A 57,671-nucleotide genomic window follows, 5' to 3' on the forward strand; every position below is an offset into this window, starting at 1 on the left:
AGGAGCAATTCTTCTCCCTATTGAAATATCCGAAAGCTATATCTAGTAAAGCTTTTAAACGAAGTGGCACCTTTTTACACGTATCTCGGCTCAATCCCTATTTCGCAGAAACCTGGCTGATGATTTGTCTATTGCCTCAAAAAGTCTGTAGTGCAATGCTAGATGGTAATTTCGTCACGCAGAAAATTATAGAGTTTTCCCTCTAGGATAAGGCTCAGTTCCGATGGGAAATAGACCCATTCATCTGCTTGATTGTCTATAGTTAGTATCCACCAAGTGGGAGTCGGAAGGTCTCATGTCTTCAGGTAAACCACTTACTCCATCACTCAAAGCCTTGAAAATGTCCACGAAAGCTTGGCGTATATAAGTAATAGTGTCAGTTTTCTCATTAGGGATACCAGCCTGTATTCTGTCCTCATAAGCCAGAAGATAGAGCTGCACATGATGTACACCTATGACTGTTGACAATTTTTGCAAGGTACTCTCAGTGGGGTTTGTACCTTTAAGACAAGCCGCCCTTAACCCTGGCTGAGTGATTCCAGTTTGCTTCGCCAGTTTGTTCATGCTCAACTCATGATCCTCCATATACTGGAGGATCAGTTGTCCTAGAGGCGAACAATCTTCTGGTTTTAGCTGTAAAACGAATTTCATGATAAAAATACTCTATAATTAATTGCTAAATACTTATAGGGTATTGAGTTAAATGGTGGAACGGGCTAGAGCCACTGCCACTACAGTAATACATCATCAGCCAGTGCGTAAAGTTTGGCGACCAAAACACTGAGCTGATGTCCAGTTAAATACAAGTGTAGGGTTTCGCCCGCCACTATATTTTAACTGTACATACCTATTTCTGGAAGACAGATGCTTAAACCTACTCCACGCAAGTTCTACAAGCGTAGGAGGCTTTTATGGCAGCGGTTTCTGCTGTCGCTCCTCAAGGTAAGCTGCCACCACTGCCAGCAGACCCCATCGGAGCGCGATTCTGTCAAATCTTTAATCATCCTTGGAAATTTATAATCGCTCCAGTACCAGAGCCAGGGGAAAGACCCACCTGGAAGACCGAGAGCGCCTACCCGCTCCAGCCCCGTAACCTATGGGATACCTATTGCGATTCTTCGCACTTACTAGGACTGCGATTCGGCAAAGAAACCCGCTACGCTCTACTAGATATAGATAGAGGCAGCCGATATCATTTTTTAAACGACCTCAAACAATTCAAATCCATCCTAGAGATTTGCGAAGGAATTGGCTTATGCCGACCCCTAGTAATCCAATCCAGCGACAGTGGTGGCATCCACATTTATTTCTTCTTGCCAGAGCCGATACCCACCTTCAAACTAGCTTGTGCAATCCGTTTTGCCCTCATTGAAGCCGGGGTATTGCTCCAACCAGGAGAAATAGAAAGTTTCCCCAACGTCAAAGCTTATGCAAAAAATTTTCCCTCCAACTACAACGCCCACCGACTACCGCTCCAAGTCGGCTCAGTGTTGCTAGACGACGATTTTGAACCACTAACTAACAACCTAGCTTGGTTTCTCGACCTAGCTGATACCGCAGCAGCCTGTCAAGACTTAACCGAACTCGCAGCCGCCATTTCCAAATCCTACCAGCGTCAAAGCCGAACCTACACCCCCAGCATATCCAACCGCGCCCAAGAGTGGAAGAGCCATTTAGAAAACCGCAGCATCCAAGGCTGGACGGGTAAAAGTCAAACCAACGAACTGCTAAAAGACTTTGCTACCTATGGAGTAGTCTGGCTAGCCTTGAAAGGTCAAGCTTTAGTAGATCACGTAGTCGCCACCGCAATTAACGCCCCAGGATACCAGCAATTTTGCTCCCACCAGCACGAAACGAGGCAGCGAGCCATCGACTGGTCTAAGGCAGCAGAAACTTACTATAGCCCGTACTGTTCCTACCCAAATAGAAACAATCCATACAAACAGACCTTTGACCCAAACCCAACTAACAACGCCGCTAACAACATAGTTGACTTTCCCAATCGAGCCAACGCCCAACGACATCAACAAACCCAAGAGCGAATCCGGCAAGTAGTAGCGTATCTAGAAGAAAAAGGCACGCTACCAGCAGCAGCCACCGCTCGTTCAACAGCGATCATCAGCGCATCCATTGCCCTGCATGGCATCGGGGTCAGCCAGACCACCCTGCATAAGCAAACTTATTTACCCCTATGGCATCCCAAACACCACGTCAAATTGGGTGTAATAACAACTCCAGAGCCAACTTCAGCAATTTCTACCCAGCTAGAAATTGAGCAAATCCCCGCTCTGACTCTAGAACCAAAATCGCTACAAACCCCACTACGACAGGGAACAGGAGAAAATTACACTCAAAAGAGCTATATGAAGGTTTTGGCTTTATCTGCGGCAGAGTATGCGCCACAGGCGCAGTCCTCTGCTCTAAATTCCGAATCAGAATTAAATTTTTCAAACCTTTCTCAAACTACGACAGATAACAATTCCAAATCAGAATTAAACTCCTTAAACTTTCCTCAAACCACAACGTACAACTTGAAATTATCTTCAAATTCTTTAAACCTCTTTCCAACCACAACGTACAACTTGAAATTATCTTCAAATTCTTTAAACCTCTTTCCAACCGAGATATATAAGAATTCCAAATCATCTTTAAATTTCGGCGCGGTCGATTTTGAGTATAAGCAACCCTTATCATTGGGGACTGCTTATGCTCCTAGGATTGAAACCACCGACTTTGAGCGAATAACTAAGCTTAGGTTGCAGGCAATCTGCCACGCTCAAAAAACAGTGAAGCGGGAAGCGCTGATTACTGGTCGAATGATTACTGGGAGTGAGCGAGCCTATAAAGAGCAAATTGCCAAAATGCAGTTTTACTGGCAGTCGGGCGAACCATCGCTGATGTCTGAGGCATGGGAGTGGGCTTTCGCCACTCCTGGAGCATTGCTGGAAGCTTTTTCTCCTGCCAACTCTTCATCAGGAAATCTTGCCTTAGAACCACCGGACGTGGCTACTACACTTAACTCCACCGAGTCAGCACCCCATCAATTACCAACTGCCGATAGTTCAGAGCGTGATTCATCATCTGCTACTGCATTAGTTGGGGAACCGCCCACAAAGCCATCGCCTACCACACCGCCATTCGACTGGCTAAATCCGCCAATTAATCGCAAGCTTCAGCCAGTCGAAATCCTGACAAGCGCAGGCAAGTGGTTAACTGGCTACTTCGTCCACAGTTGCATCGCTGTCGCCAATCTAATCGGCATTGAGCGAATGTTCACGCTGTTTGATGCCGATGGGCATATGTATCGCTTTTTGGGACAGATTCGTCCGCTCTAGCTGGGGTACAGCCGGGATAGGGATTGCTACAGGATACGTGTAAAAACCTGCAAGATAGCCCTCTAAGCTTTGCCTAGACTAGCTTTGAAAATTAGCTTCAGCCTTGGAAGCAGTCCCACAAAAAGGACAGAACCGATGCTTGAGAGAAGTAATCCTCTCTTGGCAATAGCTACAGCGCTCTCGGAGCGCAGAACCACACAAAAAGCAGTATTTAGCCCTCACCTCCATCCAGAGAGGATCTGGCGGCGTTCCAGGAGTCCAGCACGGCGCACAGAATTTGAGTTGAGAGACAGCCACAATCGGAGTGCCACGACAGACCGCCTCTAAATATTCCACCGGAACTTGCAGCGCATTTGCCAAACCACTTTTACTGTGAGAACTCAGTTTAGTTGTCAACCCGCGTTCGATTTTTCCCACGCTCTGCAAGTGAATCCCTGCGATAGCTGCCAGTTCCTTCTGGTTCAAACCGAGCATTAATCGCATTCGTTTGACATAATCACCTACCGTCTCATTAGCGTTGGGCGATTTACTACTTTGAAGAATATTCACAAAACGGTGTTTTAAAATATGTTAACTCAGAACTATACTATGGAAAGTATTATTCAACTTTACTAGGTAAACTAACTGATAAATTGTCTATCCCACTAGCTACAGTCGCTACTGAATTCTTGGAGCGTCCAGGACTCGCTCGAAGCACCGTTCAATCCTACGAACTAAGTCTCATGCCGCTACTGGGAGAATACGGCAGTTATCCAATTGAAATCTTGAGCCGTAGGGCATTAGCCGATTACCTCGACAGCTTACCCCATCTAGCTTACACGACTCATCAACGACATCAAGCAATCTTACAAGCTCTATTCAACTTCGCCGTAGAGCAAGGTTACTTGAAAGTTAACCCTATCACCCGACTTCAACGACGCAAACCCAACCCTGAAAGGGGAGAGCATTTTTCAGATCGAGTGATTCGGTATCTATCCCTATCCCAAATCACCACACTTTACCAAGTAATCGACCGTCACAGTCGGATGAAAGCTCTGGTGTACTTGCTGCATCGCACTGGTGCCAGAATTGCCGAGGTCTTAGCACTAAACTTATCAGACCTCAATCTAAAGATGCGCAAATTTCAGGTGATTGGGAAAGGTAATAAAATCCGGTGGTGTTTCTACAGTGAAGATGCAGCAACAGCATTAGAGAAATATCTAAAATACTACCGTCACCCAGAATCGGATGCCCTATTTACTGCCCAAAAACCCGTAACCAAATTAGTTACCCGCCTGAGTTATCGAACAGCACATCGAGACTGGACAAACTTGATTGAGAGCGCACCAGAACTCGATGGGATTAGGATGCACGATCTCAGGCACACCTTTGCCACCGAACGAGTTGGCTTAATGGGCATCGAGGAGCTACGTGCTTTGATGGGACATACTAACATTGCGACCACATTACGCTACCAAAAAGTTACTTCCGAACGAGCCGAGATTGTCGCTCAAGCAGCTTTAGATCGATTGCTACAAGGAGCAGAAAATAGTCAAATTTAGTTGTTAATAAATTTACTTAAAATACTGTTTGATTGGTATCTGTCATAAATTGACAGAGTATGGCTTATACTCTGCCTTGGACAACTGAGCAAAAGCCAGATCGATCTGGAATTCCCAACGGCTTTATGACCGCTATCGAACGCACGGCTTATCCTCGATTCAAATCTCAGGCAACCGTCAAGGAACTGACTGAACTTTATACTCCATCAGCATCGGAGCTAGCATTTGCCCAAACACAGGTTAAAAGTAAACGCGGGCTGCTGCGCTTGTTAGTGATGCTCAAATCATTCCAGAGGTTGGGTTATTTCCCACCGTCGGAAGCAGTCCCACCAACGGTTGCCCTTCCTATTCGGTCTTGTTTGAATCTCAGTGCCAATGTCTGTGCCATCCCGCCCGAACGTTCGCGCTACTACTATGCTGAGGCAATTCGGGCTTACTTGGGCGTTAATCCATACGACCGTAAGGCTCAAACTGCCATTGCTACGGTTATCTCGCAAGCGGCTGAGGTGATGGAGTATCCTGCTGATTTAATCAATGTCGCAGTCGAAGAATTGGTCAAAGAAAGGTATGAATTACCAGCTTTTAGTACCTTAGATCGTTTAGTCGGTCATATTCGTACCGTTGTTAATAACCGCCTGTTTGGTCGGGTCGCTACCGCTATGACTTCTGCCCAGCAAGCATTTGTAGATGATTTGGTAGCTACTTTACCCGAATCAGGATTAACCTTCAGTTTATTGAGATCGCCACCAAAAAGTGCGCGCCTGTCTCACGTTCAAGCATTACAAACTAAATTCGAGCAGATGCTCACCTGTGGGGATGTTCGCCAGTTGCTCGTTACCATCGCACCCGCTAAAGTTAAATCTTTTGCAGCTCAAGCCAAAGCCTTGTCTCTGACGGACTTGCGGGAGTTGAAACTAACCAAACGTCGCGCTCTATTAGTTTGTCTGCTTTATCGCGTCCAAGTTAAAACTCGTGACCATTTGGTGGAAATGTTTCTCAAGCGAGTGCAGAAAATGCACTCCTGCGCCAAAGACAAGCTAGTAGAGTTACGCGAGCAACATTTAGCTCAGACGGAATCGATGCTGGGAGTCCTAGCTGAAATTTTACAGACATCAGCAGGAGAAAGCGATACAGCGCTCTTGGGCGAGCGAGTCCAGTCTGGTTTTTTTTGTAAGAACCCTCGGAAAGGGGGATTAGTAAAAAAAGAGGTTTGGTGTTACCTCCTTGTAATTCTTCCTAGCAAAGCTTTTCACTTGCAAAATACATCTCAAAAACTCTACTTTTTGAGACTCACCCATATTGTGTCTCTTTTTATATCTTAAAAAGCAATCCTTAAATGCTTTAAAGAGTAATGATACTTTCCCAAACCCATAGCTCTCATTGGTTATGCGCTAATACAAGAGTAAAGTCCCATTCTAGGTTAAAATCCTTAATTACCCAAATCTAGGGTTTATACAAATAACTCCAAGTCGAAGGCTCTGTTAGTTGTTGTTGGTTTGTCGCTCCCCTAATAATTAGTAAATCTCTCGCTTGATTTGTAAACGCCGAGCCTAGGCGCTTAAGTGTCATCCCTGTGTTAAAGGATTTTTATTATGCACTACTGAACTTACAGTTTTCTCAATTCTATTTAACCTCGTTTCTGGACGTTTCGCACTATCAATCCAAAAGAGAATATTCTTCTTCAATGAATTATTAAACGCATCAAAATTCTGGTTGGCAGTCTCGTTTGCTTCTAATGCCTGCTTTAAGTCTGGCGGAATTATTAACGCTTCGATTGCATCTAAAATAGTCCACGAGCAATCTTGTTTTGCTGCATTAATCTTTGCTAGACCTACCGCCGTCATCAACCCTTGTTCTATCAGTTCTTCAATATATTGCTTATTTAATTTTGACCATACACTTTTTGGCTTTCGAGGTGTAAAGATTTGCATATAACAGTCTTCGTCTAAAGATTTTACCTTACTATCAATCCAACCAAAACATAAGGCTTCTTTGACTGCTTCGCTATATCGGACACTCGGTTTGCCGCTTTTAACTTTGTAGTAAATCAACCAGATACCAGGCAAAATGCGATGATTCTTTTCTAACCATTCCCGCCATACTTGGCGATCTTTAGCATAAACAGTTTCTAATTGTTCCTCAAATTTCGGCATCGCAGAAGATAACAAGCAGTATTAACAATAAATACAAACAGATAACCTCAATATACCTTCCCCATCAATAAACTAGGCAGATCAACGTTTCTGTTGAACCACTGCAAAACTACCAACTCTACTGCTCTGTTTGTCTAGCTTCCATGCAGTCAGCAAATGTACCCAGCGCTAAGTACCGACACCTGGAGTCAATGCAACAACTTGTTATTTTACCAAAAAGCTGTTTTTTATCCAACTGCATCCCCTAAAGTTCCAAGCTTGGCACAACTTTTTCTACCAACAAAGCGCTCCCCAGAGCCAGTTATAACATATGGAATTATCTGAACACTCTTACCTTGACGGTCCTCAAGCTTTTGGAACTCTTCGCAAGTTTTTTTAAGCCTTTGGCTGCCAACAAAACGTAAATTGTCGGCAGGAATTTCCTGCTTTTGGTAATTGCGGTATGCAGTTTTCATGCCAGAGTAATGTAGCAGAAATAAACCTAATGATTTGGGTGGTATGCTGCCAGGTAATCCCTCATATCTAATAACTCCTAGTGCATTATTTTGATTTCTGATATCCATATCTGCGTGAGGTAAACCAACAAGATTAACAAACTGTTTTTTTCTCCATAGCCCTCTAGAGACTGTAATACCTATTTCATTGATAACAACAGAAGTTGTTCCCTGATTGTAGACTTCAAATTTTAGATATTCTTCCCAAGGGTGTTGAAGTATAAGAGGACCATCATTGGCACGTTTAACAATCAAATCTAACTTTGTAGCGCCCTTAGTAAAATTTTTCCAGTTAATAATTAGTCCACCAACTGAAGCGAAGGCTCCAATAATTGCAGCGAATGCAGTTATCGATCTGAGTGGATCGCTTATTAAAGCAAACCAAAGTGTACTGAGGCTGTTTAGGAAAAAATTTACAATATTTGCCATAAATATATTTAGAGATGAAGCTTTTAATCACTAACCTACTAACCGCCCTAGTCCTGTTAGCTTACGCCCTAAGTCAGCCACTCTATGCTGCAAGTCAGCGTTCTCACCTTTAACGGCTGTGGGGTCAGTCTTCTTTAAATACTAGCGCTTTCGCGGGATCTCAGAGTGCCTGAAATAACAGAAATATCCTCGGCTAGTTGAGTGTAATACCTATGGAAATTCTGGCATTAGAACTAGACAACAAATTTATCTACGCATTCTGTTAGCGATCACAGTGTTCCGGGGAATAGTATAAAGGTTAACATCAACCAGATGAGCGCTCCGTTCAATATGGAATCTGATACAACACCATCGCCCGAAGATCGATATTGGTTGGAATATACAGACAGTTCGCCTCCCGCCCTAAGACCTGTTTACGCTACTCCTGATCCGAACCAACCTATTCTGCTGTATACAGGACATTTACAAATCACTCAGGAAATCAATCAACGCACAGTTGAAATGTATGGGCATGGAAGCGTAGAGTTTATATGGTTTCCATACCCATGTGTCAAGTTTGAATTATTGAATAATGAGTCAGCAAGTTGTTGGATAAATGTTTCAGTTGATTGTTCGCTAACCCTTGTAGAACTAGAAACCTCAGTAAAAGTGAGTGTTTCGAGATTCCACTCCCAAGACCGTGAAAATCTAATTTCAGGAATAATGAAAGAGCCACTCATTCAAGGCTCAAACGAAGACTTAGCTTACTTATTATTCCATGTAGCCAACTTTCATAACTTTATGGGGTCTTACACCACAATTCAGGATTCAGATGGATCATCTAACCGCAACAGAATTGTTTTGGAAGCAGAAAACTGGAAGCTAACTATAGATCAACTTAAACCTGCTGAAAGTGAAAGTTATGAAGAATTGTTGACTTCTCAAGGTGGATTTGCAGTAACGCACGTAGGGAAATTAGAAAAGTCTGATGGAGGAATATTTTCAGGAAGTGAGGCTAGAGCCTTCTTAGACAGTTTTGTTGCTTTTCTATCTTTTGCCAGAGGGTTCAGAGTACCTTTAATTCTTCTCTTGGGTTTTGATGCAGTGGGCAATCAAACGTGGAAATATTGGGCTTCATCAATCGGGCATTCTTGGCGAGGAGTCAATTCATGGTTTCCCACCCAAGATGCAGGGAGGCTTGCGGATGTATTTCCTGGCTTTTTACGTTGGTGGCGCGATTGGGAAGATTCAGAGAAAATAGCTCTCTATTGGTATTTAGAAGCTAATGCCAGTTTAGTAGTAGAACAACAAATTATCTTGGTACAAGTCGCTTTAGAATTGATTGCCTACAAACAAGGGCATACCAAAGGTACAGCTTCTAAGAAATTAAAAGCATTACTTGAAGAATGCGGAATTTCTCTGAACATACCTCCTGATAAAACTCATAACCCACCTCCTACTTTTGCTGACGCATTTAGATCGCCATTGACTCTTTTAGAAGAACTACAGAAATTTAAGCAGTTCTTTGAAGAGGCAGAGCAAGACGGAGCCTATGTATTTACTCGAATACGCAATGACATTGTTCATCCTAAGAAAGAATATAACTTTGAAAATTTTTCCTTAGTGAAACATGAAGCTTGTAATTTGGGTCTGTGGTATCTTGAGCTAGTATTACTTTGTATCTTTGATTATCAAGGGATCTACGCCAGTCGCCTTCCAAGACTTCGCTACAATGGCGAGACAGAACTTGTTCCTTGGGCTACCTCTTGAGCAACCCCTTTGATAAATCTAGCTTGTTCGAGTTGATGACCGGACGTGAAAACACAATTAAGGCGATTTTATGGAGTGTTTGGAACTGTTATTTTTGGTGAAGATGCAACTCCTTTTAAAGAATACAACACTGCTACCAACTGGTCATTCATCCGCACTATCGTCATCAATGTTGCTCGGATGTATGGCTGTGATTTTCTTTGCAAAGCCGAACATTTTCTGACCCATGACATCGACAAAATAATTTCCCTTTTACAAGGAGTTATCGCTGGGATTTGACTTTTCCGTTCTGAGTGAGTGCCGTTCACGTCTCATTGAAGGAGGCGTTGTGGAAATTCTTTTAGATAAGTTCTTAGAACGATGCCTAGGGTTTATACAAAAAAAAACCAAGTCGGAGCTTGGCAGTAAGTATAAATGTTATTTTTTCCAGACCTCACCAGTTTTTGCAACACAACCTTCATTTGTGCCTGTTACTTAGCATAAAATTTTGGGAATTATAGATAAGACTTTAAAAAATTATTAGTCAGAGGTAGTTACTCATAATAGCGGCTAGGTTCTATATCCGTGTTGATTTCTGCAAGTATTGGATGCTTAAAAGTTAGTATCTGTTGAATATACGACCGCATCAACTTCTGTCGTTGTGGTCTTCTACAATCTTGCAAGTCCTCGTAAGCGCTTGGCTATTATTGTCGAAACATTGAACTTAGGGAAGAGTCAGCTTTATCGTTATTTAACTCCAAAAAAAAACTAGGAAAAACTAATAAAGGTATAAACAATGGAATCATCTGATATAACACCACAGAATTATAGTAAAGAGTTGAGTAGTTTTGAGTTAAGCGTGTTGAGATTCTTAGCGGAACAAGGGTTGCCAACTGAAGCTGTATTAGTACCAGTAAATGAGCGACTCACTATTTTTAGAAACCTTGTCGATGTACTCTCAAGGATAAATGACCAACAGAAACCGCATTCTATATACATATCGAAATTCGTAGCCGCAGTAGCATCAGGCTTGTTCGATGCTGCTTTGAATTATTTATGGGATGAAACAATTTTAGAATTAAGAAAGCGTGTTTCAACATACGATATTAGCTTTTTCTATGACAACGCCGTAAACAGCCCTGAAAAACGCAAAAATCTTAAGGATGAGACAGATTTACATAAAATTAATGACAGTGAGTTAATTGAGGGTGCGAAGACAATTGCTTTGATTTCAGATATTGGATATAACAACTTAAACAATATTAGATTTATGCGAAATTGGGTGAGTGCTGCCCATCCAAATCAAAATAAAATTACTGGTTTGCAACTTATAGCTTGGCTAGAAATCTGTATTATCGAAGTTATATCTTTACCTTTATCTAATGGAACAATAGCAATACAAAAATTTCTTACAAATATAAAAAAGAATATTCTCCTGGAAGAAGAAGCTAGAAAAATAGCTGCATTTTTTCTTGAACTTACTCCAGAGCAAACGAATAACTTCGCATCCGGATTATTTGGTATCTACACCCGAATAGATACGACATCACAGACAAAACAAAACGTTCATAGAGTAATACCTTATCTATGGGATAGAGTGGATGAGCAAACACGTCAACAGTTTGGTGTTAAGTATGGTAGGTTTATTGCAAATAATGATCAAGCAGAAGCAAGACTTGCTCTTGAGTTTTTGGAGTTAGTATCTGGGAAATCGTATATTCCTGAAACTCTTTTAACAGTGGAGATAGATACTGCTCTAGATAACTTAATAAATGCTCATAGGGGATGGGATAATTTCTCTAATGAGCCACCATTTTCAAAAGCGCTAAATGCACTTATTAATGATAGAGGCGAAGTTCCACTTTCGATACGTCAAAAGTATGTTTTGGGTTTGGTAGAAGTTTTTTTAACTAATGGAAACGGAGTGTCTACTAACGCTGAAGCTATCTATCTATCTCTTGTTGAAAGATTCAACACAACTGAAGCAGTTATAGCCGTTTTGTCTTTCAATCACACAACTATTGCTACTAAGCTGCAACAGGCTTTATGTCAGAAGAAATATCGTGAGCTTTTACAAATAATGAAAACTAAAGTCTCTGCTCCAGCAGTTAAAGAACTAATAAATGAAATTGAATATTATAAAGGTCCATTGTTTAGGCTTAGAGAGCAATCAGAATTCAAGAGTAAAGTTGATAATATGCGAAAAATTATTTGGGATAAATAATGATGAATTTGTAAAATCTCATTAACTACCCTCAACTTGCCTGAAGATGAGGCGGTAGTCGGCAGTTCTCATGGCGCAGCCATGCTTCAATCTTGAAGAATCCGGTGGCGATGTCGAGGAGATGTCGAGGATGTGTTGGTTCTCCTCAATTAATTGTTTAAGGATGGATTCTAGGGTGTATTGAAAGTTGTCGATTTAGTCATGGAATGGGCATTTATTTTAATCTATAGAATATGGATAATCAAAGAGCTTTAGTAAGCATTTAAATAAGTATGTATGACTAATTTGAAATGCCTCCTGCGTTACTTTTTCAGATGGAAATTGCGATTTATTAGAAGTCTTAACTTGGGGATGTACAATAGCATTTCTAATTTCAGTTATTGCGGCTATACTATCTTTCCAATTAAGTTCCTTAGCTTTTTTGTGTATTTCTGTGTATTGGTCTAGCGGCTCTAGAGGAATATTAAGAAATTTAAGTAAAAGTTTAATTTGTCCAGATGCCTTCAGTCCGTTAAATCCATCAGAAGTGACACATTCGTTAACTGTCAGGAATGTCCAAGCTGTTTTTTCTAAAGCTGCTTGTAACAAAATAATAGAGCTATTCTGTCCATTAGAATGTTTTAAGCTTTCGATATACCACTGAATAGCATTTTGAATAACCTCTTTCCACTTTTGTTCTTGCCACTTTTTCATAAAACCAATGAACGGTGCAATGATTTCTGTGCTTGAGTCAACATCAAACCAGTGATATCCATGTTGCCATGAATCGCCTTGAATAATAGGATTACGCCATTCTTCTAATAATTGATTGCCTTCACTGTCAAAACCAGATACTAAAAGGGGTGCTATCCAAATACCTCTTACAAATGATAAATAATAAATAAAGGCTTCAATTATTTGATAAGCTTGTTCTAGAGTAAATGTAGCATTATCTAAACGCTTTATTTTGCAAATATGGGTAACACCATAGCCACCTTCAAACGTCAGCAATTCTTCTAAGTCATGACAATTATCTAAAGTTGATAAAACAATGTGCCAAGGATCGTGATCAAATATAAACTGACCATCAAATGATAACCAGCTTTCTCGTTCTATTTCTATTTCATTGCCATGCTCATCTTCTTCATAGCCAAAGTCATTAGAAATATTAAAACCCCAAAAATTAGTAATATGGAAAACTACTGAAGATAAGTTATCCGTTGTTCCTTGAATAAATTGCTCAGTTAAATGCCCCAAAAGTTGATTCTTTTTATTGCCCCGATATTGACCATAAGATATGTGGGCTTTCAAACGGCGTTGTGGGACTAGCTCAGTTAGCTTTAACTGGAGATTGTCTTGATTATCCAAGTCAGTTCTGTCCTCACCATGATAGAGAAACTTAAAATTAATGTTAGGGAATGGATGCCAATCTATTTTGACAAAAACTTTACCTTCAATAACTTGTTCATTATTAATCAGTTCAGCAAAACCTTGATAAAGAAAAACGTGCTGATTAGGAATTTTTTGGGTAATTCTTTTTGGTTCGGGCTGCCATTCAATCATAAAAATGATTAGTTTAAATTGCTAGAACTAATTAAGATAATTCTACACCTTGACCTTTGCTATTAAGGCATTGTTAGGAACACCAATAACTTTCAGTACGGGATCTTGTTTTAAGTATTCCTATAGAATTAGGTTTTCAATCAGCTAGGGATAAAGTTGCTTCGTTTTTGAGGTAAGGATGTCGATGGGAGGCATCTTGGCAGGGCATCACTCTTAACCCATCGCTTCGTGCAATCGTACCCCAGTTAGCAGACAACAAAAACTGAATCAATAAAATACCCTCCTACGCGGCATGGCGTTGAGGAGGGCAATAGTTGAATCAGGTGTGAGGAGCAAGCATTGCAAGCATTGTCCCTGCTCATATCAACAGCTTAAATCGTAAGTATGACAGCACTGTGACAGCCGAAGCGCAATGCTATGACAAAGGGTGCAGCAAAGTATGCAATTACTTCCTCATTTACCCTGTTGTTACCTAGATACTACCTTGACACTGCCCAAATTACAGTTTTACACTTTATCTAATACTTATCTAGGTAATACCAAGACATGAGTAATACAGGGCGGAGCAAGAAATTAGCCTCCTTCAACTGCGATGAGAATCTGTGGCTAGAATTTAGGCATCGCTGTCAGGAGCAAGGCACAACCGCGACCGCTACACTTACTAGCTTCATCCAACTTTACCTGGATGGCTCTCTTGATAACCTGGACGTAAACCCATTAGATAAGCGTTTTGATCAGCAAGTTAGAGCCAGCGTGGATGCGTATTTAGCTACTCGCCTCGATTCGCTGCATAGTCTGGTCACGGCTTTGTCTGAGAAGGTGGCATTTTTAGAAGGTTTAGAAACCGCTACTCAATTACCCCGTAGCAATAAGAAGGCAGCGATCGCCAAAAAAGAACCGGAGTTTTGGTTTATTCAGCAACGAGTTAAACATTTAGGATTAGAAATCAGTGCCAACCAAAGGATGAAAATCGAGATGTGGGCAAATGAATCCTACAAAGAACGGCACGGACAAATCCCCAAGAAGCAACCCTTTCGCGGCACTCAAGCAAGTGCTTACCCCACCGCAGACTTAGATTTATTAGATGCCACTATTAAGGGTGTAGTCGCACAAGGTCATAGTTAAGTGCTGTGGGCTGGAAAACAAAACCCTCCGGTACTGCATTTATCCGCCCTCGCAATGCTGCGTTAAGTAGATAAAAACAACCGTCGCTAATTATAGCCGCTTGTTGTAACGATAAAACAGGTATAAGCAAACATCATCTAAATGCCCCAAACCCTCATTCTCTCGTCAAGGGATTGATAAGCTTTGATTAACCGTTGGTTTTAACAATCATTCCCTTACGCAGAAACAAGGGTTTTAGCCGTTACACCGACAAAATGCTCTATTCCGGTGTAACCTGAAGAATATGAAAATAGACCGTCACGACCAAGCTAAAATTCTATCACCATTGGAGCTATCAAGAATTTTCACCACTGGGTTGAAATTGCCACGCGATCGCGCTTTGTTTGGAGTCTGTCTCTACACCGGGACTCGGATTGCGGAAGCTTGTTCGCTGCACACTAAAGATGTATACGCCATTGACGGCAGCATCAGACCCCGCGTTACCATCCGTAAAGGGACGACTAAGGGCAAGATAGAAACTCGCTCGGTTCCGGTCAATCAACAGCTAAAAGCCTTGCTGGAAGACTACTCATCGTCTAAGGTGTATCTATTTCCAGGTAGGCACGGGTTGGGACACATTCACCCCGATTCGGCAGACAAGATTCTCCGGGCAGCATTTATAGATTTGGGAATTGAGGGAGCGAGTACCCACAGCTTCCGCCGCACTTGCCTAACCCAGATGCACCGCTCTGGCGTACCATTGAAGGTGATTCAGGAAATATCCGGGCATAAAACCCTCTCGGCTTTGCAGAAGTATTTAGCGGTGATGGATGAAGATTTGGAATCCGCCGTTGCTACTCTTTGTTTTTAACAGTTGATTGTACCCACCGCGCCTTACTGGAGCGATCGCTATGACGACATCCCCAACCAAAAACTTAACTATAGAGGAGTATCTAATTTACGATGACGGGACAGATAACCGTTACGAGCTTGTGGATGGAAAATTGATCATGGTTCCCCTGCCAACGGCTGACCACTCCGATGAAATTGATTTGCTTCTAGAAGTTTTTAGGGCAGAAATTAACCAACAGAAATTACTTTGGCAAGCCAAACGCGATGTAGGAGTATACATCGGGAAATCTTTAAACACAGGCAGAGATTATTCACGTAGTCCTGACGTTTGTATTCTCTTGTCCGAGGATTGGGCAAAACTTAAAGCTGAAAAAGGAGCAGCAGTTTTAAGAACTGTCCCTCTGATGGTTGTTGAGGTTGTATCAACTAACCGAAAAGATGACTATGTGGACAAGGTGGAGGAGTACCAGGGTCTAGGCATTCCTGAGTATTGGATTGTAGATGGGCGCGATAAATTAGTTTCAGTCCTGCTGTTAGATGATGGACGTTATCACAGGACTGAATTTAGAGGCGGTGAACGGATTATCTCACGGGCTTTCCCATTGTTAGTTTTGACAGCAGAGCAGGTGTTATCAGCATAAAGGAAGTTACTCTGACCGTTTGCCTTCGGTAGTACAGGTTTTGTTGAACTTAAGTTCAATTTCTCTAAATGAGCTAAAATTTTCCAGGATTGTCATCCAAGGAAAGTAAGAAATTAATCAGGTCAGTCTGCTGTCTAAAAGTAAAACCAGCAGCTTTGTCAACATAAAAGCTATGACCCGTGCCATCAAGGTTACTCCGTACTAAAGCCGAGCTTGCCCGATTAGCTGCAACTACTTGTTCGCGGAGTTGACGATCTATTAGCGCCCATAAGCTGCTGGTACTATCAGCAGGCTGGCCTTGGCTAAGAGTTCCAGCTAACCCTAAACCGCTTGGGTCAGTCACACTAACGCCATTTCTGCCCACCTGCAAACTATCTGCCCTAACGGCTACTCCACCATCATGCAAATAAGGTGCGCTGAGATCGAGTCCAAGCAAAGAGGTGGTTTTATAACCACCATCAGGGAACAGCCCATTTGGTAAACTGGTTGGGCTAGGAGCAATCCCCTCCGTTGGTACATCTATTACTTCAGCACCAGCAGGAACAGGTACAGGATTATTAAAGGTATACAGCTTAGGCGGTACCAGTAGATTGTTGAGGTCAAGACGACTTTGAGCGCGAGCCGGGTTAGTTTCTAATTCACTAATCGGGTGGATCTTGTTGTCAGTAAAGAAAGGTGACTTATGGCAACTCAGACATTGGGCTTGCTCAAAAACTTTAGCACCACGTTGGACAGAATTAGTTTTAAGTGCTACCAGGTTTTGGCGAGTCTGATTTGGCGGTGGCACAAGGCTGTTTTGAAAGGCAGCCATAGCATTAGCTGCAAACAAGAAAGGTCCACTAGCTGAATCGCCTTGAGTTGAAGTATTGGGACTGAAGACCAAACCATTGTAAGTAAAAAGGCTTGGTCGAAGATTAGGATAAGTACCCGTGCCAGGAGCCGGAATCTGGTCTTGAAGTTCTGCTTGATAAGCATCTGGAGCCACTTGGCGCAGCCACTGTGAAGGTTTAACTGGTACTCCTTCTTGTAAGCGCAGGCGCTCATCGGCGGCATTTTGAAGGGCAATGCCTAAATAAACTTCAGGATCTATGCCTATAGTTTCAGCACTTAATTGCGCTGCTGCTAGTAGATTAATTTCTGAGGAGTGAACTGCATTAGTAATCGCGCTTAGTCCCGCAAAAGGGCCTATAGCAAACTGACCATCCGCTAAATAAGGATTATTCTTAAAGGTGAAAAGGCTGGGAATTTGAGTCGTGTTGTTGATACCATCAGGTGAACTTTCAAAGTTACCTACAGGTACATCAAGCATTGCATTATCAAAAGCTGATTCAAACTTTTGTGGATCTGGCAGGGTTACTAGCTGATTATGACTATCGATGATGGTCTTGCCATTACCTTGATATTGGGGGTCTATAGGATTGAGGCTTAAGCGCGCAAAACCTGCCGTTGTATTAGGCGATAAAGCAATTAATAAAAAAATGTTTAGATCGCCGTTGGGTACACCTTTAAGGAGTTTACCTGTTTTAGATACCACAGCATGGCACGCGGCGCAGGTGAAATTACCATCCCTTGTCAAACCCACGGGTAATTTAGCTCCTCTCTCTAGGTCGAAGCCAGTATCAATAACGCTTCCCTTAGAATAAGTCCGAGTACCTAACTTTAAATCTTGTTCGAGGGTAATGCGTAAGTTACTTGTGGGCTGACCATGCAAGTTTATAATCGCTTTTTCTAGCGCTGGTTGGATTTGAGCTACACCCAAGCCAAAGCCTAACACACCTTGAAGACCAAAGGTGTCACCGATTTTACGGTTGAAAAATATGTTCTCACCGCTATCTAGTAAGTCTTGCGTAATTTGCACCGCTCCAATTCTCCCAGCAGCACCTGGGGACTTTGGATCGATCCCTTGTTTACGAACTAATTTATCTACTTCTCGCTGTGTAAGCAATTTTCCAAAATAGTCGTAGTTACCTAACGGCTGCTGAGGAGCAGGCTGAAGCAGAGAGCTATTGGCTAGAGTTGTCTGCGTTGCTATCAAGCTATCTGATACGAGTACAGCAGCTAAACTAGACACTAAAATCAGAACAAACACGATGAACTGCCTATGCCAACTCACATTTGCCTCTTTTGACAATATTTGTCGTAAAGATGAAGCGGTACTTTTTTTCACAAATCTTGGCTCAATCCCTAAATGATTGAATTTAGTTTTAACAGATTCGATACAAGAGGAAATTTCCTAACTGCCACATATGTCGCAGTTTCCTCAGACTGCGGATGATACCGAGCCACTGGGTTCATGACTTTGTTTAAGGCATTGATATAAGCTTTAGCGGATGCGGCGATGACATCCGTATCCACTCCTTGCCCGTTTACAGTACGACCAGCATTGTCCAGGCGGACGGTAACTTCGCCTAGTGCATCAGTGCCGGTCGTGAGCGCATTGACTGAGTACAGCAGTAAAGTACAACCGCTATCGACAATACTTTCTATCGCCTTGAACGTCGCATCGACCGGACCGCTGCCCTCCGCCGTATGCGAACGCTCTTCACCGTTTATCCACAACGTGATCTTGGACTTGGGGCTTTCACCAGTCTCAGAATAAACGCATAGAGAAACCCACTTCACGCGCTCGTTGCTGACAGCGAGGTCGGCTTCAGTCACTAGGGCTTGCAAATCTTCATCGTAGATTTCGTGCTTCCGGTCGGCAAGAGCCTTAAAACGCCTGAAGGCTTCATTTAGGTCTTCCTCACGACTAAACTCTACGCCCAGTTCACGCAAGCGCGTACGGAAGGCATTGCGTCCCGAGTGCTTACCAAGCACTATGCGGTTGGCATGCCAACCGACATCTTCAGCCCGCATTATCTCGTAGGTCTCGCGATTCTTGAGTACGCCATCTTGATGAATACCCGACTCGTGCGCGAATGCATTGGCACCAACGATGGCTTTATTAGGTTGTACGGGGAATCCGGTGATATTGGACACCAGTCGTGAACAGTATACTATCTGCGTCGTGTCGAGTCTAACGTCGCAAGGGAAGACATCTCGGCGTGTGCGCACCGCCATTACGATCTCTTCAAGTGCCGCGTTACCAGCGCGCTCGCCGAGACCATTGACCGTGCATTCAACCTGCCTGGCACCACTTAACACTCCGGAGAGCGAATTTCCAACCGCAAGACCTAAGTCGTTATGGCAATGTACGGAAAAGACAGCCTTGTCGCTGTTTGGGATGCGCTCGATGAGAGTCTTGATCAAGCTACCGAATTGATTAGGGAGATTATAGCCAACCGTGTCGGGAATATTTACCGTGGTAGCACCAGCGGCGATTGCAGATTCAATGATGCGGCAAAGAAAGTCGATGTCGGAACGTCCTGCATCCTCCGCAGAGAACTCGACATCATCGGTATAACGCCGCGCGCGCTTAACTGCCGCCACTGCTTGCTCAATGACTTGCTCCGGTTCCATGCGTAGCTTCATTTTCATGTGGATGGGAGAAGTCGCGATGAATGTATGAATGCGCCTGGAACTGGCAGGCTTAAGTGCCTCCGCAGCCGTGTCGATGTCACGGTTCAGCGCCCGCGCCAATCCGCAGACAGTGCTATTCTTCACCACTGTAGCGACTGCCTTTACAGCATCGAAGTCACCAATGCTCGCGATGGGAAATCCCGCTTCTATGACATCTACTCCCATGCGCTCAAGTGCTTTGGCGATGCGTATTTTTTCCTCGCGGGTCATAGAGGCACCGGGACTCTGCTCTCCATCGCGTAAAGTGGTATCAAAAATTATCAATTTGTCAGTCATGGTTATTTTGCTCAAGCAGAAAACTCATATAAAACCGGGCTGTACATAAATTAGACATCTTGCACTACTACTTAGTATTTGTTTCAATTTCCATATATTTACGCCTATGCTCTTTTAAGCTTTTCGGGACGTTGGGTATAAATAGCTTGCTTCGCACTGTACAGTGAACGTTACATTTGACTCATACCTTATGAGTAATCAGAAGAGTTGACTATTGTCTGCCGTTCACCCCACAGGTCGACCACCGCTTCCCCACCAAGGCTGGAATTTATCCAACAACAAATAAAATTTTTCTAAACCGTATCGCCAGAGTTCCGTGTGATAATTACATAAAATTGGGTCACTCCTGTCCACCTGATTTCGGATCTAAGCTATGACCGTCCTGCATCAGGCGATCCTTAATGAAAGCAACAGTCTGAGACTCGGCCACTACAGTCGGATGGTTTGGTTCATCAACATGATGCACGCCTAATACCGAATGTGCAAATTGATTAATCCCATGACAATTGCCTCGGGACGAATCGATTTCGATAGCCTGAAAGTTAGTGCCAAATTCCTCATAGAGCCGATGAAAACGCTCATTTGGTACGAAAATATCGGCGGTGAATCGCAGGCCGAGGACACAGATGCCTTGTTCCGCACTTCTCTTTTTCGCTTGGAAAAGCGTATCCTCATCAATACCGAGATCCCGTTTACGATCCGGTGTTAGAGCAAAAGGAAGCGACGGATTGCAAACTACAGGTGCTAAAACAGCTTCTTCTACCATCATAGCCAAGGCAAATCCTCCAGTTATGCACATACCGATTGCCCCGACTCCTGGACCGCCGCATTCAGTATGGGCGTGTCTAGCTAAACATCGTAACCAAGATGTCACGGGACTGTTTTTGGAAGTTGCTAATACAGTAAACTCATGCATAACACAACCACGAATTAAAGACGCGGCGATGTAATAGGCATTTACCTCTTTACTGGGCTTACCAAACAATGAAGGCAGCCAAACTGTTAAGCCAGCGTCGCATAGGGCGTTGGCTAGACGAATAACACCTGGGTGAAGACCTGGAACCTCGTGCATGACAATCACGCCTGGTCCCTTACCCTTGCGAAAAACGCTGCGGGTCTCATTTTCAAAAGTTAGTTCAAGCTGCTCAAAATCGGACAAATCTTGTAACATAGTCACTTTGTTTTAGTTGAGAAATTGTTTAAGTCTCGTCAGAAGCTAGATCTCTTAACTTTTTGAGTCTGGAAGCTTTACCTAGGTAGCTTCTTAAGCTTCTTGCGCTTGTTGACCGCATAGCCTACACAAAAAACACTAAACAAAGCCAAGCCAGCATTTGTTGTCGGCTCAGGCACAACTTGCAGCGAGCCGTTGTAAGGAACTGGACCAAGGAAGTTGTCGGGAGTGAATTGACTTAACTTAATCCCTGGAGGAATGTTGGGAATAAAACTTCCTACTGCGATTTGAACCTCATTAGTTTCCAAATCAGTTAGTGTCCCCGTAAGCCGAGATGAGATCTTAAGAATCGAAGGATCCAAGGGATCGGAGTTAGGATCGATTTCAGCAACTCGATTAATGGTTTCTAACTGAAATGTGAAGTTAACGGAGTTAGAAGTAGTAAGGCTCAGAAAGTTTGGCACATAAAAATTCGGGTTATCCGAGCCGTTAAACAACGGACCTGATTGCATAATTAATCCAGAGGAGCTTCCTTGGTGGACATCGCGAATTGTTCCAAGTTGTGAAGGGAATGTAAGCGCAGGGCTAAAAGAGCCGCTAGCATCAAGAACTTGGAAACTGCCATCTACATTAGGATTAGATATTACAGGAAAAGTAGAGGAGTCAACATAATCAAACTGAGTAGAACTACCAAAAACATAGCCAGAAAAGTTAATACTGCTACCAATTGTTGCTGCATTGACAAAGCTAGTGCTTGTTACTACACCCGCTACAATGAGTGGAATCGTTGCCATTGAATGAAGAAGTTTCGTTGTCATCAGGTTCTCTCTTTACTACCAGCCATCGATTTTTCAACCCGAACAGTTTTGTTGTCTTGTATGCGAAGCTCATCAGGCTGCAAGTCCAGCCACTGTAGCGATCGCTCAATATGCCGACCCAAGAAGACTTTTTTTTGCGCCATAAAATCCATGAGAAAAAAGAGGACTCGCCAGACTGAGCGTTGAGCTTTTCCTTCGCGAATCAACTGGGAAAACTCCGGCTTATAGGGGTTATAGCCCAAGTTTTTGAGATCGGAATAAATTAAGAGCCAATTCAAAGTAAAGTTGCTCAAAACGGGATTCACATACCAGCGATTCTTTGCCAAACCCAGTTCCACAACACGTTCCATAACCTCTTCTTGGTTATAGTCCCAAACATGAAAAGGTGCGATAATTCGCGGGAATTTTGCACCGTGAGCGTAGCGATAGGGATTCCAGAATAAAGACCGCTCAGAATCATTGAATAAACCGTTGTCAAATAATTCGTGAGGAGTCCAATCTGCTTTTGATATTCGTTCTTGAGGCATCTCGTAAAGCATCCGCTCAGGGTCAGGTTGACCTGGAGAATATCCTGTCAAAATCAGCGGGATGTTCTTCTCCATAGCCAAGCGAAGAATGTCTCCCTCTCGGATATCTAACCAAAAATAGCAAACTGTATGCACGGCTCCACGCTTATTTTGGTTGCACAAAAGATAGCGAATGAATCGCTTATAGATATCTTTAGACGGAGTCTCCACGTGATGGTCGACATTTAGATGCCGCACTGTACGGTGGATATTGTCCCAGGTATTCGGAGGAATATCAAAATCACTTGTGTAGGCTAGAACCCGCAGTTTGTATTCCTTGACAAGTTTGTATAGCAAGTAGCAGCTATCTTTGCCCCCGCTAAACGACAAGATGCAGTCGTATTCGCCCTGTAACGATGGATTTCGTAGTGTTTCTTCTAAATCGCCTCGTAGTGCAGCACGATCGCTTTCTTGCTTCTGTCTATCTTCTGTTTGCATCTCCCACTCTCTGCACAGGTTACATACTCCATCGTTATCGAAGCTGACTCCTGCAACTTGTGTGGTTAACAAGCATCTTTTACATGTCTTAGTCATATGTCAATTCCTTGTACTTTTATTCTCCCTTCCTGGCTTAAAATTACCTGCTACCAGATGGCTGAACCTATGGCTTTTGTAAGGAAATACAATAGGTATTCTGCTGGCAGGAAGGGAGTAACACAAACTGAGCCTTAGTTCGAGAGCAAATACGGGAAATGATTGCTACGCCCTCACCTCAGAAACGCGAGTGTAAACTTTCTTAGCATAGTTAAGCGCATCGTCAAGAAAGTCTGCGTATGAATTAAGAGCATCACCCGCCGTTTTCACAAGGGTATCTGTATACTCAGGATGTTGAGCAAGAAGCTTGTGGACAACTTCAAAGTTCGTTTCAGTATGACCAACATCAGCACGCACGTGTTCATGAAGAAAGCTAATACTTGGTAACGAGTCTTGCCCCATGCAATCAATCCAGTTTTTCAAAAGGAGAGGTCCATAGGTCGTCGATATCAATTCGATCTCCACATCAATTGCTAATTCATCCCATGGAGAATTCCCTTCGATAACGTGTTCATGTAACTGATGATAGCGTTTGACGGCAGGACTCATTTTCTCATTAAGTAACTCTTTTGAATCGAGCTGAAAGTTAGGCTCTTCTCGATTCCAAGCTTCAACGAGCTTTTTGACATCTTCTGTTGCCCAGTTATCATGGCCTTCTTCTTCCTCTTCGTGTTCGTAGAAAAACTCTGCCATCTCCTTCAAGCCTTTTTCTTCACAGCGCTGACCTGCGCGCTGCAAATAGTTGGGGATTGGTTCGGTAAGACCTGCGCTTAAGGCACTCCAATGAATCATGAAGAGTTTGAGAAGCTTAGGATCGATATTTTCTGTAAATATCTCTCTTACAACCTTTCTCACTGAAAACTCCTTGCGTGCTGGCTCGCATCTTCTTTGGTATTCGTTTTGATAGACCTGTGTATTTTCTAATGTCGTCATAGTATCTTTCTCCTATCTTTATTATCGAATTGTGTATGTATTAGCTAGCACCCACTGCGTTTCGTGTTGATGGTTCGCCAAATGCGATCGCTTCCATTAACTCTCGCTCAACTTTCTTAAGTCTTCTGCGGATTCACACCAAATAGTAAGTGACGTGCTTCGTCATCCATCTGTTCTTCGCCTTTAATAGGTTCTCCTACTTCATAGGCTCGTTTTACGGCTGGACGTTCGCCGATCCGGGCTACCCACTCTGCAACTCTTGGAAAATCGGCAAGCGGAATGCCGATCAAATCTGAAAATTGGATCCAGGGATAGCAAGCCATATCAGCAATTGAGTAATCACCTGTAAGATAGTCTCGCTCGCTCAATTGTTTTTCCATTACTCCGAACAAACGTTTCACTTCATTCGCGTAGCGTTTTTTGCCATAGGGAATATCTTCTGGAGCGTACTGAATAAAATGATTTGCTTGCCCCATCATGGGGCCAACCCCGCCCATTTGCCACATTAGCCATTGAATTGTTTGGTGGCGATTGCGTAAATCTGACGATAAAAACTGATCGGTTTTCTCTGCTAAATAGATAAGTATGCTACCAGATTCAAATAAGGCTAGGGGTTCATCTCCATCAGCAGGAGCGCTATCAACGATAGCAGGTATGCGATTATTGAGCGCGATCACCAAAAAATTTGGTTTAAATTGCTCCCCTCGCATAATATTTATAGGTTGGATTTGGTATGCAAGTGTACTTTCTTCGAGAAAAATAAGGGGTTTATAACCATTAGGGGTCGGCCAGAAATAGAGATCGATCATTTGAGAGCATCCTCCAATATTTTCTTTCTAAGCACTGCCAACCGACTTTATGTCACAGGTCGATAATGCGACCTCATGAATCCCGTCAAGCCTGGGTATTTTTTGACGATCTCAAGCCCTTGGATACTATCTTTGTCCGCGAGAACGGCTGAAATATCATCAGCGGCTTTTGCGATTTCTTCTACACTTAATCCCATAATGGGTAGAGCAAAACGAACAAAGCTGATATTATTGGCTATCTGCGCTGGGGAGCTATGATTTACAGAGCCGCGAATACCATAGTCGCTAAATAGTCGATGAAGGAAAGCCTGTTCCGGGTGTAGTTGATGCGGAATTCCTAGATTCTGTGTACTGGCATTGAGAAATATAGCATGCCCCCCGGCGGGTCGAGCCACTACAGGATGAGCTTGGAGAGCATCATGTAGTTTCTTTACAATATTCATTCGTTTGCGTACTCGCTCAAAAACATCATCCATATTGTTCATTGCATAGGCGAGATTCTCCTTAGCAACATGACTCAAGCCACTACCTAAAAGCGCAACTTGATCTACGCAGCGATAAAATAGTTCTGGATCTCGGGTAGCAAAAAATCCACCTATTGAAGTCGGAAAATCTTTGGTTGCGCTCATTGTACAACCATCTGCATAAGAGCAGAATTCACGAATAATCTCACCTACCGGAGTGTTTCGATATTGATCTTCTCGCTCCTGAATCAGATATGCATTATCAATAATCCGGCAGGCATCTAAATATACGGGGATGTGGTAATGATGGGCTAAATCGGCAACGGCTCGCATATTCTCTAGCGATATAGGATGTCCGCCGACAGCGTTGTTACAGGGTTCAACACAAATGTAGGGAATCCAGCGGGGATGGTAAGTTTGAATTACTTGCTCAAGAGCCGCAATATCAATATTTCCCTTAAATGGATATGGGCTAGCTACGTCCAAAGACTCAGCGCTCATGACTTCTACAGGTGTTGCACCGTTTCGTTCTTGATGAACTTTAGTAGTAGGAAAGAGGGAGCTACCAGGAATATAATGACCATTTCGGATCGTAGCATGACTTAAAATTGCTTCGGCCAGCCTACCTTGAGAAACAGCCATAACATAAGGAAAACCAAAGTATCGGCTGAAGATATCCTCAACACTGATGTTGCTGTGACATCGCTCTTGGTGGAATTCAGACCCGTAACCTACTGGGGGAAGGGACTTGTGCATGAGGCTATCGCTCTGAAGATCCAGCGTAATCTTCTCACTTGGAATAATATCGAGATTATGCCCAGCCAGTTCCAAAACTTGCATCCTATGAGAACGAGCCTCAGTCAGATTCATTGCTGTTCTCCTTCAAACTGTGTCCGAATCTCGCTAACATCAATAATTTGATAGCTCATCCGAAATAAATCGAAGAACATTCCTTTGGGCAACACAATCGGTTTTCTAGAACCAGGTATTATACCGTCTAGAAGGTGCGCGATACACTCAGTAGCCAGTAGGGAACTAGCAATAGCTGGACCTACTGCGAGGGTGGGAATCTTCCCAATTTTTAGACTCTGCCCTATAATATCAATCTGCTCAGGCATAAACCATTCTTTGAAAATGCTAGGTAGTGCGGTGGATTGCTTGGCGTTACGAAAAGTACGTGTCCAAAATTCCATACTCATGCCTAGTGGTGAAGAACACAAAGCAAAGCAGCCAAATCCCAAAATTGGGGCGACTACGCTAAATACTCCTAGATCGCGTGCCTTCTGATGCATAGTTTCTCTTAATTCATAAGGTACCCCGGCATCCAAGCAGTCCACAAGAATATCGGTACCTTGCAGAAATTCATCCTGATTATCATTGGTAAGACCTTCGGTAAATACTTGAACTTGAGCATCAGGGTTTATGTCCAAAATTAAGTCTCGATAAACCTCTGCCTTATTTCTGTCCATAGTCGAACCGAGCGCGCCCCACTGCCGATTCATATCTGGTGGATCGAAAATAGCCGGATCTGCCAAATGGAAAGAGCCGATTCCCATGCGACACATAGTTAATGCCATCGCGCCTCCAACACCACCACATCCAGCAACAACAAGTTTTCGGGAGGCTAAATACTCAACGCCTGCGCTAGTGAGCAGAGGTATACTTCGATTCAGAAAATGGTCTTGTGAACTAATTGAGAGAGTCATTGCCGTATGCCAAGTATATGATTCTATTCATTACAGGTGCTAAATTCGCACATTTGTGCTTTTAGTAAAAGATGACAGCAAATAATTGACCAGATCAGATTCCTCTATCTCTTTCCTTTTGTTTTTAGAAAGTAGTTGAAAACTTCTGCTGCTCTGCACCAACACAATTGCATATTCTTCTACTCATTCTATGACCCATATTTTCATCTACTTTTGAAAGTAATTTGTGCCATAAGGTATGAAAACCGCTCTGAACTTAACTAATTAATTCATTAATAATGCAACTGGTAATGCACTATCGGGAAATAAAGACCTAATACCTTTATCGTACTTACCGAAGTCTTTGCCAAAACAGACATCATCGCGGGTCATATACACAAATTGAGCTTTGACGTTGTGGATTGTGATCAGTCCCCCGGGCATATCCTTCATTCCTAGTCGAGCCAATGTACGGTGGTTTCCAGAGGCTATCAAAGGCATCCCCATAAGCAGATCGAATTCTGGTCGCTTCTCGTATAGGGCAATTGCCGCGCCCGGTAAAGCCACAGAAAGAAACAGCCCCCCTACCATGGCTCGCCGATAATGCCTGCCTACTATGTTGTAAGAAGATGTCATGATCGTCTTGAACCCATTGTTGAAGATAAACGCCATCGCTTCATCGGGCAGCGTCTTCAAATACGAGATGTCCCTGTAAGCAGCAAAGTTAAGATCTATGTGATTAATCAGTGCAAGAGCAGCAATATTTTGACCCTCTCGCAACACCAGAATCTCATCAGCACTAATGAATTTATCCGAAATATTGACAGACAGACCCTCCAAGCTGAGGTCGTTGATGGCTGTAATCCATTCCTGTTGCCAAAACTCATAGGCATTGTTGTATGCGAGTCTATTCACCTGCTTCTTCTTGTCGAGCAATTCCATGCTAACAAAGCCGTATTCTTTGATATTCATACACTTGCACCTAACATCATATTGACTATGGATCTGGCTGGTCTAGCCTAACCCATATAAAACTGCACCTATGTTCCAACTCATCCCCAGTAAACAAAGGATTCCCACCGCATACGCAATAGTTCGCCAAGGCTGCAAGCCGAGCAGGTAAGTTAACGTATGAAGAATCCGCGCGACTGTAAAAGTAGAAAACAGCCAGGTTGCTGCCTTAGGCGATGCTCCAACCAGCACATAGGCTATTCCGAGACCAAGAAATATGGGAATGTTCTCCAAGTCATTCAGCCAAGCTTTGGCCGCACGTTGGACTTGTGGCACTTCCGCCTCGGCAGGCGGCTTATTGAATACTTGAGCGTCCTCAGGGTTCATAAATGTACGTCTGCTAAGGCGATAAAAACCTTGATAAGCTGAAATCGCAAACATTTTCAAAAACAGTGCTATGACGCACAACGAATACCAGTCAATAGCGGTTTTCATAGTTCCGTGAATGGAGATTACTGTTATCTAGTAGTCCCTACACTACCTTAAGCGCAGTTCTAGACAGATATCCTTCTAATAAATTCTGCCTGATCGAACTCGAAGGCAAGTTTTGCCCCAGAAGCTGCGTCCGAACCCCATCCATCTTTAAGGCATGTTAGAACAGTTTTGCGAAATCGACTTGAGGTGATCCACATGAGTGAGAATAAATCATGACCCATGACTAGCTTGTTGATAGCTCGGGAGGCAATTCCAATCGATGGTTCAGGAGTATTCACGCAGTGCCACCACCAGTGAGGAGAAAACAGGACATCTCCGGGTTCTAAGGTTACAGTGAATTTAGGGATGTAACGATACAAGGGATAACCATCTGTCTCAATCTCATCATTGCTCTTCTTCCAATCAAGCATAGTGGCGGTATAAAACATATCCTTGCGTGTGATTGGATGCATCCACATGGAATGTTGGGGATGCACCAATGTCCATTCCTTACGCCCATATACCATCGTAAACAGGTTTGGTCCTCCTGTGGCATGCCACCCTGAGCGCACCCCTCCTCCAGACAGAAACATCTGAGTTGACATGATTCGCTTATCTCTGGTACTCAGATATTTCCCTAGGGTTTCGAGATCAAGCGCATTGCGTAGCGTAGGATTTTTATTAAACAGATCCTCCGTGTGACCAGGATAATACGTTCCACCGTTTTGGATATTCTCCACTACCTCGGACAATGGTATATCTACATAACGGTACGCCTCTTCGTTGAGTTGGTTAGCGCGAACACGTGTGGAGACTAGTTCGTGACCATAATTGGCTTCAAAAAACTCCGGTGTCCATGTCTGTAAAGCTTCCCAGTGTTTTGCCATCTTCCGAAAAACAACTGGAGTATTAGGTTTGAGATACACTTCGTGAAATTCTTCAGCAGAAATATCATCAATCGTCAGCTCAGGAACTGGCAGCGTCGGTGCGTCCCCGTAAGAGATAGATTGGGACTTGATGGTATCTTCAATTCTCTGCGTTTTTTCCGCACACCAAGGCGGTCCATAAGGACCATGTTGGGCGCGACCTACAAAGTAGTAACGGTATAGAAAATGTGACCAATACTTTAGCCGCGTGATCCTGTCGACCTTTGGTGACGAACTAATATCGATCGTCGGAAATGTTTGTGGATATTGTGCAATGCTAACTACCATAACTCCTCTGTATCACTTACATCAAAAAAACATGACAAGCGAAGAAGCTAACCTAGGGCGTGTCTGCAAACTGCAAACTTAACGATCTTGAGCTTCTAATTACGTAAGCACACTGGAATATGAAGCAGATTCAAGGGAGCCTGCAAACTTAACGATCTTGAGCTTCTAATTACGTAGGCACACTGGAATATGAAGCAGATTCAAGGGAGCCTGCAAACTTAACGATCTTGAGCTTCTAATTACGTAGGCACACTGAAATAATACCTTGCTTTCAGAAAAAGGTCAGCTTTCGCAAAAAATCTTAACAAACTGATTTTATAGAACGCATTTGAGATCTTAAGAAGGGGTAATGGTTCAGACGTGTTGATATAGCTGCGAAATTATGCTGCAATCAGATAAAGTATCTAATATGAGAGTTCAGTAATGGTTTTAGAGCCAGTTCCCTGCCCGAATTGTAGCAGTATCAACGTAGTCAGACATGGGAAAACAGCACAAAAAAAGCAGCGTTACCAGTGTCGGTAGTGCGTCAATTCAATGTGGGATGATATAGTGACAGGGTGGTTTTAAACTCGAAGCATCTCTATGGATTGTCCTCTGTGTGGTCACATTAAAGCCCATAAACATGGCAAGATGCCGAACGGACATCAACGTTACCTGTGTCCCGCTTGCCATCAAACGTTCTCGGAATCCTTCGACAGTTTGTACTATCGTCGACATATTAGTCCTGAACAAATTCGCCAAGTGTTGCAAGCACATAGTGAGGGCAGTAGTTTACGAGGGATTAGTAGAACAACTGGGCTTGCCTACAACACAGTTGTGAGTATTGTTCGCGCTGCCAGTCAAAAAGCCCAATTGGTTCACAATGCCGAAGTCCAAGCTGTACAAACAGAGGAGGTAAGTGCCGATGAGATGTGGTCATTTGTCTCAAAAAACAGAAACAGTGTTGCGCTCAAGAACTAGAAGTCGGGGATTGTTGGATCGGTCTGAGTCTTGCCGATTCAAGTGGCTTAATTCTGGCGGCGCGAGTTGGCAAACACACTGATGAACTGATTGGTCAGTTAGTCCTCAACACCGAGGGAAAAACAAATTGCAAGCAATTTAACAGTGATGCTTGGGGCGGGTATGAGCGAGTTCTACCTCCTGAAATTCACCACTACATTGGCAAAGACAAAACGCAGCGATTAGAACGTACTAATGGTACTGTGCGACAACAAACCGGAAGATGGCATCGACGACAGAACAAGTTTGGTAAGGTGTGGGAACAGACAAAAGTGACAACTCGATTAGTGGTGAGTTACTTCAACTGGATTTGGCAGCATAGCCGATTCAAAACAACTGCTGCACAACGAGCCGGATTAGCAACGAGAGCGTGGAGTTGGCATGATATTGCTACCTATCCCACATTAATTTGATGCATCACCCCAGTGTCTTAATCCGTTATGTTGTCGCCGCACATTTATCCAGGAATATACCTATCTGTAGCGACCCGAAATCATAATCGCTCCGACCCGAAATCATCGGGTTTTTGAGACCACATTAAACGAGAATAAGCAGGTGGTTGAGACCGCATTAACAGAGAATAGAACCACATTAAACGATAACAGACCGAAATCATAAATCTCAGACCACATTAACTGAGAATAAAAAGTGGGAGGAAAAGCAGTAAAGAAAATGTTCGTTTTCTTTACTGCTGTGGGGAAAGTCGCAGCAAAATGACAATCTGTCATTCTCTAGGGCAAGAAACTTAGTAATTATATCAATTGCAAAATATGATTGATGAAAACGAGTTTATTTACTCTAAGCGATGATAGTTGGTTATGCCTGCGTACCAACAGATGACAAGAGCTAACCGCAGGTTCATCAATTTGAATCACTCAATTATTTCTACTTAAATGCAACATTGCTCATTTAATCTGGTCTGAAATTTATGATTTCGGTCTGGTTTCAATTAATGTGGTTCTATTCTTACTTAATGTGGTCTCAATCACCCTTTTGTTCTCATTTAATGTGGTCTCAAAAACGCGATGATTTCGGGTCGAAGCGATTATAATATCGGGTCGTTACAGGTAGGCGGGTGATTTGCGATCGCCCAGGATCTAGGTTAGGCAAGTAGCCTTGCCTAACAGATCGAATGTTAGCGCTCCTTCTGCGTGTTGATTTGGGGTGAAATTCACACCAACCCCCATCTGTTGCTATAATTATGTACAGAAAAGCTGTACATAATTCTTATGCTGACTTCGGAGACTACATACACAGAAGCTCGCAACAACCTTGCAAGCCTTCTTGACCAGGTTGTTGATGATAAAGAAGTAATCGTAATAAAGCGTCGAGATCGCGGGAATGTTGCACTGATAGCAGAATCGGAACTTTCCAGCCTTCTTGAGACAGCTTATCTGCTACGTTCGCCTAAGAATGCTGCTCGGCTATTAAGTGCATTAGAGCGCTCCAAAGCCCGTACAACAGAGCCAATGTCCGTTGACCAATTGTGCGAGGAGTTAGGGATTGGCAAGCAAGAAAAAGCAGAGCAATAAGCATCCCTTGACCTCTCAAACAGAGCTTGAGAAAACTACTCATCGTGTCCCAGTATTTGAGGAAGAATTTAGGGAAGACCTGGGCTGGTGGTATAAACATGACCTTCAAAAAGCGTATAAGGTACTAGACCTAGTTCAGGCTATATTACTTGACCCCTTTACTGGAATTGGGAAGCCGGAACCACTTAAGTACCTAGATGCTGATACCTGGTCGCGCCGCATTGACTTAGAGCATCGAGTTGTATATACAGTCACGCACGACCGGATAAATTTTCTACAAGCTCGGTATCATTACGACTGACCGATGATTATTCATCAACATCTGTCAGTGCCTCATCCAGTAATAAGCGCACTATATCAGCTTTCTTCCTGCCAGTTTTTGCCGCCAGCATGGTCAGCTTCCGGTGCATCGATTCCGCTAGGTCTACGGTGAAGCGCACTGTTGGTTCTTTGGCTGGGGTCTGGAGCTTAGACATTAAATCGGTTTCCTTTGATGGTTTTGGTTTTACAGGTTCCGGCGGTACTGGCACTTCTTCAGCCGCCAAAGCCGCATTTTCTTCTGGTTGCTCCTGACTACCATAAACAAATTGACTTGCTAGGGTATCCTGCAATGACTTTCTTGGCTTTTTGGTACTCATGGCAGCAGCCCCAAAATCTCTTTAAACAAACGTTGGTATTCCCTGGCAGACTCCGCCGCAGGTCGCCCAGGTAAATCCCAAACTGTTGTCCCTTGACCACTGGCATCCGCGATCGCCTGCTTTTGGTGAATTACGGTATGCAGCAGGCGCAGTTCGGGAAAGTTGCTCAATAGTTGCAAGGCTTCTTCCTTGAGCTTCGTCCCTTTTATAGCTCGGTTCAAAAACAAGGCAGCCTTGGGCGGACCAGAGCGTACTGATTGCGCTTGGCGGATCAGTCGCACGGCGTTAGAAGCCGAACGCAAGTCTAGACCCGTAGGCTGACACGGCACTATAGCTAGATCGGTGCGAAACAAAATTGCACGAGTTGCTTCCGATAAACCCGCAGGACCATCGACTACCAGGTATTCACAGCCCGTTGCTAAATCCGGCAGGGATTCTAGTAAATCGTCTGGTTGGATTAACACTTGATAGGGGAGAGAGTTATCCATTGACTTTAACCACTCGGAGCTACTAACTTGCGTATCAGCGTCCACCAGTAGAACGGTCGCGCCTTGCGCTCTTAGCCAGCAAGCAAAATGGACGGCAGAAGTGGACTTCCCCGAACCCCCTTTTTCATTGACAAATCCTATTACAGTCCCCATTTGATTAATTGGGTAATGCTTTACTTACTGCATTATTGCAGTAATGCAGTAAGTAATCAATAGTTGTAGATAATCTCGGAGATCGCCCATATAAAAAACTTTTTAGAATAAGGCATCCATTTAGCGCTCGGTGACGTAATAGATTTAGTCCAAACCCGTTGGACTTGCTGACTAATGAATAGCAGCAATAATTCTACTTAATCAACACTCGGTAATTCCTGCAATGAACTCAACTAAACTTAGTTTAATCGTTACTGCAATAGGTGTATCCGCTCTTAGTGTATTCGTTAACACCCAGGCTCAAGCTGTTAGTCTACTTGGCTTAACTGAAGATAATACTCTAGTTAGTTTTGACTCGGATTCGCCTAGCTTTACCAGTAGTGTAAGAGTAACTGGCTCCGATCTAGTGGGTACTTTAATCGGCATCGACTATCGTCCAGCCAATGGTCAGCTATACGGTGTTGCCAATGATAATAATCTTTTCACCATTAATCCCCAAACTGGTGTTGCTACTCGTGTAAGTACCCTCGATACTCCATTTACAGCTGGCGGCTTCTCAGGAGTGGATTTCAATCCCGCCGCCGACCGTCTGCGAGTCAATGGCACTAACGAGCAAAATTTTCGGATTAATGTAGATAATGGTGCAACTACTGTTGACGGAACCTTAGCCTATACTGCCTCAGATCCTAACGCTGGTACTAGCCCGACTATTACTGCTGCTGCCTACCTCAACAGCTTTGCGGGACCACCTGCAAGTGTAGCTCCCCGGACAACTCAATTGTTTGGGATTGACTCTAATCTTGATGTATTGGCTTTACAAAACCCACCCAACGAAGGTGGGTTAGCAACCGTAGGCTCCCTTGGCGTTGATTTCGGCTCCGTTGGAGGATTTGATATTTTTTCTCCCCTTGATGGTGTAAATACTGCCTACGCTGCCTTCGGTTCGCCTAGTGACGACACTAGAGCCGCTTCTTTATACTCAATTGATTTGAATACTGGTGCTGCTACCTCACTAGGTCAAATTGGTGGAGGTGCTGGCTCCAATTTGATTGGTCTTGCAGCTAAACCTGTACCTGAACCTTCTTCTATCTTGGGTTCGCTGGCTCTGGGTGCGTTAGGCACATTTTCTCTATTGAAGCGCAAGCAGCATCATGTTAAGGCTTAGTTAAAGCTAGTACGGTCAATAGGTAATAAGTATCAGCTATCAACTTTCTGGTGACGGCTATGCCTTTACTGAAGAACATAGCCGTTTTTTGATGTTGTATATTTTTTTGTTGTGTTGCAAAAAGGGATTGAGCCGAGATAGCTGTAAAAAGTGCTACTTACGTGTAAAGAATAGCTCCACTGTAAAATTACGGCTTGAAATTAGTTGACTGAACGTAAGCAAGTAAAATTACGGATTTCTGACCTAGTTAACCTAGCTTAGGATGAGACGAACCGTGTACCTTTTTCGAGTTTTGTAGTTTATAAATTCTGCACAGCAAGCATTTGAGGATAAATACCACCCTTTTAGCTCAACAACAAAGCAACTAAAACAAAGTGCGATTGGGGTGAACAAATCCCTTGCACTAGACAAACCATTGTGAAGTACCAACAGGTAACCCAACGAATAAGTAATTTTTTAGGAGACATCAAAATGAACGAAGGGAAGTTATCTTCCACCTCTCGGCGTAATCTGCTCAAATGGGGTCTTGTTAGTCTTGGCACATTAGCATTAACTACCGTACCAACAGTAGTAACGGCACAGCCCAGAAGCAGGATTAGAACTTTGACGTTTAATGCTGATGACATTGGTATCCTCAACTTTGCTTTACTACTAGAAGAACTAGAAGCCGCATTTTATGCAGGCGTTGTGAAGTCTAGAAAGATTAGTAATAGCAAAGAACTCGAATACATGAGAGCTTTAGGCGCTCAGGAAACTGCTCATGTCAAGTTCTTGCGGCAAGTTTTAGGCAAAGATGTCCTATTTAAAACCTCAGACTTGAGCTTTAATAGTCCTGGGTTAGCTGCCGTAATGACCGACCGCAACACTATACTCAATATGGCTGTCGCCTTGGAGGATGCGGGTGTACACGCTTACAATGGCGCGGGTACAAGCCTAACAAATCCAACTTATCTTCTAGCTGCTGGTTCAATTGTATCTGTGGAAGCTCGTCACACCGCAGGCGTGCGAGCGTTATTGGGGCGTTCAACTACGGAACTTGATAGCGAGCGCTCGGTCAATGATGCTGACTTGTTCGCCTCACTTAATCCCGTTAAAGGACGTGCTTACGATGAGTTGTACACGCCTAAACAAATTGTGGAGATTGTCGGCTCTTTGAAAATATTAAACAATCCCATCAACGGGGCGCTTGTTGCTTAATTCAACAAGCAAGTAAACTTGAAAATTTCTTTTAAACTTAGCGGCGAAGCAAACGATTAAAACTATGCAAAAACCTCTCTCCAACTTTATCACACTCACTTTTGGCGGCTATTTGCAGCGAGTTATCCACCCCTGGAGCAAATTACTAATTTTGCCATTATTACTACTATTAGTATTTGCTACTTCAATTCCATCCGCTTATGCTCAAAGCGCGGTACTGACACCTAGGCAAGTTGTGGAATATGCCCTAACTTTAGAAAAGCTAGAAAGTGATTTTTATACGAAAGCGATCGCTGCGGCTCAAAGCGGTGGTTTAGCAAATGCCCCACAAATAGCTAAAGATGCAATCACAGCCTATGGCGCAGATGAAGCCCAGCACGTAACTGATCTTTCTGCCGTACTATCCTCTCTAGGAGGCGACCCAGAAGCAATTGCTATTCCCGCTAACCCCAATTACAGCGCTATCTTGAAACGAGATCCTTTTGCTAATCCCCAAGATTTTCTCCTAGCAGGGCAGTATGTTGAGGATTTAGGAGTAGCTGCTTATAAAGGGCAAGTGCAGAACTTGTTAGCGGCGGGGGAAGCGGGTAAACCTGTATTGGCTGCTGCTTTAGCAATTCATAGCGTAGAAGCTCGTCATGCTGCGGGCATCCGCAGTCTACGTCAAAGCCTCCTTGGCGCTAATGTGCGACCCTGGATTAGAGATGCAAATGAAGTAATTTATCAAGAGAACCGCAGTAATTCGCCTATTCCATTCAACTTGGATGCCTTCGATGGTTATGCTACAAGAGATGAGGTACTAGCACTGGTAGCTCCTATTCTGACAACAAGCCAGCCCTCTACTAATAGGAGTAATATGACTCGTCCAGTTAGAGCATTGTGGTAATGCTCAAAATTTAGGTAGTCCTGAACTATCCCCTCCTCGCCCACCAGGGCGGGGTGGTTTATTTATTTGTCTTGCTATTAAAAATGCCTGAAACACTGTAAGAGAGGTATTAATATTTTTTCTTGTTTGAAGTGTTTGCTGGTTTCATTTCACTACGCTTCTTCTCTCCGGTGAATTGTGAAGTTCGCTAACAGTATCAGGAATAGAACAGAAACTTACGTTAAGTCTCACAATCTTACGATCAAGATTGGCGCTCCTGCGTGTTTAGCAGGAGCCGCAGCATCTTCCATAGTTACAGCAATGGCTGTAACTACGTCTTCGGTACGATAGGCTTTAGGAACGGTAATCTGCTTAGAAACATTCCCCTGAGCATCAACCTTGAATACTTCTGTCAAAATTGCGTTTTTGTTGTCCGTTGTGAAGGGCGCACCTGGCTTTAACACTGTCCATAGCACGTAAACTTTACCTGATGGCAACGGGGGTAAATTCTCAACGTTCAATGTAGCTTCTAACTTATTGGGGTTCACTGCTACGGTAGCTGACGAGAGACTTGCATTTTTTGCTCGCAGCGAGTAAGTCAAAAATTCATCCTGTCGGCTTTGGGCTTGGATAACCTGTAAACTTCGCCACAAATGATAGTTGCTAATGCCCAAAGCAACTATCAGCACGGCGGCGGCTGCCCCTATTGTCCAAACAGATAAAAACGGACGGGCTAACTTCGTGACCGGGCGGGGGCTATTTCTTGGAATAGCTTGATGTGCTTCCATAATTGCCAAGCGCAAATGACTTGGCGGACTCACTTCTGGGGGGGCGTAAGATGTCTCCAATACTTGTTGCATTTGTGCTACTTCTTGGGCAATTGCCGAATTAGTTGCTAGAAGTTGCTCAAACTCCTCTGCTTCTTCGGAACTAAGATCGCCGAGGACGTACCCAGCAACTAATAACTGTAACTGTTCTGAAAGCATCGACTAAACCATAGGTAGTATTATCCAACGTAATCTCTGAGGGTTTGACGCAATTTGAGCAGACCTCGCCTAGCTCTAGCTTTCACTGTACCGAGAGGAATTTGCAGTTGCTTGGCAATTTCTGATTGGCTCAGACCATCATAATAAGCCATCTGAAGAATTTGCTGCTGAGGGTCGGATAATTGGGCGAGCGCATCTCTTACCTCTTGAGACTGTTCGCTGCGGGATACTTGTTCAAAAGGAGCATCCGTAGCAGTTTGTTGCTGGTTATCTTGCCATTGTCCGAGAACCTTACGGGTGTTGTTGCGCGAACGCACTCGGTCAATAGCTCGCGAGCGGGTCAAAATTGCTAGAAACGTTCTTAGCGACCCTCTAGTTGGTTCGTAGGAGGACGAGCTAGCAATACTGAGAAAAACATCCTGGGTTAAGTCTTCTGCCTCTTGAGAATTGCCAAGAATTTTGAGGGCTATCCCATAAACTAATCCAGCATGACGGTCGTAAATAATGCCGAAAGCATCATCCCGACCAGATTTCAGTGCTAGGTATAGTTCAATATCTGTCTGTCCAGATAAGCGATCGCTATTGGTGGGTTGCTCAGAAGGCATTTTACCTAGTAAAGAAAAGTGCTTTAGGAGTTGATTGTATGATTAATCTCCTATAACTCAAGATAAACAAATGAAAATTCTTTACTATTTTTTAAAGGATGCTGATTTTAAGCAAACAATTTATTTTGTAAAACTTATGATTCGATTCCCGTTCCTGGCTCAATTCCCTACTGAGCCAGGAGTCGTAAGAGATAATGTCATCTCTTTAGATAAGACCCTCGACTCAATTTAGATAAGACCCTCGACTCAATTTTCTAAAGTATTTTATGCACTCTCAAATACTAAAGCGAATGCTAGGTACTACCCCACTGCTATGTTTAACAGGGTTTTTGTTTAGTTTTAAATATGGCTATTTCTTATCAGAAGTAAGAGAAACAGCAACTCCAATTAAATTACCTTCCCGCAAGTTGCCCATCATTTTAGCTGCTCCGGTTGATAAATCTACTGTATACAAAGATTTGCCAGCCGCAATAAATCCAACATTCTCTCCTTTATTATTAGTAACAACATCAAATCCTGCTACTGGAGGTAGGTTGAATCCTAACAACCCTACAGCAGTCAATTTACCCTCGTTAGGAGGAGCTTGGCTTACTAAGGCATCAGAATCATAGTCTAGATTAAAAAGCATAGTGGCAGTAGCTCCTTTTCTAGAATTAATATATGCAGAAGCGGTAACACCTAAGTCTTGAGCCGGGTCGTAGTTGAGAAGTGTATCGACAGTAACCATTCCTGTATCAACATTAATTCTATAGTTCTGACCGTTACTTGCTACTACTCGTAGACGATCGACAACTGGGTTGAAATCTACACCCGATTGAAATCCACCACTAAAGCTGACTGATAAATTACTAACAAAAGTAGCAACGCCGTTGTCACAATTAATTGTATATATCTTGTCTGTATCTGTAAGGGCATAAAGCATCCCGTTAGCAGGGCGGTAATCTATGCCTAAAACATTTCCATCTAATTTGGTAATATTGATAGTCTGGTTAGGACGACGCGAACGAGAATTAGAATTAGAACCATACTTTACTAGGGTATTATTGCTAGTTAACCCAATTATTTTGTACATTTCTGCACTCTTAGCTGGAGTACCAATAAAAGTCTGTAGACAAGCCGACAAAGATATTGCTACCGCGATTTTAGTCAACTGATTAAGTTTCATTCGCCCTCCAATGGACTTGTTTTTTTAGTGATAAGTGAGTTACTGCTACTGATTAATCAGCGCGTTCAATTGGCTTGAATGACTCTAGTACGTGACTAACTCCAAATTGGATGCACTATCTCTAAAAAATCTTTGATATTTTTTCCTAGTAGCTGCATGGGCGAAATGAGCAACCGTACAGAAAGTTATGCGCTTGGCTGATAAGCGATCGCGTATACAGAGAGTTTCACCCAGGAGGTGAATGATTACAGGTGAAATGAAGTCCAAGGTCAATCGGCTTTAGACTACCTTTAGGAATAACGGACTTAGTAACCCCCTTTGAGTAATTGAGCAAATTTCCTACTTACTATTTATTAAGCGCTTAGATGACTTGGAACTGACCAAGGAGCGCAAAGCGCAACAGCTAAATAGACCTGTCAGCGAGCCAATTTTCTCTGTTGAGCAGCAGTGTTGTTGCTGGTCGAATTTTAAAAATCTTACTGACTCTGAGGATTAATAGTTTGGGGTTATTTGTATAAACCCTCGAAAAGGGTGATTAGGGATTTTAACCTAGAATGGGACTTTACTCTGGAGTTAGCGCATAACCAATGAGAGCTATAGGTTTGGGAGAGTCTCATTACTCCTTAAAGCATTTAAGAATTGCCTTTTGAGACATGAAAAAAGACACAATATAGGTGAGTCTCAAAAAGTAGAGTTTTTGAGATGTATTTTGCAAGTGAAAAGCTTTGCTAGGAAGAATTACAAGGAGGTAACACCAAACCTCTTTTTTTACTAATCCCCCTTTCCGAGGGTTCTTACAAAAAAAACCAGACTGGACTCGCTCGCCCAAGAGCGCTGTATCGCTTTCTCCTGCTGATGTCTGTAAAATTTCAGCTAGGACTCCCAGCATCGATTCCGTCTGAGCTAAATGTTGCTCGCGTAACTCTACTAGCTTGTCTTTGGCGCAGGAGTGCATTTTCTGCACTCGCTTGAGAAACATTTCCACCAAATGGTCACGAGTTTTAACTTGGACGCGATAAAGCAGACAAACTAATAGAGCGCGACGTTTGGTTAGTTTCAACTCCCGCAAGTCCGTCAGAGACAAGGCTTTGGCTTGAGCTGCAAAAGATTTAACTTTAGCGGGTGCGATGGTAACGAGCAACTGGCGAACATCCCCACAGGTGAGCATCTGCTCGAATTTAGTTTGTAATGCTTGAACGTGAGACAGGCGCGCACTTTTTGGTGGCGATCTCAATAAACTGAAGGTTAATCCTGATTCGGGTAAAGTAGCTACCAAATCATCTACAAATGCTTGCTGGGCAGAAGTCATAGCGGTAGCGACCCGACCAAACAGGCGGTTATTAACAACGGTACGAATATGACCGACTAAACGATCTAAGGTACTAAAAGCTGGTAATTCATACCTTTCTTTGACCAATTCTTCGACTGCGACATTGATTAAATCAGCAGGATACTCCATCACCTCAGCCGCTTGCGAGATAACCGTAGCAATGGCAGTTTGAGCCTTACGGTCGTATGGATTAACGCCCAAGTAAGCCCGAATTGCCTCAGCATAGTAGTAGCGCGAACGTTCGGGCGGGATGGCACAGACATTGGCACTGAGATTCAAACAAGACCGAATAGGAAGGGCAACCGTTGGTGGGACTGCTTCCGACGGTGGGAAATAACCCAACCTCTGGAATGATTTGAGCATCACTAACAAGCGCAGCAGCCCGCGTTTACTTTTAACCTGTGTTTGGGCAAATGCTAGCTCCGATGCTGATGGAGTATAAAGTTCAGTCAGTTCCTTGACGGTTGCCTGAGATTTGAATCGAGGATAAGCCGTGCGTTCGATAGCGGTCATAAAGCCGTTGGGAATTCCAGATCGATCTGGCTTTTGCTCAGTTGTCCAAGGCAGAGTATAAGCCATACTCTGTCAATTTATGACAGATACCAATCAAACAGTATTTTAAGTAAATTTATTAACAACTAAATTTGACTATTTTCTGCTCCTTGTAGCAATCGATCTAAAGCTGCTTGAGCGACAATCTCGGCTCGTTCGGAAGTAACTTTTTGGTAGCGTAATGTGGTCGCAATGTTAGTATGTCCCATCAAAGCACGTAGCTCCTCGATGCCCATTAAGCCAACTCGTTCGGTGGCAAAGGTGTGCCTGAGATCGTGCATCCTAATCCCATCGAGTTCTGGTGCGCTCTCAATCAAGTTTGTCCAGTCTCGATGTGCTGTTCGATAACTCAGGCGGGTAACTAATTTGGTTACGGGTTTTTGGGCAGTAAATAGGGCATCCGATTCTGGGTGACGGTAGTATTTTAGATATTTCTCTAATGCTGTTGCTGCATCTTCACTGTAGAAACACCACCGGATTTTATTACCTTTCCCAATCACCTGAAATTTGCGCATCTTTAGATTGAGGTCTGATAAGTTTAGTGCTAAGACCTCGGCAATTCTGGCACCAGTGCGATGCAGCAAGTACACCAGAGCTTTCATCCGACTGTGACGGTCGATTACTTGGTAAAGTGTGGTGATTTGGGATAGGGATAGATACCGAATCACTCGATCTGAAAAATGCTCTCCCCTTTCAGGGTTGGGTTTGCGTCGTTGAAGTCGGGTGATAGGGTTAACTTTCAAGTAACCTTGCTCTACGGCGAAGTTGAATAGAGCTTGTAAGATTGCTTGATGTCGTTGATGAGTCGTGTAAGCTAGATGGGGTAAGCTGTCGAGGTAATCGGCTAATGCCCTACGGCTCAAGATTTCAATTGGATAACTGCCGTATTCTCCCAGTAGCGGCATGAGACTTAGTTCGTAGGATTGAACGGTGCTTCGAGCGAGTCCTGGACGCTCCAAGAATTCAGTAGCGACTGTAGCTAGTGGGATAGACAATTTATCAGTTAGTTTACCTAGTAAAGTTGAATAATACTTTCCATAGTATAGTTCTGAGTTAACATATTTTAAAACACCGTTTTGTGAATATTCTTCAAAGTAGTAAATCGCCCAACGCTAATGAGACGGTAGGTGATTATGTCAAACGAATGCGATTAATGCTCGGTTTGAACCAGAAGGAACTGGCAGCTATCGCAGGGATTCACTTGCAGAGCGTGGGAAAAATCGAACGCGGGTTGACAACTAAACTGAGTTCTCACAGTAAAAGTGGTTTGGCAAATGCGCTGCAAGTTCCGGTGGAATATTTAGAGGCGGTCTGTCGTGGCACTCCGATTGTGGCTGTCTCTCAACTCAAATTCTGTGCGCCGTGCTGGACTCCTGGAACGCCGCCAGATCCTCTCTGGATGGAGGTGAGGGCTAAATACTGCTTTTTGTGTGGTTCTGCGCTCCGAGAGCGCTGTAGCTATTGCCAAGAGAGGATTACTTCTCTCAAGCATCGGTTCTGTCCTTTTTGTGGGACTGCTTCCAAGGCTGAAGCTAATTTTCAAAGCTAGTCTAGGCAAAGCTTAGAGGGCTATCTTGCAGGTTTTTACACGTATCCTGTAGCAATCCCTAATAGGGGTAAAGCTAGCGAGCGTGTCATGAGGGGCAAGATAGTACAAATTTACCTAAAACGAGGTTTGTCGTATGCTAATTACAGGACTGAAACCCTTATTCTTTCATTACAGCCTTGTCTAACAAGGCTTAGATGATTTATCTAAAAGCGATGGGCAAAAAGCTTATGCAGCAATACTCTCAGCCTATCTTGCCCCTAGTATCAGCTACGCTATATCTACCCCTACTACCAGGTTCCGGCACGAGAGGAGCTAATTGCCAAGTTGAGAGAAAGGGGAATCGACCCAGATACCCTCTAGCAGCAGCCAAAAGGGTAAGGAACCCGAAGCATAAAAACTTATCTAATAGTATTAGACAATTAATATATTAGCTTTTTATAGCTTTAGCTGTTGCCGTAAATCATCTATATTTCTAATAGTGTTCCAATCAATATCGGTGGAATGTAGTAAATCAATGGCTACACCAATGAGGTGCTGAGGGAACACGCGATCGCTTGGAGCAACAGGAGTGTCGTTGTTATCGCGCACGGTACGTGCTGTTTGGGATAACCAGGTTTGTGAGGTGCGAGTAATTTTGACATTGATGTTTACAAGTTTCTCCGGCTCTGGTTGTTTTTGTCTAACTGAAGGCGAAACTTCTAGTTCTGAGGAAGAAACTTTTTCTGGTGATGAGATCGCCTCTGGCTCTTGCTTTGGCTTGCTTGTTTTACCAAAGTCACTTAGCTTACCTAAACCGCCCATTCGAGAGCCTTTTCTATCCGTCATGACACCTTCCACAGTTTGCTGCATTCTTTAGCAAGAGATTGATAAGCTTTTGCGCCACTAGAATTAGAGGCGTAGTCAAGAATCGATTTTTGCACCGCGATAGACTCCGCCACGCTGATATTTTCAGGAATTACAGCGTGTAGAAGCCGATAGTCCATCTCCACAGAGGATTCAATCAGTAAATCGTCCGCCTCGCGGGTCAAAACTAATCGCGGTTTATAGCGTACCCGTAAAGCTTCAATGGGCATATCTGGTCTTTCATCTCGAATTAGCGTTATCGCTTCAGAAAAACCCCGCAAGGCAGCAGGTTCGCACAAAGTTGGTACCAAAACGCGATCGCTGCTCAGAAGTGCCTGCACGGATGCAACACTCAGGCTAGGCGGACAGTCCATCAATACCAAATCGAAAAAGCCAGTCAGCCTCGACAGTGCAGGAGTAAACAAGTCGGATTCGGTCGCCAGGCGAAACATCCCAATATCCCCAGGAATCAGGGACAGGTTTTTTGTGGCTGTAGATAGGGGAGTAAATAGCCCTTCTGAAGTCAACCAATCGAGTGCTGTAGGAGTCTGTCCATCCATACCTAATCCGAATGAAAGCGTCCTCTGTCCATCAAGGTCAATTACCAACACTCGACGCTTGGGACAAGCCAATGCTGCACCTAAGTTCAAAGCTGTCGTACTTTTTCCAGTCCCGCCTTTGAGATTGAATACAGCTACCTTCAACATACATAATACTTAGATTGTTTTATTGTTTAAGTGCATTAAGGTATTAGACCTTTATACAATTAATTCAATTTCGGATTCCGCTCTCCGGGCAGATTATACTTATTATTGTCTTAAATAATAATACCGTTAATGCTTAAAGGTATTATACCATTAAATTTTAATATGATTACTCAAGGCGTAAAGAAGACCGATGCTGTATTAACTCTAAAAAGTACTATTAATTATCTTAAACCGAACGTAAGCGTGGAGTCTAAAGCTTAAACATGAGCGTGTTCCATTAGAAAGCTCTCAAACGCTTTAAAGTCCGCAGAATTAGGAAATGGAATCTTAAGGTTAACCCTTGACGGTTTTTCCCTTGCTTGCCCTACCGATTTAGGCTATTAGTAGGTAAGCTTTCGGGCCTTGCATTCCGCTAATTTCATTACTTACTTTCAGCGTAGACGGGGTCAATGACCCTTTTACGTAGGAACGGAGAGAAGAAAATCTCCGGAGAGAAGAAAATCTCAGTCACATAGCGCGGATGCGCCTGATACACAACTTTCACGTCGCACGCCCCTAATAACAGCTTCCGTAACTTTACCCCATATTGAATCATGCCCAACGGTAGGAGTTTATTGTTAATCCTACTCCTTTTTGAGATGTCTCATTTGAATTCGCTAACAGTGTCTTCGCGCTTATTTACCCCTATCAGGCAAATCTACGACTTTTTTCAACTGTGTTGAGATTGCCGCCAGCAGCTCGTCTGCGGAAAAGGGCTTAGAGAGAAAATCATCGGCTCCCAGTTCCATCCCTTGGTGGAGATCGGCATAACTTGCTTTGGCGGTGGTAAAAATAAAGGGAATTGCTGAGGTAAGTGGATTTTGACGCAACGCGACTAGCACACCGTAGCCATCTAGTTCGGGCATCATCACATCACAAAGGATCAAATCAGGGAGCTGTTCCTGTGCCAACTGCACGCCAAGCAGACCGTTTTCTGCTTCAATGGTATGGAAATCCTCAAATGAGAGGATTTGAACAGTGTTAGCTCGCAGTAGTACCTCGTCTTCAATCACTAGAATTTTCATCATCTATTTCTACCTGTTTGCTGCCCAATGGTAGCGTGACTGTAAATGTTGTGCCAACTCCAACTTCACTATGCATGGCAATCTTGCCACCATGTAAGTCTACGGATTTTTTGACAATGGCTAGTCCTAGCCCTGTGCCGGAGATTGTGCCGACATTGCTGGCTCTATAAAACGAATCAAACAATTGGGCTTGATCTGCTGCGGAAATGCCGATGCCTTCGTCTTGAATATGGAAAATTACTTCTTCCGGCTGGCAAATAACCTCAAAATAGACAGTGCCACCTTGAGGTGAGTACTTAATGGCATTGGAGAGTAAATTGCTCAGGATATGTCGCAGTAGTTTTTCATCAATGCAAGCATTGGTGGACTCACCCTGATTCACCAATGCAATTGTGTGGCGGTCATTGCTCAGGCGTAAATCTTTAACCAGAACTTGACAGAATCCTACTAAATCTAGTGATGCTGGGTTGCACTCTAGTTTTCCCGCTTCGGCTTTGCCAATTAACAGCACATCATTTAACAACTGAGTCATATGCTTGACAGTTGTTTGAATTTGCTGGAGATGGGTGAATTTTTGCTCCTCACGCAGTCTGTGGCTGTACTTTTGCAGTAAATCAGCAGAAGATAAGATAGTGGCTAAGGGGGTGCGGAACTCGTGGGAGGTCATCGTCACAAAATGGGATTTAAGTTCATTTAGTTCTTTTTCTTTCTCTAAAGCGTTGCGAATGTCTTCTTCTGCCTGCATGCGCTCTGTAATATCTTCAACAAACCCTTCGTAGTACAGCAGGATATCTTTAGAGTCATAAACAGCCCTGGCGTTCTCAGAAATCCAAATCCTCCTGCCATCTTGACGATAAACCTGAGACTTAAACTCCGACACAAGTTTGTATTTCTGCATTAAGCAAATAAACTCTGAACGACGGTTAGGATCGACATAAAGTTGATGTTCTATGTCTGTAATGTTCGTGAGCAGTTCTTGGGGGCATACATAGCCATAGATTTTTGCTAAGGCAGGATTAGCACTGAGATAACGCCCATCAGGGGTAGTTTGGAAAATGCCCTCCGTAGCATTTTGAAAAATGTCCCGATATTTATGTTCTGCCTGCCGTAAGGATAGCTCTATCCGTTGCCGCTCGGTGACTTCAGCCTGTAACTCAGCCAGGATTTCTGCTTGTTGGACTGCTATACCAAATTGCTCACCAATTTGAGTTAATACCTTTACATCTGCTGCTTGCCAGCAACGAGGTGCAGAGTTTTGATAGGCTACCAGTAACCCCCAGAGCCGATCCTTGATCATAATTGGGGCGATGGCATAAGCCTTAGCCTGAAATTGCTCTAAAAGTTCAACGTGACAAGAATGGAAACCCATTTTGTAAATATCATCAACCGCAAACGTTTCATTGTTGCGGTAGCGACCCCCTTGAGTTTCTTGTAAATTAGTATCTACCCAAAGCTTCGTAACCTCTGGTTTCACCAGTTTTACCCAGCCAGGGGTGACAAATTCAGCTACAAAGTGACCATCCCAGTTGGGAGTGAAGCGATAGACAGCGACCCGGTCAGCCTCTAATAATTGGCAAACTTCCTTGGTAGTTGTCTGGAAAATAGCATCAATGTCTAGGAGTCCCCGAATCTGATTGATCGCCCTAGCCAGAGCTTTCTGCTGCTCTAGCTGGTATTGAGACAGGACAATCAACTCCTCATACTCTGAATAGCTAAGTTCTGTAGCCAGAATCTGCTTCAACCGCTCAAACGTTACCTCGCCTTGAGAAAAACTCTGCAATTTTGCCAACTTTTCAGTACTCATCAGTTTGATTTAATAAAATTTGAATTTGAATAAATAGCTACTACGAGCAACTATAGCGATCGCTGCAAACTGCGGTGTTGAAGACTGATATTTAAGTTTTGACTACTGAGCAGTTTGACTATATTTAGTATTCCCATCTACTACCAAGTTTGAACATCGTCAGAACGCAAAAGATTAAATCGATTAGCTATTCTCGCACTAGCTATATTGGGATAGCGACCGGATATATATAAAAACCTGCTTAATGGTACTCAAAAGTTCATGCGCTCCTCGGCTTCAACAGTAAAACAAACTAAAATGCAAAATTCTGAAAGGATTTTAAATCAAAGCTTTCAGGAAGTTGTTGCATATCTTTGCACGGACCCGGTTCCAATCTCTGGAAGCTGTACGCGCTCCCATTTTTTCCAAGCGGAGGGTGAGTAAGCAGTCACTGGAGTACAACTGAATACTACGAAATCTTGTTATTCAGTTGTACTGCTAACTAGATGAAATTGACTTAGGATGTTGAAGTTTTCAGGAGTCAAAACATCTTGTAAGTCGGGCATTTGATTGAGCAGCATAATTTCTTCCTTACACAACTGTTGCAAAACTTCTAAGCAGCGATCGCGTTGTGTTCCTGGTTGGAGGTCTTTTAGGAGATAAATTGCCATATTTAGCTTAGGTATTACATTAAGCACCTCTCGCGGGAACTGTTTTAAGAGTTTATTGTTAGTATCAACATGGTGCTGTAACTGTTGTACTTCTTGTTTCAATGCTTCATTTTTTTGCCGCTCGTCGTTATACTGTTGCATCACAACTTCATGTTTAGCAAACCGAGTAGAGATTGCTGCCAGTAACTCGTCTGTAGTGAATGGTTTGGTAAGATAATCGTCTGCGCCTAATTCCATAGCACGTCTTCTATCAGAGTAATCGGCCATAGCAGTGAGAAAAATAAACGGGATTGTTGCCGTCATCTGATTTTGACGTAAAGCGCTCAGGACTTCGTAACCATTGATTTCTGGCATCATTACATCACAAATAACTAAGTCTGGTAAGTATTCCTGCGCCCACAGAGCGCCAATCAAGCCATTCTCAGCGCTAACAGCATCGAACTGTTCAAACTCAAGTATTTCTAAAATATTACTTCTAACTGTTGCTTCGTCTTCAATTACAAGAATCTTTTTCATTTGTTTGTACCTAATTATTTAATGGAAGTGTAACTACGAAAATCGTGCCAACCTCAACTTCGCTCTCAACAAAGATTGAGCCATTATGCAATCCTACAGATTTTTTAACAATGGCAAGTCCCAATCCTGTACCAGAAATATTGCCAACATTGCTAGCTCTATGAAAAGCATCAAATAATTTGGTTTGGTCTCCTACAGGAATACCAATGCCTTCATCTTGAATACGAAAGATAGCTAAATCTTGTTTGCCAATTAAGTCAAAATGTACAATACCGCCTTGAGGCGAATACTTAATAGCATTTGAAAGTAGATTACTCAATATTTGCCGTAGCAACTTTTTATCTAAGCAAGCATTGACGAATTGCTCTTGAGTACAAAAGGTAATCTTGTGAGAACTGGTGGTAAGTTGGATCTCCTCTACCAAGTCGTGACAGAATTTTACAAGTTCAAGTGGTATTGGTTGAAACTCCAACTTGCCTGCTTCTGCTTTGCCAATTAACAATACGTCATTTAATAAATCCGTTGTGTGTTTGACAGATGATTGAATACGTTGGAAATGTTCAACTTTTTTCTCCTGACTTAATTTATGATTGTAACGTTCAAGAATTTCTGTAGAGGATAAAATTGTAGCTAAAGGAGTACGAAACTCATGGGATGCCATAGTAACAAAACGTGATTTGAGTTCCCCTAGTTCTCTTTCCTTCTCTAAAGCTTTTAAAATACTTTCCTCTGCTCGCTTGCGCTTAGTAATATCAGTAGAAATTCCGCAAATTGCATAAATACTTTCATCAGCGTCATAAAGTGGAAACTTAATTGATAAGTATGTATGAAAACCATCATCTTGATGAAATACTTCTTCCGACTCTAAAGCAGCTTGAGCTTCCAAGACTCTTTGGTCGTTGACTTGATATATTTCTGCCATCGCTTTTGGAAATAAATCATAGTCTGTCTTACCTTTCACATCCTCTTTACTAATTTGAAAAACTGTTTTATACCATTGATTAACTAAAATGTATTGACCTTGAGTATTTTTAACGGAAATTAGTGCTGTAGAGTTATCTAATATCGCTTGCAGTTGCTGCTCACTTGCTCTTAACGCCTGCTCTACTCGCTGGCGCTCGACGATTTCATTTCTCAACTCCTTATTAACCTCGTTTAATTGAGCAGTACGTTGTGCCACTCTACTTTCTAGTTCGTCATGAGCTTGTTTTAGTGCTGTTTCTATTTGCTTGCGCTCAGTAACGTCTACAACATAACTTCGGATTAAATCGCTCTCAGCAATGTAGTGTATGGATTGTTCAAAAACTCGTTCGCTATATTTAACCTCACGAATAAAAAACTTTGCTTTATTATTTTGAACTTGTGCTACTAACCCGGCTAACATTGGGTGCTGTAATTGTGCTTCCCTCAGACCTGGAAATTGCACGGTAGCGGCTGGATTGAGGTAAGTTATTGTGCCATCTAAAGTAATTTCAATAATTGGATTAGATAATAATTCAGGAAAAGAAGCTAATCGAACAAGTGCTGATTCGATTGAGTTTTCAAATTCAATGTCTACTCCAATTAAAGTTTGAAAAGGGTTGCTTAAGTTGGACAATAAGTCTGAAACCTCATCAGCTTTACTAGATGTCACTAGGTCTACATCGGAAAGACTAGAACTAGCATAGTACTTTGCTTCTACATCCCCGGCAAATACAATCACATCACCATGTTTAAGATCATGGGAGAAACAGCGTTGCTCATTAATAATGATGCCATTGGTACTTCTGTCTCCCTGTAAGTTGCCATCAATTATCCGAAATAAGTAACTAGCAGTTTCGGGAATAGCAATCCGTAGTAAAATAGCGTGCTGGCGAGAAACTAATTTAGAGTGCAGCACAATAGAGTTGGTTGAATCGCGACCAATTGAACAGGTACTATCTTCTAACTTAATTACACGTTTTCCCTGTTTATCTTCAACCACTAGGAGATGTTGAATTTGTTGTTCACTTTTTATCGCATTTTTCATATAAATATTTAAGGTCTTAATCAGATTGTTCCCATTTTTGAGTAGAAAACTACTTTATTTAGGAAAAAACTATGTAAAGATTTAATCAACAGAATTTTGATGTATTTGGTTGATGAGCGATAAGCTTTCTTCATCTGGTGTGATGGAAGAAAACTGTAGAGTTTTATTTACAGCGAGCAATTTCGTAAATTCTGCAACTGGTATTGGACGGCTAAATAGATAGCCTTGGATCTGATCACATTGTTGTTGCCGAAGCAAAAAAAGTTCAGCCTCGGTTTCTACACCTTCAGCAATCGTTTTTAGATTCATACCGTGTGCCATTTGAATAATTGCTGTGGCGAGTGCTGCGATTTTTGCATCGTCTACAATACCATTAACAAAGCAACGATCTATTTTTAGCGTGTTCACGGAAAATTTATTTAAATAGTTTAAAGATGAGTAACCAGTACCAAAATCGTCAATTGCTATTTGAATTCCTAGAGCTTGTAATTCCTTCAATATTATGTTTACAGGCTCGGCATCTTTAATAAAGATGCTCTCAGTAAGCTCCAATTCTAAATATTTAGGCTCCAAACCAGCTTTTTCTAAGATATTAACTAGGCTTTTACTAAAATTTGGTTGATTAAAGTAACGACCTGACAAATTCACTGCTATTCGTAAAGGCGGAAACTTGGCTATTTGCCAAAGTTTATTTTGCTTACAGGCAGTCATCAATACCCATTTAGTAATAGGAATTATCAAACCATTTTCTTCAGCTATAGGAATAAAATCTGCTGGCGAAACTACTCCTATTTCTGGATGATGCCAGCGCAATAATGCTTCTGCACCAACAATCTTTCCTGTTTGTAGCTCGACCTGGGGTTGGTAGTAGAGTTGGAGTTCTTTTCGTTCTAATGCGTAGTGTAGTTTAGTATCCAACGAGAGGTTATTGGTACAAGCTCTATTAATTACCTCTTTGTAAAATTGATAACTATTTGATGTTTGCTCTCTAGCAAAATTCATAGCTATGTTAGCGTACTTCATTAAGGTAATTGTATCTTTACTATCCTTTGGATAGAGAGCAATCCCAATATTAACAGTAACAAAAACTTCTTGATCTTCTAGAATGAAAGGCTGAGATAAACTGTGAAGTATAGTTTGAGCTACATTAACTATTTCTTGTTTTTGCTTAACATTCTCCAAAAGGATAGCGAATTGCTCTACTTGTAACCGAGCTACAGTTTGATTTTCGTCAAGACAGCTTATTAATCTCTGAGCTACAGCTTTAAGTAACAAATCGCCAACTAAATGTCCTAAAACACTACTAATCTGGTTAAACCGCTCTAGTTTAAGTAGAAAAATTGGGACTAGGGTATCTTCACAATCAGCTTGAATTATTAGTTGATTGAGTCGCTCTTGTAATAGAAATTGGTTAGGTAGGTTTGTTAAACTATCGTAGTGAATTAGATGGTGCAGTTGTTCTTCAGCGTGCTTGAGTTCGGCAACACAACTTTGGGAGAAGGTTGCTTGTCTTTCTAGGCGAGTAGCAATCGCACTTAGGAGTTCGTCTGCGGTAATAGGCTTAGTGAGATAATCATCTGCTCCCAAATTCATCCCTTGACGGAGGTCAGCTTTGCTGGCTTTAGCTGTAGTAAAAATGAAGGGAATATTTGCAGTATTTGGGTTTTGACGTAATGCACTTAATACACCATATCCATCGACTTCCGGCATCATTACGTCGCAAAGTATTAAATCGGGCAGATGTTCTTGAGCTAACTTAATTCCCAAAGAACCATTGTTAGCTTCAATAGTGATAAAATCCTCAAGTTCAAGAATTTGTACAGTGTTAGCTCGCAGTAGTTTTTCGTCTTCAATCACAAGAATCTTTTTCATTTGTTGTTTTCTAGTTATTTGAGGGAATAGTGACAATAAAAGTAGTACCAACTCCGACTTCACTGTTGACCGCGATATTGCCGCCATGCAAGTCCACAGATTTTTTGACTATCGCTAGTCCTAGTCCTGTCCCTGAAATAGTGCCAACGTTGGTAGCTCGATGAAAGGAGCCAAATAAATTAGCTTGGTCAGCAGTTGGAATACCAATGCCCCGATCTTGAACGCGAAAAATTGCTTCTTGTTGTTCGCAAATCAGGTCAAAATTGACAATACCGCCAGAGGGTGAATATTTAATAGCATTCGACAATAGATTGCCGAGAATATGACGTAGCAGTTTTTCATCCATGCCAACCGTTGGGCATTCTCCTTGCTGATGAAAAGATATTGTGTGGGTGTTAGTAGTAATTTGCATCTCTTCGACTAGGTTGCGGCAAAACTGTACAAGCTCAAGTGGTGTGGGCTTGCACTCTAGTTTTCCCGCTTCAGCTTTACCAATTAACAGCACATCATTTAATAGCTGAGTCATATTTTTGACCGTTGCCTGAATGCAGCCCAGGTGATAGAGTTTTTTCTCCTCACTCAACTTATGGTGGTAACGTTGCAAGATATCGGCGGAAGATAAGATGGTGCTTAAGGGAGTGCGAAATTCGTGAGAAGTTATAGTCACAAAGCGGGATTTGAGTTCTCCTAGTTCTTGTTCCTTTGCCAAAGCACTACGAATTTCTTCTTCTGCCTGCTTGCGTTTAGTGATGTCAGTGATAAAACCTTCAAGACCAAGTACCTCTCCTTTGCTATCAAATACTCCACTGCCTTTTTCCCACAGCCATTTCTCCTGAGCGGATTTAGTGTAAATCCTATATTCCACTACATAAGGTTGTTGTTTGGCGATCGCACGTTCAATTACCCGATTAACTTCGGCTAAATCTTCAGCATGAATAATGGTGTTGTACGAACTTCTACCATTACCAACAAGTTCTTCGCTTGTATACCCAGTGAGAGCGAGGCAGCCTTCACTTAGGTATTTCATTGACCACGGAGAGTTTTTGTTACAAGAGAAGACAATACCTGGCAGGGAATCAATTAAGGTAGCTAATCTTCGTTGACTTTCCCGTAGCGCCTCCTCCGTCCGCTTGCGATCGCACACTTCCATTGCTAGAGAAACTAAGTCTGCGATAGAGCCAGCAAAATTCTGTTCTTCTAACGCCCATTGGCGCGTAGCTCCTATATGCTCGTGGCATACAACTCCTACCATCTGACCACCTAGCCAAATTGGTGCATCCAGCATGGATGTAATGCCGAGGGTAGATAGATAAAACTCGGAAAATTCTTTGGTTCTAGAATCAATTTGGGCATCGTGCGCTGCAATAGTCCGCTCAACTTGTAATGCCTGAAAATAGGCTGGATAATCTACCGCCGACAACTCAGTCCCTTTGGTATAACTATCTATACTCTGTTGATACAGATTGAGGCAGTGAATCTTCGAGCGATCGTCGTTATATAACCACACGCTGACCCGTTCAATGTCAAGGGTAAAAGCTGCTGCTTTCGTAATTTCTTCCAAAGCAGCATTAAAATCTCCAAAATTTAGGGTTTCGCGTCTTGCCAGTTCTACAAGTACTTGATTCTGTTTTTGCAGACGTTTTTGGCTTACACGCAAAGCTTCTTCTACCTGCTTACGCTCAACAATTTCTCTTTCTAATACTTGTTTGGCGGATTCTGCCACTTTCACTCGCAACAGTACCTCTTCGGCTTGCTTGCGTTTGGTGATATCTCTAAACACAATCTGTATCGCCGATCTACTTTGATAGACAATTGGTATTCCTTTTAGCTCAACATCTATAACTTGACTGTCAAGCTGAACGAACTTGCCTTCAATAAGTTCTGTCTGCTGACCTTCTTGTTGAGTTGACCAAACTTTTGTCTCAATGATTTCCTGCGAGTCTGGATGAACGAAATTTAATACAGGTTTGTCGATAATTTCCTCTGCAATAGTTGCACCGAGAAGTTTTACACCAGTCGTATTTATATAAATAAGTTTTCCTTCGCTACAAACAGCGATCGCTTCAGGAGAAAACTCTACTAAACGGCGATAGCGTTCTTCGCTTTCTTTTAATGCTTCCTCTGACTGTTTACTTTGAGTAATAGCTCTCTCCAAAACGGCTAAATTACGTCGTAACTCCATTTGCGTCATTACCTGACGAGCCAAAATTTGTAAGGCTTCTTTCTGTTCGCAACTCAAATTTCGCGGCACATAATCAATCGCACATAAGGTTCCTAAAGCAAGCCCTGCTGTAGTAGTTAAAGGCGCACCAGCATAAAATCTAATGTTAGGGTTTTCAGTCACCAAGGGATTATTCGTAAACCGCACATCCTGGGCAGCATCCTGAACCACAAACAAGTCAGGCTGTAAAATAGCATGGGCGCAAAAGGCAACATCTCTGGGAGTTTGTGAAGCTTCTAAGCCCACCTTTGACTTAAACCATTGTCGCTTACTGTCAATTAAACTAACTAGCGCAATTGGAGTTCCACAAATTTGTGCAACTAGGCGGGTAAGATCGTCGAAGGCTGCTTCGGCGGGAGTGTCAAGAATTTCATATTGATGCAGTGTATCAAGCCTGCAAGCTTCGTTATCAGGCAATGGAGCTTTCATTGTCTTATGTTTACTCTTACTAAACTATGACTTTTGTGGTTTTGCCCAATAGAGGAGTGATCCACTCGGCTTTACTCAATTAGTATTCCCAACAACTAGCTCATAGTTATCACTGCCTCTACCAATACGGTTAAATAAAGCCGTTACTGACTGAGAGTACAATTCAAGCTAAAAGGGGATGGCTTGAAAATGTGAGGTCGTGCATTAATGGGGTCGAGCCGAGATAGCTGTAAAAAAGTGCCACGAACCTTCGCCGCCATGAATGCGCGGGGTTTTTGAGCAGCGATCTTCAGACATAAAACCCTTTTTTGAGTCAATTTACATCTGCTAATCTTAGTTAGCAGGCATTATCCGAGCAAAACGGACTATGACGGAAATCTACAAATAGCAAGTCTTAAGAGCGAAGTGGCACTAAACCACACGTATCCCGGCTCAACCCCAACTACGCGCATAGCAGTTTTGGAGCAACGAAGAAGGACACCATCGCCCATGCGCGATGAAACTATCCCCGCTCGCTCTGCTACCCAAGATGCCTCTTGGGTAGCTAACTATAGCTAGAAGCGGTCATTCGGCAGCCTGTATAAGCAAATATCATCAAAACTAGCTCAAACCCTGATTCTATTGGAAAGCGGCGTGGCAAATGCTTGAGCAGTAGAGTACGACTGCCTGCACCCGGATCAGGGATGATGATTGGGATTATCGGTCAGCAATCCAAGAGACTTCGCAATAGCGCTCAGGCGGTCGTCAGCTGTGAGAAAAATCAATTGAGCAGATTGCGTAGTAGTAGCGAAAGCGGGTTGAAGGAGTAGCACTGATGCTAGTTGTACCGCATCATAAGCGCGTAGAGGGTATTGCCCGACCAGTTGTCCTGCCGTTTCCGCTAGTGTGGCATCGAGTTCAATGACTTGGTACTGATTATTCAGATCAGAGCGAAACCTTTGGATAATCAGCTTTCTATCCGTGGGAGTCAAACTACCTTCTCGTTCCCGACGGGCGATCGCACTTCTGACTTCTACCCAAGTGATTCGGGCAATAAACAATGAGTTGCCGGGATTGGGAGCCGAGAGCGCTCTTATCCAGGCACTACCAGTTTCCGGCACGTACCGTTTTACCAGGGCGCTACTATCCAGAAAATAGGCGGTCACATTGGACCCCGTTCTTCAATAATGATTTCTGAGAGCGGCTTACCTGGAGATGCCTCTAGTCTTTGGGTTAGTTCGCGCCATGCTTCTTCGGAGACTGCTTCAACATCGCCGCGACGGGGAGGAGGCGTGACCAGTCCCGCGTCCACTAGAGACTGAATTACCTGTTCGGTTGAACTAGAAGTTTCTTCCGTCAAAACTTGCAGCCGCACAGTTTGCCCATCAGTTAGGGACAAAGGATTTTGGGGGCGCAGCATCCCGTTAGAGTAGACAGCAGTAATAATTTCTGACATAGTTAGCGTACTTTTCTGCGAAGCGTTGTTATGAGGCTGAATTTGAGGTAAAAATGGCAAGGCTGTATCCAATTGCTACGAAACGGCGATAAACATTGCCCTCCAAAGCTTGCCAAAAAATCCTAGCAATTAGTCTAATTTGTTCTATTTTCAAACTCAAAAGATCCATAAATTGTCTCCCTCTGGATTGACCTCAAAAACTGAAAAGAAACAATTAGCTAATTGACGAGCAGAGGTATAGCTAGATTATCAGCCATAAACAAGCAAAACGAAAGCATAAGTAAATCGTGCTGTGCAGAAGTTACACCTCGCTTTAGAGTCTACAAGTATGACTTGACCAGAGAGGTAATAAATTCTTCAATATCGCACTGCTTCCAAATCATCAACCCAGTTTGCTATTCCTCCGGCATCGGCAACTGCCACGAAGGACAAGTGTACCAACCATTCTTATCCGGGTCAGAAGCTCTATTCGTATTGCACTCCTCAATCACCTGCCGATTACGCTCCAGCAGCAATCGCTTTGATGCCCCCAAATTCCAGGCAAAGACAAAGCCCAACACCCCAAGAGTCGCCATCAGCCCTCCCACCACCACCAGCAAATTTTGATGCTTAAAAATAGCCGCCAGCGCCGCCCCAATCCCCCGCCAACCCGACTGGGCAATACTAGCGTCAATTATTGCCACCGCCCGCAATTCCTTAATCAACTCATCCGTTGCAATCCGCGCGCGACCAACTTCCTCCAAGTATGGCCTCAGCACCAACCCCATAGAATTCTTCAACTGTTCGGGATGAATCTCTAGACTGCTATCAGTTTGTCTCAGTTGCGCCCTCAGTTCAGCAATTTCAACTCTAGTCAGAGCCGTTTCCACCACCCAAGGGAAAATCTTATCCGTTGCGGGAATTCCGCTTGCTTGGAGAATTTGGCAAAGTTTCTGTTTCCTGTCCGTTGGCATCTCTGGATGCCTCTGGTTCAAAAAACGCACTATCGGCGAGTCGTTCGGCTCCATCGAGTTGAGCATAGAAATCTTCCAAATAAGTTTGAATTTCCTGCTGTCCCAAAATCCCAAAATCGGGATAATCCCGCGCCTCCCCCCAAGTCAACAATTGCTTTTGGGGATTACGCCCATCAACTACCTTCTTCATTTCCAGGTCGAACAAACCCAGCCGCACCACAGGCACTCGATAACTCTCCAGCAACCCCTGAAAACTAGAGGACTCAAAAAACTCCAAATCCGTTGTATTGCGCCCCAGATTAGCCACAAAGATCATCGGCATATATTGACCAATAGTTTCTGCTGTCGGTCTAAACAAATTTAAAGAATCATTATCCAAATCGCTCACAAACAGATAACGCATCCTAATCCCCAAACGAACAGCAGTTGGCATTACCTTTTTCGTCACCAGCCAAGTAAGCAAACTTTCATTAGTCCCCGCCCGACAA

Annotated in this window: 55 protein-coding genes (1 of these 55 cut by a window edge); 19 read left to right on the forward strand and 36 right to left on the reverse strand. The window is 43.1% G+C overall.

Annotation, left to right across the window (positions count from 1 at the left end; all coding sequences use genetic code 11):
* Positions 1-240: 240 nt before the first annotated feature.
* Entirely contained in the window at positions 241-651 is a 411-nt protein-coding gene (locus tag SYN7509_RS0224405; RefSeq protein ID WP_028954601.1) for a helix-turn-helix domain-containing protein, read from the reverse strand.
* Positions 652-911: 260 nt separating this feature from the next.
* Here SYN7509_RS0224405 and SYN7509_RS28015 point away from each other — a divergent pair, with 260 nt between their 5' ends.
* A complete protein-coding gene (locus SYN7509_RS28015; RefSeq protein WP_051482714.1) occupies positions 912-3,335 on the forward strand; it encodes a hypothetical protein in 2,424 nt (807 codons plus the stop codon).
* Between the two features lie 78 nt (positions 3,336-3,413).
* On the opposite strand, the gene SYN7509_RS0224415 is transcribed toward SYN7509_RS28015, so the two are convergent.
* Positions 3,414-3,884, reverse strand: a complete 471-nt coding sequence (locus SYN7509_RS0224415; RefSeq protein WP_009630928.1) for a helix-turn-helix domain-containing protein — start codon at positions 3,882-3,884, stop codon at positions 3,414-3,416.
* Positions 3,885-3,967: 83 nt separating this feature from the next.
* On the opposite strand from SYN7509_RS0224415, the gene SYN7509_RS0224420 reads away from it, so the two are divergent.
* The gene (locus tag SYN7509_RS0224420; protein WP_028954602.1) at positions 3,968-4,876 is read left to right on the forward strand and encodes a tyrosine-type recombinase/integrase; all 909 of its coding nucleotides are present in this window, start codon (positions 3,968-3,970) and stop codon (positions 4,874-4,876) included.
* 59 nt (positions 4,877-4,935) lie between these two features.
* The gene (locus tag SYN7509_RS27355; protein WP_028954603.1) at positions 4,936-6,198 is read left to right on the forward strand and encodes a DUF4158 domain-containing protein; all 1,263 of its coding nucleotides are present in this window, start codon (positions 4,936-4,938) and stop codon (positions 6,196-6,198) included.
* A 243-nt stretch (positions 6,199-6,441) separates the two neighbouring features.
* On the opposite strand, the gene SYN7509_RS0224435 is transcribed toward SYN7509_RS27355, so the two are convergent.
* Both SYN7509_RS0224435 and SYN7509_RS0224440 read right to left on the reverse strand, forming a co-directional pair.
* On the reverse strand, positions 6,442-7,029 hold the full coding sequence (locus SYN7509_RS0224435) for a YdeI/OmpD-associated family protein (protein ID WP_009630953.1): 588 nt from the start codon (positions 7,027-7,029) through the stop codon (positions 6,442-6,444).
* Between the two features lie 227 nt (positions 7,030-7,256).
* Complete coding sequence (locus tag SYN7509_RS0224440) at positions 7,257-7,952, reverse strand: hypothetical protein (protein ID WP_009630952.1); 696 nt, start codon at positions 7,950-7,952, stop codon at positions 7,257-7,259.
* A 312-nt stretch (positions 7,953-8,264) separates the two neighbouring features.
* Here SYN7509_RS0224440 and SYN7509_RS0224445 point away from each other — a divergent pair, with 312 nt between their 5' ends.
* The 3 genes from SYN7509_RS0224445 to SYN7509_RS0224455 all read left to right on the forward strand — a co-directional run bounded on the left by SYN7509_RS0224445 (position 8,265) and on the right by SYN7509_RS0224455 (position 11,904).
* Positions 8,265-9,701: a hypothetical protein gene (locus SYN7509_RS0224445; protein ID WP_148298196.1), complete on the forward strand. Its 1,437-nt coding sequence runs from the start codon at positions 8,265-8,267 to the stop codon at positions 9,699-9,701.
* 45 nt (positions 9,702-9,746) lie between these two features.
* The gene (locus tag SYN7509_RS27360) at positions 9,747-9,980 is read left to right on the forward strand and encodes a hypothetical protein (protein WP_148298197.1); all 234 of its coding nucleotides are present in this window, start codon (positions 9,747-9,749) and stop codon (positions 9,978-9,980) included.
* 496 nt (positions 9,981-10,476) lie between these two features.
* Entirely contained in the window at positions 10,477-11,904 is a 1,428-nt protein-coding gene (locus SYN7509_RS0224455; protein ID WP_009630949.1) for a hypothetical protein, read from the forward strand.
* 219 nt (positions 11,905-12,123) lie between these two features.
* On the opposite strand, the gene SYN7509_RS30555 is transcribed toward SYN7509_RS0224455, so the two are convergent.
* Positions 12,124-13,446, reverse strand: a complete 1,323-nt coding sequence (locus SYN7509_RS30555) for a hypothetical protein (protein ID WP_009630948.1) — start codon at positions 13,444-13,446, stop codon at positions 12,124-12,126.
* Positions 13,447-13,992: 546 nt separating this feature from the next.
* Between SYN7509_RS30555 and SYN7509_RS28020 the strand changes: the two genes are divergently transcribed.
* The 3 genes from SYN7509_RS28020 to SYN7509_RS0224475 all read left to right on the forward strand — a co-directional run bounded on the left by SYN7509_RS28020 (position 13,993) and on the right by SYN7509_RS0224475 (position 16,043).
* On the forward strand, positions 13,993-14,571 hold the full coding sequence (locus SYN7509_RS28020) for a hypothetical protein (RefSeq protein ID WP_009630947.1): 579 nt from the start codon (positions 13,993-13,995) through the stop codon (positions 14,569-14,571).
* 283 nt (positions 14,572-14,854) lie between these two features.
* Positions 14,855-15,421, forward strand: a complete 567-nt coding sequence (locus SYN7509_RS0224470; RefSeq protein WP_009630946.1) for a tyrosine-type recombinase/integrase — start codon at positions 14,855-14,857, stop codon at positions 15,419-15,421.
* A 40-nt stretch (positions 15,422-15,461) separates the two neighbouring features.
* Positions 15,462-16,043: a Uma2 family endonuclease gene (locus SYN7509_RS0224475; RefSeq protein ID WP_009630945.1), complete on the forward strand. Its 582-nt coding sequence runs from the start codon at positions 15,462-15,464 to the stop codon at positions 16,041-16,043.
* Between the two features lie 73 nt (positions 16,044-16,116).
* On the opposite strand, the gene SYN7509_RS0224480 is transcribed toward SYN7509_RS0224475, so the two are convergent.
* The 12 genes from SYN7509_RS0224480 to SYN7509_RS0224535 all read right to left on the reverse strand — a co-directional run bounded on the left by SYN7509_RS0224480 (position 16,117) and on the right by SYN7509_RS0224535 (position 29,457).
* Complete coding sequence (locus SYN7509_RS0224480) at positions 16,117-18,210, reverse strand: hypothetical protein (RefSeq protein WP_009630944.1); 2,094 nt, start codon at positions 18,208-18,210, stop codon at positions 16,117-16,119.
* Between the two features lie 17 nt (positions 18,211-18,227).
* Positions 18,228-19,838 carry a 2-isopropylmalate synthase gene (locus SYN7509_RS0224485; protein WP_009630943.1) on the reverse strand — a complete coding sequence of 537 codons (1,611 nt, stop codon included), beginning with the start codon at positions 19,836-19,838 and terminating at the stop codon, positions 18,228-18,230.
* A 340-nt stretch (positions 19,839-20,178) separates the two neighbouring features.
* A complete protein-coding gene (locus SYN7509_RS27370) occupies positions 20,179-21,009 on the reverse strand; it encodes a dienelactone hydrolase family protein (RefSeq protein ID WP_009630942.1) in 831 nt (276 codons plus the stop codon).
* Between the two features lie 77 nt (positions 21,010-21,086).
* Positions 21,087-21,827, reverse strand: a complete 741-nt coding sequence (locus SYN7509_RS0224495; RefSeq protein ID WP_009630941.1) for a hypothetical protein — start codon at positions 21,825-21,827, stop codon at positions 21,087-21,089.
* The gene (locus tag SYN7509_RS0224500; RefSeq protein ID WP_192819859.1) at positions 21,827-22,831 is read right to left on the reverse strand and encodes an adenine nucleotide alpha hydrolase family protein; all 1,005 of its coding nucleotides are present in this window, start codon (positions 22,829-22,831) and stop codon (positions 21,827-21,829) included. The genes SYN7509_RS0224495 and SYN7509_RS0224500 overlap by 1 nt, the downstream gene beginning before the upstream one ends.
* 261 nt (positions 22,832-23,092) lie before the next feature.
* Positions 23,093-23,860 (reverse strand): hypothetical protein, encoded by a 768-nt coding sequence (locus SYN7509_RS0224505; RefSeq protein ID WP_009630939.1) that lies wholly within the window; start codon positions 23,858-23,860, stop codon positions 23,093-23,095.
* Positions 23,861-23,976: 116 nt separating this feature from the next.
* Positions 23,977-24,669: a glutathione S-transferase C-terminal domain-containing protein gene (locus SYN7509_RS0224510; protein WP_009630938.1), complete on the reverse strand. Its 693-nt coding sequence runs from the start codon at positions 24,667-24,669 to the stop codon at positions 23,977-23,979.
* Positions 24,670-24,716: 47 nt separating this feature from the next.
* Positions 24,717-26,003 carry a beta-eliminating lyase-related protein gene (locus tag SYN7509_RS0224515; RefSeq protein WP_009630937.1) on the reverse strand — a complete coding sequence of 429 codons (1,287 nt, stop codon included), beginning with the start codon at positions 26,001-26,003 and terminating at the stop codon, positions 24,717-24,719.
* On the reverse strand, positions 26,000-26,839 hold the full coding sequence (locus SYN7509_RS0224520) for a ThiF family adenylyltransferase (RefSeq protein WP_009630936.1): 840 nt from the start codon (positions 26,837-26,839) through the stop codon (positions 26,000-26,002). Before SYN7509_RS0224520 ends, SYN7509_RS0224515 begins: the two co-directional genes overlap by 4 nt.
* A gap of 264 nt (positions 26,840-27,103) precedes the next feature.
* Entirely contained in the window at positions 27,104-27,790 is a 687-nt protein-coding gene (locus tag SYN7509_RS0224525) for a hypothetical protein (protein WP_009630935.1), read from the reverse strand.
* A gap of 42 nt (positions 27,791-27,832) precedes the next feature.
* Positions 27,833-28,264 (reverse strand): MAPEG family protein, encoded by a 432-nt coding sequence (locus tag SYN7509_RS0224530; protein WP_009630934.1) that lies wholly within the window; start codon positions 28,262-28,264, stop codon positions 27,833-27,835.
* 59 nt (positions 28,265-28,323) lie between these two features.
* Positions 28,324-29,457 carry a cupin-like domain-containing protein gene (locus SYN7509_RS0224535; RefSeq protein WP_009630933.1) on the reverse strand — a complete coding sequence of 378 codons (1,134 nt, stop codon included), beginning with the start codon at positions 29,455-29,457 and terminating at the stop codon, positions 28,324-28,326.
* A gap of 423 nt (positions 29,458-29,880) precedes the next feature.
* Here SYN7509_RS0224535 and SYN7509_RS31875 point away from each other — a divergent pair, with 423 nt between their 5' ends.
* From SYN7509_RS31875 to SYN7509_RS0224550, 4 genes are all read left to right on the forward strand, one after another.
* Positions 29,881-29,979 (forward strand): IS1 family transposase, encoded by a 99-nt coding sequence (locus tag SYN7509_RS31875; RefSeq protein WP_084610838.1) that lies wholly within the window; start codon positions 29,881-29,883, stop codon positions 29,977-29,979.
* A gap of 60 nt (positions 29,980-30,039) precedes the next feature.
* Positions 30,040-30,869, forward strand: a protein-coding gene (locus SYN7509_RS29495) for an IS1 family transposase (RefSeq protein ID WP_148297933.1) whose coding sequence is annotated in 2 segments (ribosomal slippage) — positions 30,040-30,381 and positions 30,384-30,869 — 828 coding nt in all. Because the reading frame shifts where the segments join, the coding sequence is not laid out codon by codon here.
* An 816-nt stretch (positions 30,870-31,685) separates the two neighbouring features.
* A complete protein-coding gene (locus tag SYN7509_RS0224545) occupies positions 31,686-31,988 on the forward strand; it encodes a type II toxin-antitoxin system Phd/YefM family antitoxin (RefSeq protein ID WP_009629996.1) in 303 nt (100 codons plus the stop codon).
* Positions 31,989-31,995: 7 nt separating this feature from the next.
* Positions 31,996-32,289, forward strand: a complete 294-nt coding sequence (locus tag SYN7509_RS0224550) for a Txe/YoeB family addiction module toxin (protein ID WP_038022679.1) — start codon at positions 31,996-31,998, stop codon at positions 32,287-32,289.
* Between the two features lie 7 nt (positions 32,290-32,296).
* Here the strand turns inward: SYN7509_RS0224550 and SYN7509_RS0224555 are convergent, their stop codons facing one another.
* Positions 32,297-32,626, reverse strand: coding sequence for a CopG family transcriptional regulator (locus tag SYN7509_RS0224555; protein ID WP_009629998.1), 330 nt, complete (start codon positions 32,624-32,626; stop codon positions 32,297-32,299).
* Positions 32,623-33,267 (reverse strand): nucleotide-binding protein, encoded by a 645-nt coding sequence (locus SYN7509_RS0224560; RefSeq protein WP_009629999.1) that lies wholly within the window; start codon positions 33,265-33,267, stop codon positions 32,623-32,625. The genes SYN7509_RS0224555 and SYN7509_RS0224560 overlap by 4 nt, the downstream gene beginning before the upstream one ends.
* A 223-nt stretch (positions 33,268-33,490) precedes the next feature.
* On the opposite strand from SYN7509_RS0224560, the gene SYN7509_RS0224565 reads away from it, so the two are divergent.
* The 3 genes from SYN7509_RS0224565 to SYN7509_RS27375 all read left to right on the forward strand — a co-directional run bounded on the left by SYN7509_RS0224565 (position 33,491) and on the right by SYN7509_RS27375 (position 36,515).
* Positions 33,491-34,432: a DUF4394 domain-containing protein gene (locus SYN7509_RS0224565; protein ID WP_009630000.1), complete on the forward strand. Its 942-nt coding sequence runs from the start codon at positions 33,491-33,493 to the stop codon at positions 34,430-34,432.
* Between the two features lie 417 nt (positions 34,433-34,849).
* On the forward strand, positions 34,850-35,629 hold the full coding sequence (locus tag SYN7509_RS0224570; RefSeq protein WP_202807382.1) for a ferritin-like domain-containing protein: 780 nt from the start codon (positions 34,850-34,852) through the stop codon (positions 35,627-35,629).
* Positions 35,630-35,693: 64 nt separating this feature from the next.
* A complete protein-coding gene (locus SYN7509_RS27375) occupies positions 35,694-36,515 on the forward strand; it encodes a ferritin-like domain-containing protein (protein ID WP_009630002.1) in 822 nt (273 codons plus the stop codon).
* Positions 36,516-36,742: 227 nt separating this feature from the next.
* Here the strand turns inward: SYN7509_RS27375 and SYN7509_RS0224580 are convergent, their stop codons facing one another.
* The 3 genes from SYN7509_RS0224580 to SYN7509_RS0224595 all read right to left on the reverse strand — a co-directional run bounded on the left by SYN7509_RS0224580 (position 36,743) and on the right by SYN7509_RS0224595 (position 39,250).
* Positions 36,743-37,480, reverse strand: coding sequence for an anti-sigma factor (locus tag SYN7509_RS0224580; protein WP_028954606.1), 738 nt, complete (start codon positions 37,478-37,480; stop codon positions 36,743-36,745).
* Between the two features lie 20 nt (positions 37,481-37,500).
* A complete protein-coding gene (locus SYN7509_RS0224585) occupies positions 37,501-38,085 on the reverse strand; it encodes a sigma-70 family RNA polymerase sigma factor (RefSeq protein WP_028954607.1) in 585 nt (194 codons plus the stop codon).
* Positions 38,086-38,434: 349 nt separating this feature from the next.
* On the reverse strand, positions 38,435-39,250 hold the full coding sequence (locus tag SYN7509_RS0224595) for a DUF4394 domain-containing protein (protein WP_028954608.1): 816 nt from the start codon (positions 39,248-39,250) through the stop codon (positions 38,435-38,437).
* 334 nt (positions 39,251-39,584) lie between these two features.
* On the opposite strand from SYN7509_RS0224595, the gene SYN7509_RS31150 reads away from it, so the two are divergent.
* Positions 39,585-39,746 (forward strand): type I restriction-modification system subunit M N-terminal domain-containing protein, encoded by a 162-nt coding sequence (locus SYN7509_RS31150; protein ID WP_227501601.1) that lies wholly within the window; start codon positions 39,585-39,587, stop codon positions 39,744-39,746.
* Positions 39,747-39,866: 120 nt separating this feature from the next.
* Here the strand turns inward: SYN7509_RS31150 and SYN7509_RS27380 are convergent, their stop codons facing one another.
* Together SYN7509_RS27380 and SYN7509_RS0224605 are read right to left on the reverse strand one after the other, a co-directional pair.
* Positions 39,867-41,159 carry a DUF4158 domain-containing protein gene (locus SYN7509_RS27380; RefSeq protein WP_009630930.1) on the reverse strand — a complete coding sequence of 431 codons (1,293 nt, stop codon included), beginning with the start codon at positions 41,157-41,159 and terminating at the stop codon, positions 39,867-39,869.
* A 59-nt stretch (positions 41,160-41,218) separates the two neighbouring features.
* Positions 41,219-42,127, reverse strand: coding sequence for a tyrosine-type recombinase/integrase (locus SYN7509_RS0224605; protein ID WP_028954602.1), 909 nt, complete (start codon positions 42,125-42,127; stop codon positions 41,219-41,221).
* A gap of 83 nt (positions 42,128-42,210) precedes the next feature.
* On the opposite strand from SYN7509_RS0224605, the gene SYN7509_RS0224610 reads away from it, so the two are divergent.
* Positions 42,211-42,681: a helix-turn-helix domain-containing protein gene (locus tag SYN7509_RS0224610; protein WP_009630928.1), complete on the forward strand. Its 471-nt coding sequence runs from the start codon at positions 42,211-42,213 to the stop codon at positions 42,679-42,681.
* 435 nt (positions 42,682-43,116) lie between these two features.
* Here SYN7509_RS0224610 and SYN7509_RS0224615 read toward each other — a convergent pair whose 3' ends face one another.
* The 8 genes from SYN7509_RS0224615 to SYN7509_RS28030 all read right to left on the reverse strand — a co-directional run bounded on the left by SYN7509_RS0224615 (position 43,117) and on the right by SYN7509_RS28030 (position 54,795).
* Positions 43,117-43,506 (reverse strand): hypothetical protein, encoded by a 390-nt coding sequence (locus SYN7509_RS0224615; protein WP_038022639.1) that lies wholly within the window; start codon positions 43,504-43,506, stop codon positions 43,117-43,119.
* Entirely contained in the window at positions 43,503-44,231 is a 729-nt protein-coding gene (locus SYN7509_RS0224620; protein ID WP_009630926.1) for a ParA family protein, read from the reverse strand. The genes SYN7509_RS0224615 and SYN7509_RS0224620 overlap by 4 nt, the downstream gene beginning before the upstream one ends.
* 674 nt (positions 44,232-44,905) lie before the next feature.
* Positions 44,906-45,298, reverse strand: coding sequence for a response regulator transcription factor (locus SYN7509_RS0224625; protein ID WP_009630924.1), 393 nt, complete (start codon positions 45,296-45,298; stop codon positions 44,906-44,908).
* A complete protein-coding gene (locus tag SYN7509_RS28025; RefSeq protein WP_009630923.1) occupies positions 45,276-47,099 on the reverse strand; it encodes a sensor histidine kinase in 1,824 nt (607 codons plus the stop codon). The genes SYN7509_RS0224625 and SYN7509_RS28025 overlap by 23 nt, the downstream gene beginning before the upstream one ends.
* A 461-nt stretch (positions 47,100-47,560) precedes the next feature.
* Complete coding sequence (locus tag SYN7509_RS0224635; RefSeq protein WP_009630922.1) at positions 47,561-48,265, reverse strand: response regulator transcription factor; 705 nt, start codon at positions 48,263-48,265, stop codon at positions 47,561-47,563.
* Between the two features lie 10 nt (positions 48,266-48,275).
* Complete coding sequence (locus SYN7509_RS0224640) at positions 48,276-50,273, reverse strand: ATP-binding protein (protein ID WP_009630921.1); 1,998 nt, start codon at positions 50,271-50,273, stop codon at positions 48,276-48,278.
* Between the two features lie 81 nt (positions 50,274-50,354).
* Positions 50,355-52,145 carry an EAL domain-containing response regulator gene (locus SYN7509_RS0224645; protein ID WP_009630920.1) on the reverse strand — a complete coding sequence of 597 codons (1,791 nt, stop codon included), beginning with the start codon at positions 52,143-52,145 and terminating at the stop codon, positions 50,355-50,357.
* 10 nt (positions 52,146-52,155) lie between these two features.
* The gene (locus SYN7509_RS28030) at positions 52,156-54,795 is read right to left on the reverse strand and encodes a PAS domain S-box protein (protein ID WP_009630919.1); all 2,640 of its coding nucleotides are present in this window, start codon (positions 54,793-54,795) and stop codon (positions 52,156-52,158) included.
* Positions 54,796-55,200: 405 nt separating this feature from the next.
* Here SYN7509_RS28030 and SYN7509_RS30390 point away from each other — a divergent pair, with 405 nt between their 5' ends.
* Complete coding sequence (locus tag SYN7509_RS30390) at positions 55,201-55,353, forward strand: hypothetical protein (RefSeq protein ID WP_158506207.1); 153 nt, start codon at positions 55,201-55,203, stop codon at positions 55,351-55,353.
* Between the two features lie 119 nt (positions 55,354-55,472).
* Here the strand turns inward: SYN7509_RS30390 and SYN7509_RS0224655 are convergent, their stop codons facing one another.
* From SYN7509_RS0224655 to SYN7509_RS0224675, 4 genes are all read right to left on the reverse strand, one after another.
* A complete protein-coding gene (locus tag SYN7509_RS0224655) occupies positions 55,473-55,940 on the reverse strand; it encodes a type II toxin-antitoxin system VapC family toxin (protein WP_009630918.1) in 468 nt (155 codons plus the stop codon).
* On the reverse strand, positions 55,937-56,290 hold the full coding sequence (locus SYN7509_RS0224660) for an antitoxin family protein (RefSeq protein ID WP_202807383.1): 354 nt from the start codon (positions 56,288-56,290) through the stop codon (positions 55,937-55,939). The genes SYN7509_RS0224655 and SYN7509_RS0224660 overlap by 4 nt, the downstream gene beginning before the upstream one ends.
* A gap of 335 nt (positions 56,291-56,625) precedes the next feature.
* Positions 56,626-57,183, reverse strand: coding sequence for a hypothetical protein (locus SYN7509_RS0224670; RefSeq protein WP_148298198.1), 558 nt, complete (start codon positions 57,181-57,183; stop codon positions 56,626-56,628).
* A protein-coding gene (locus SYN7509_RS0224675; RefSeq protein ID WP_009630914.1) for a P-loop NTPase family protein crosses the window boundary here: on the reverse strand, positions 57,116-57,671 show its 3' portion. Its footprint extends 260 nt past the window's final position; the window shows 556 of its 816 coding nt (coding positions 261-816); its start codon lies off the right edge, out of view; its stop codon occupies positions 57,116-57,118. Before SYN7509_RS0224675 ends, SYN7509_RS0224670 begins: the two co-directional genes overlap by 68 nt.

The organism is Synechocystis sp. PCC 7509 (genome assembly GCF_000332075.2).
Taxonomy (GTDB): domain Bacteria; phylum Cyanobacteriota; class Cyanobacteriia; order Cyanobacteriales; family Chroococcidiopsidaceae; genus Aliterella.

Excerpts from the sequence above, each read along its gene's own strand:
- SYN7509_RS28015 (WP_051482714.1), top strand. The coding sequence starts at position 912 with ATGGCAGCGGTTTCTGCTGTCGCTCCTCAAGGTAAGCTGCCACCACTG.
- SYN7509_RS0224515 (WP_009630937.1), bottom strand. The coding sequence starts at position 26,003 with ATGAATCTGACTGAGGCTCGTTCTCATAGGATGCAAGTTTTGGAACTG.
- SYN7509_RS0224495 (WP_009630941.1), bottom strand. The coding sequence starts at position 21,827 with ATGACAACGAAACTTCTTCATTCAATGGCAACGATTCCACTCATTGTA.
- SYN7509_RS0224595 (WP_028954608.1), bottom strand. The coding sequence starts at position 39,250 with ATGAAACTTAATCAGTTGACTAAAATCGCGGTAGCAATATCTTTGTCG.
- SYN7509_RS0224580 (WP_028954606.1), bottom strand. The coding sequence starts at position 37,480 with ATGCTTTCAGAACAGTTACAGTTATTAGTTGCTGGGTACGTCCTCGGC.
- SYN7509_RS27380 (WP_009630930.1), bottom strand. The coding sequence starts at position 41,159 with ATGGCTTATACTCTGCCTTGGACAACTGAGCAAAAGCCAGATCGATCT.
- SYN7509_RS0224525 (WP_009630935.1), bottom strand. The coding sequence starts at position 27,790 with ATGAATATCAAAGAATACGGCTTTGTTAGCATGGAATTGCTCGACAAG.
- SYN7509_RS0224510 (WP_009630938.1), bottom strand. The coding sequence starts at position 24,669 with ATGATCGATCTCTATTTCTGGCCGACCCCTAATGGTTATAAACCCCTT.
- SYN7509_RS0224625 (WP_009630924.1), bottom strand. The coding sequence starts at position 45,298 with ATGATGAAAATTCTAGTGATTGAAGACGAGGTACTACTGCGAGCTAAC.
- SYN7509_RS0224565 (WP_009630000.1), top strand. The coding sequence starts at position 33,491 with ATGAACTCAACTAAACTTAGTTTAATCGTTACTGCAATAGGTGTATCC.
- SYN7509_RS0224470 (WP_009630946.1), top strand. The coding sequence starts at position 14,855 with ATGAAAATAGACCGTCACGACCAAGCTAAAATTCTATCACCATTGGAG.
- SYN7509_RS27355 (WP_028954603.1), top strand. The coding sequence starts at position 4,936 with ATGGCTTATACTCTGCCTTGGACAACTGAGCAAAAGCCAGATCGATCT.
- SYN7509_RS0224670 (WP_148298198.1), bottom strand. The coding sequence starts at position 57,183 with ATGCCAACGGACAGGAAACAGAAACTTTGCCAAATTCTCCAAGCAAGC.
- SYN7509_RS0224505 (WP_009630939.1), bottom strand. The coding sequence starts at position 23,860 with ATGACGACATTAGAAAATACACAGGTCTATCAAAACGAATACCAAAGA.
- SYN7509_RS0224485 (WP_009630943.1), bottom strand. The coding sequence starts at position 19,838 with ATGACTGACAAATTGATAATTTTTGATACCACTTTACGCGATGGAGAG.
- SYN7509_RS0224555 (WP_009629998.1), bottom strand. The coding sequence starts at position 32,626 with ATGAGTACCAAAAAGCCAAGAAAGTCATTGCAGGATACCCTAGCAAGT.
- SYN7509_RS0224520 (WP_009630936.1), bottom strand. The coding sequence starts at position 26,839 with ATGACTCTCTCAATTAGTTCACAAGACCATTTTCTGAATCGAAGTATA.
- SYN7509_RS0224440 (WP_009630952.1), bottom strand. The coding sequence starts at position 7,952 with ATGGCAAATATTGTAAATTTTTTCCTAAACAGCCTCAGTACACTTTGG.
- SYN7509_RS0224585 (WP_028954607.1), bottom strand. The coding sequence starts at position 38,085 with ATGCCTTCTGAGCAACCCACCAATAGCGATCGCTTATCTGGACAGACA.
- SYN7509_RS0224635 (WP_009630922.1), bottom strand. The coding sequence starts at position 48,265 with ATGAAAAAGATTCTTGTAATTGAAGACGAAGCAACAGTTAGAAGTAAT.
- SYN7509_RS28025 (WP_009630923.1), bottom strand. The coding sequence starts at position 47,099 with ATGAGTACTGAAAAGTTGGCAAAATTGCAGAGTTTTTCTCAAGGCGAG.
- SYN7509_RS0224645 (WP_009630920.1), bottom strand. The coding sequence starts at position 52,145 with ATGAAAAAGATTCTTGTGATTGAAGACGAAAAACTACTGCGAGCTAAC.
- SYN7509_RS0224620 (WP_009630926.1), bottom strand. The coding sequence starts at position 44,231 with ATGTTGAAGGTAGCTGTATTCAATCTCAAAGGCGGGACTGGAAAAAGT.
- SYN7509_RS0224445 (WP_148298196.1), top strand. The coding sequence starts at position 8,265 with ATGAGCGCTCCGTTCAATATGGAATCTGATACAACACCATCGCCCGAA.
- SYN7509_RS0224615 (WP_038022639.1), bottom strand. The coding sequence starts at position 43,506 with ATGACGGATAGAAAAGGCTCTCGAATGGGCGGTTTAGGTAAGCTAAGT.
- SYN7509_RS0224560 (WP_009629999.1), bottom strand. The coding sequence starts at position 33,267 with ATGGGGACTGTAATAGGATTTGTCAATGAAAAAGGGGGTTCGGGGAAG.
- SYN7509_RS0224500 (WP_192819859.1), bottom strand. The coding sequence starts at position 22,831 with ATGCAAACAGAAGATAGACAGAAGCAAGAAAGCGATCGTGCTGCACTA.
- SYN7509_RS0224475 (WP_009630945.1), top strand. The coding sequence starts at position 15,462 with ATGACGACATCCCCAACCAAAAACTTAACTATAGAGGAGTATCTAATT.
- SYN7509_RS30555 (WP_009630948.1), bottom strand. The coding sequence starts at position 13,446 with ATGATTGAATGGCAGCCCGAACCAAAAAGAATTACCCAAAAAATTCCT.
- SYN7509_RS0224535 (WP_009630933.1), bottom strand. The coding sequence starts at position 29,457 with ATGGTAGTTAGCATTGCACAATATCCACAAACATTTCCGACGATCGAT.
- SYN7509_RS27375 (WP_009630002.1), top strand. The coding sequence starts at position 35,694 with ATGCAAAAACCTCTCTCCAACTTTATCACACTCACTTTTGGCGGCTAT.
- SYN7509_RS28020 (WP_009630947.1), top strand. The coding sequence starts at position 13,993 with ATGAGTAATACAGGGCGGAGCAAGAAATTAGCCTCCTTCAACTGCGAT.
- SYN7509_RS0224545 (WP_009629996.1), top strand. The coding sequence starts at position 31,686 with ATGCTGACTTCGGAGACTACATACACAGAAGCTCGCAACAACCTTGCA.
- SYN7509_RS0224435 (WP_009630953.1), bottom strand. The coding sequence starts at position 7,029 with ATGCCGAAATTTGAGGAACAATTAGAAACTGTTTATGCTAAAGATCGC.
- SYN7509_RS0224530 (WP_009630934.1), bottom strand. The coding sequence starts at position 28,264 with ATGAAAACCGCTATTGACTGGTATTCGTTGTGCGTCATAGCACTGTTT.
- SYN7509_RS27370 (WP_009630942.1), bottom strand. The coding sequence starts at position 21,009 with ATGTTACAAGATTTGTCCGATTTTGAGCAGCTTGAACTAACTTTTGAA.
- SYN7509_RS0224640 (WP_009630921.1), bottom strand. The coding sequence starts at position 50,273 with ATGAAAAATGCGATAAAAAGTGAACAACAAATTCAACATCTCCTAGTG.
- SYN7509_RS28030 (WP_009630919.1), bottom strand. The coding sequence starts at position 54,795 with ATGAAAGCTCCATTGCCTGATAACGAAGCTTGCAGGCTTGATACACTG.
- SYN7509_RS0224455 (WP_009630949.1), top strand. The coding sequence starts at position 10,477 with ATGGAATCATCTGATATAACACCACAGAATTATAGTAAAGAGTTGAGT.
- SYN7509_RS0224405 (WP_028954601.1), bottom strand. The coding sequence starts at position 651 with ATGAAATTCGTTTTACAGCTAAAACCAGAAGATTGTTCGCCTCTAGGA.
- SYN7509_RS31875 (WP_084610838.1), top strand. The coding sequence starts at position 29,881 with ATGGTTTTAGAGCCAGTTCCCTGCCCGAATTGTAGCAGTATCAACGTA.